Raw genomic sequence first — 44,630 nt, forward strand, 5'->3', positions numbered from 1 at the left:
AAGAGGGACGGTTGTTCACCCGGTTCCTGGCGATGTTGCCGACAAACGAGACGATGGTCGAAGAGCTGCTGGCCGAGGCGGATCCCGCGATCCGCGAACGCATTACCGCCGCATACCCCGACTATCCCGACCGGGAGGCCTGCATCCGGCTCGGCGGTGACTTCGCGTTCGCGTCGGCGGCCTGGCAGATCGCCGAGGCTCACGGCGCGCACGCACCGACATACCTCTACCGGTATGACTACGCCCCGCGCACGCTGCGGTGGTCCGGTTTCGGCGCCACCCACGCCACCGAGTTGCTCGCGGTTTTCGACGTCTACCGCACCAGGTTCGGCGCACTGTTGACCGCGGCGGCGGACCAGCGGGCCGCGTTGCGCGTCAGCAACCAGGTGCAGCGGCGGTGGCACGCGTTCAGCCGCGCCGGGGTCCCGGGCGAGGACTGGCCCCTCTACACCGCTGAAGACCGAGCCGTGATGGTCTTCGACCGCAAGTCCCGCGTCGAGTTCGACCCATACCCATATCGCCGAATGGCATGGGACGGCTTCTCACTGGCGCGTTGACCTGGCACGCTAACCCCCATGCATGCCGAGACCGAGCAAGTCATCGAACGACCCAGTGACCTGACCGCCTCGTGGCTGGCCGCGGTCATCGGCACCGGACCCATCAGCGATTTCTCGGTGGAGCGCATCGGTACCGGCCAGATGAGCGAGTGCTATCGCGTCCGGCTCAGTTATGCCGAAGGACCCGCGGAGGGGCCCGAGTCAGTGGTGCTGAAGGTCGCGGCCACCGATCCGGTCAGCCGGCAGACCGGCCTGGCGCTCGGTCTCTACGAGCGGGAGGTGCGTTTCTACGGCGACATCGCGCCACGTCTGGGCGGACCAATCGCGCCGTGCTACCACGCGGCGGTCGACACCTCGACCGGGGTGTTCGATCTGTTGCTGGGGGATGCCGATCCGGCCGTCGTCGGCGACGAAATCGCCGGCGCCACAATAGAACAGGCTCACCTCGGCGTCGTAGAACTGGGCCGGCTGCACGGACCCCTGCTCGGCGACACCTCGCTGGCAGAAGCGCCGTGGCTCAACCGTGCGGCCCCGCTTAACCAGGCCATGATCACCCCGCTGTATGCGGGTTTCGTCGAACGCTACGGCGACCAGATCGCGCCGGAGCACCGCCTGGTGTGCGAGCGCCTGGTGGCCGCGTTCGACGGCTACCTCGCCTTGGAAAAGGAGGGCGCGGCGGAGGCGTCCCAGCCGGGGCGTGTCCAGGGCCTGGTGCACGGCGACTATCGCTTGGACAACATGCTGTTCGGTACCGACGGCGCGGATCGCGCACTGACGGTGGTCGATTGGCAGACCGTGTCCTGGGGCCCGGCCCTGACCGACCTGGCCTACTTCCTCGGTTGCGCGCTGCCCACCGAGGACCGCCGGCAGCACTACGATGCGTTGCTGCGGGCCTACCACGAGGCGCTCGGCCCGCAGGCGCCGCTCACCCTGGCCGACGTCGCCGACGGCGTACGTCGGCAGACCTTCTTCGGGGTGATGATGGCGATCGTCTCGTCGATGCTGGTCGAGCGCACCGACCGCGGCGACCAGATGTTCATGACGATGCTGCGGCGACACTGCGACCACGTCCTCGACACGGACGCGTTGTCCACACTGCCCCAAGCGGTGGCACCCGAGCCGCTGCGACCGTCGGCCGAGGACGAACTCGCCCACGATCCCACCGCCGAGCCGCTGTGGAGTGAGAGCTGGTACGCCGACTTCGTCGATGCGGCACAGGGATTGGGCGGGTGGTTTCGCCTGGGCCGAGTGGCCAACGAGCAGATCGCGTGGGTGCACGTGGTGTTGTGCGGACCCGACATGCCGACCGTCGCCGTCGACGCGCAAGTGCCGCTGCCGTCGGATCCGTGGGCCCTGCGCACCGATGAGGTCGAGCTCGCCCATTCCGCCCAGGCGCCCCTGCAGAGCTACCGCGTCGACGTCCGGGCGCGGGGCCAGGCTTACCCCGATCCGTCGGCGTTGTTGCGCGGGGAGCCCGGAACCCCGGCCGAGCTGGCCGTCAACTTGGTGTGGACCACCGATGGCACGCCGTACAAGTACGGGGTGACGACGCGTTATGAAATCCCTTGCACCGTCACGGGCGGCGTCATCATTGATGACCACAGTTATCGTCTGGAATCCGTTGCCGGCCAGCGTGATCACTCGTGGGGGGTGCGCGATTGGTGGGGCATGGATTGGATGTGGAGCGCGCTGCACCTCGACGACGGTACCCACCTGCACGCCGTGAACATCCGGATTCCCGGGTCGCCCGCGTTCAGCATCGGCTACGCACAGGATGGCGACGGCAAAGTCACCGAATTACAGACGGTGGACTCACGAGAGTCCTTCTCCGGCAATGGGTTACCGCTGGACGCGACGCTGGTGTTACAGCCCGCGGACATCACCGCGGAGGTCGAGGTGCGCGGTCAGGCGCCCGTCCGCCTCGTCGCGACGGATGGGCGGGTCAGCCAGTTTCCCCGCGTCTGGGCGGCGGTCAGCACCGCCGACGGACGTAGCGGTGTCGGCTGGCTGGAATGGAACCGCAACCTCGGCGAACAGACTTAGGTGAGTGGACCGGCCCCCGTCGTGGTGATGGGCGTCTCGGGATCCGGCAAGTCGACGGTGGGGGCGGCACTCGCGCGGCGTTTGCGGGTCCCGTTCGTCGACGCCGACACCCTGCACCCGGCGGCAAACATCGCCACGATGGCGGCGGGCGAACCGCTCGACGACGACGACCGCCATCCATGGTTGGAGCGGGTCGGCGACTGGTTGGCCACGCACCGCGACGGCGCCGTGGTGAGTTGTTCGGCGCTGAAAAGGGCGTATCGCGACCAGCTGCGCACGCACTGCCCGGAAGTAGAGTTCGTGCACCTCGCAGGTTCGGCGGAAGTGATCGCCGACCGGCTGGCAGCCCGCACTGACCACTTCATGCCGGCCGCGCTGCTGCGCTCGCAACTGGACACCCTGGAACCCCTCGGTCCCGACGAGGCCGGCCTGACCGTCGACATCGGGCCTGACGTCGACGCTATCGTGGATGCCGTCTTGAAGGGTTGCGGGTAGCCAGAGCCGATCCCAGTCGTGTAGCATTATGCTACAGCTTGTAACGAAATGTTGCATTGGAGGAAGCCATGGCCGAGGCTCTCGATCGTGTCACGCGGGTTGCGTCCGACCTGATGGATAGTGCGGCGGCGGAGGGTGCCCGCCAGAGCCGCTCGGCCAAGCAGCAACTCGACCACTGGGCGCGGGTCGGACGAGCGGTGTCCAGCCAGCACTCGGCCTCGCGGCGACGGGTCGAAGCCGCACTCGCCGGCCAGCTGTCGACCAGTGCGCTCACGGTCGAGGAGGGCGTGGTGTTCAACGCCGAAATCTCCGCCGCCATCGAAGAAAGCCTGGCACGTGCCAACTACGGGGCGACGCTGGCCGGGCAAGGGGTCACCACCGTAGCCCTCAACGACGACGGCGAGATCGTGGAGCATCGCCCCGACGGCGCCGCGGTGGTGCTCGCGGGCGGACGCTGATCCGGCGTTCGTCGGCGATTCGGCGGTCCGATGGATCGACTTGATCTGGTGGTCGGACCGAACGGCGCCGGTAAGTCCACGTTCATCGCGTTTACCCTGGCACCTTTGTTGCCCGGAAGCCTCGTGGTCAACGCCGACGAGATCGCGAGGCAGCGCTGGCCGGAGGATCCGGCGTCGCACTCCTACGACGCCGCCCGCATCGCCGCCGACACCCGCGCAAAACTGATCGAACTGGGCCGGTCCTTCATCGCCGAGACGGTGTTTTCCCATCCCTCGAAACTCGACTTCATCCACGCCGCCCGCGATGCGGGCTTCACTGTCGCGCTGCATGTGCTGCTCGTCCCGGAAGACCTCGCCGTCGAACGCGTCCGGCACCGCGTGACAGCAGGCGGTCACGACGTGCCGGAAACAAAAATTCGCCAACGCCATCGCCGGCTATGGGCACCGGTCTCCGAAGCCATCGCTTTGTCCGACCTTGCAACGGTCTACGACAACAGCCGGCTTCGCGGTCCGCGCATCGCCGCACAACTCAGCGGCGGCCTGACCGTCGGTGCGCCAGAATGGCCCACCTGGGGGCCGCAGAACCTGCGGGCACGCTGGCCCGGCTAGTTCGACCCGCTACCACGGCAGCTTGCGGCGGCCCGTGTCGACCTGACTGCCCACTCGTTCGCGCGCGGTGTCAGCCAGGTCGCTGCCGCGCTGACGGGCGGTCTCGGCGAATTCCTCGCCGCGCGCCCGCGCTGTGCCGGCCAGCTTCTCGCTGCGCTTGCGGGCCTTCTTGGCCAGCTTCTCGCTGCGCTTGCGGGCCTTCTTGGCCAGCGGCGCGGCGCGGTCGGCGGCCTCGTCCGCGAGCTCTTCGCTGCGTTGCCGCGCCCTCTCGGCCAGATAGGCGGCGCGGTCGGCGGCCTCGTCGGCCCATTGCTCCCCGCGCTTGCGGGCCTTCTTCGCCAGCGGCCTACCACGCTCGGCCGCGGTGCTGGCCAGCTCCCGGCCACGTTCGAGTGCCGCCTCGGCGTAGGGCGCACCTCGTTCCGCCGCGGTGCTGGCGAGTTCGCGGCCGCGTTCGAGTGCGGCCTCGGCGTAGGGGGCGCCGCGCTCTGCCGCGGTGCTGGCGAGTTCGCGGCCCCGTTCCGCGCCGATCTGCAAGCCGTGCGCGATTCGATCACCCAGCTCGGAGAAATCGGCATCGAAGGCCGAGTCGTCGGAACCGGGCCACGCTGATGACACCCGCTCGGAGAGCCGTTCCGCCGCACGCCGGCCACGCCACCCGAGGGACGGCTTGCCAGCAGTGTCGGCCGAGGCGATCAACAGTCCGCCCAGCAGGCTGAGGTCGGTGAGGAATTGCTGTCGTTTCTGAGCTTTGGCCACCGGGTCGCTTTCGTTCCAGAACGAATGCGTCCCTAGGTTGGCCGGCAGCACCGTGACCGCGAGCGCCGCCGAGGCGATGCGGGGGAGTTTGCCGGTGGCGAGCAGCAGTCCGCCACCGATTTGCACGACGGCGGTGATCTGGGCGACGGTCTCGGGGTCGCTGGGAATGCTGCTGCTCACCGAATCCGGCAACGCCTGAAGGCCGTCCACTGCCGGCGCGGCGGCCTCGGCCGCCGATTTGGGATTGAGCAACGAATTGACGCCTTGCCCGATGAATGCCACTGATAACAGGGGTCGCGCGATTCTCCTGAGCACCATGGCCGGTGTATTACCCGGCTGCCTGTCGAGCAAACCGTTGCGTCGATATCCCCAGCTAGACGGCCGTAGACATCGAGGTGCGCCCCGATAGGGTGGAGCGCGTGCGAGCGTTGATCATCGTCGACGTGCAAAACGATTTCTGCGAGGGCGGCTCCGTGCCGACGGCCCGCGGCGCCGCGGTGGCGTCCGCGATCAACGAATATCTGTCCGGTGACCGGGGCTATCACTACATCGTCGCGACCCAGGACTTTCACATCGACCCGGGTGATCATTTCTCCGACCACCCCGACTATTCCTGCTCCTGGCCCGTGCACTGCGTCGCCGGAAGCGAGGGCGCGAATTTCCGCCCGGAACTCGACATCCGACGCGTCGATGCCGTCTTTCGCAAGGGTGCTCACTCCGCGGCGTACAGCGGTTTCGAGGGCGTCGACGAGAAAGGGACGACGCTGCTTGGGTGGTTGCGGCGGCGGGGGGTGAACGAGGTCGACGTTGTCGGCATCGCCACCGACTTCTGCGTGCGGCGGACCGCCGAGGACGCCGCAGCCGCCGGCCTGGCCACCCGGGTCCTGGTGGACCTGACCGCGGCCGCCGCCGTGGACTCGGCCGCCGAAGCGCTGACGGAAATGCGCTCCGCCGGCATCGAGTTGGTCGGGAGACCGTAGTGGTGGTGCCGCTGGACCGGGAACGTCTGCTCGCCGCCGTAGAGCGTTCGCCGCAGGCGGCCGCCGCGCACGATCGCGCCGGGTGGGTGGGACTGTTCACCGGTGACGGCCGGATCGAGGACCCGGTCGGCTCGCGACCGCACGTGGGGCATGAGCAGATCGGGCGCTTCTACGACACGTTCATCGGTCCACGTGACATCACGTTCCATCGCGATCTCGACCTCGTGGTCGGCACGACGGTGGTGCGTGACCTCGAGCTGGAGGTGGCGATGGGTTCGGCCGTGACCATGTACATTCCCGCCTTCCTCCGCTATGACCTCCGAGAAGCCAACGGCGAGTGGAAGATTGGCGAATTGCGTGCCTACTGGGAGCTTCCCGCCATGATGTTGCAGTTCCTCCGCACCGGCTCGGGTGCGGTGGGCCCCGCGCTGAACCTGTCCAGGGGTCTGTTGCGCAACCAAGGCTGGCGCGGGACCGCGGGTTTCATGACCGGATTCCGGCGAGGGGGAGTGCGTCACCAGCAGCTGCTGACGGCGTTCCTCGACGCCGTCGCACGGAAAGACAGCTTTGCTGCGGCGCGGGTGCTGTCCTCAAATGCCGCAATAACTTTGGGTGATCGCGACCCTCTCGAACTGGCCGAGTTGGTGGAGCAACTGGAGGGAGCCGGCGCAATCAAGATGAACAGCGCGGGCCCCACCGTGGCGGTGTCACTGAACTCGAGTCACGGGCGCGCCATCGTGTTCGCCGATGTGGCGTGGCGCGGCGATGCCATCAACCGGATCAGGTACTTTCCCGCCTGATCCAACGTGTTGTCTCACCGAGCCACCATCAGCGCCAGCGACGCCGCGGACAGGCACAAGAACGCTCCGGGAAACGCGATGTTGTACAGGACGTGCGCCCTCAGGTGCGTAACCACCGCACCGACGAAAAACGCAACCAGGCCGGCGGCGGCCGCGATGCCCAATTGCCGCGGCCCCAGCAAACCGACAACGATCCCGACGGCTCCGGCCAACTTCACGGCGCCAAGGGCCGGTAACCAGGACCGCGGGACCCCGACCTCGGCAGAGTTCGCCAGGACGAATCGCGCAGGAACCAGGTCGGCGATGGCGATCGCGGCGGTGATTGCGGCGGTAATCAGTGTGATGACGACAAGTGCGGTGTTCATCTGGATCAATCCCTTGTCGCGCAGCAAATTCCGCAGCGGCGAGTCGAGTGCGTGCGCTGCGCGTCGCGGCGCACAATCGGTAAGGTCATGGTGCTGTCTCCTTTGCCTCAGGAAGTCTGTTTGGACGCGGTCATCTTCTTGACGACTCTCGTGCGGAAAAGGTGACCCATGAGCGCAACAAGCGATTTAGCGGATCTGGCGGCGCGTTTCGACGCCGACCGACGACATCTGAGGTCGGTGGCGTTCCAGCTGCTGGGCTCGGTGGACGACGCCGACGACGCCGTGCAGTCGGCGTGGCTCAAGGCCAGTCGTGCCGACTTCGATGCCGTCGAGAATCTCACCGGTTGGTTCACGACCATCACCGCACGCGAGGCGTTCGACCAGCTTCGGGTGCGCAAGCGGCGCGCCGAACAACCGATAGCCGGGACCGAGGAGCTGGACCGGCTGGCCCAGACGGCACCGGCCGACGAAGACACCCTGCTGACGGAGTCGGTGAGCAGCGCGCTGCTCGTAGTGCTCGACCGGCTGTCCCCGGCGCAGCGCGTCGCGTTCGTGCTGCACGACGTCTTCGCGATGCCGTTCGAACAGATCGCCGCGGTGATGCATCGGTCACCGGACGCGACCAAAAAGCTGGCCAGCAGGGCGCGTAGCCGTCTTCATGCCGAGCCGGCCGACCCTGGGCGCCGGACGGCCACGCACCTGAAGGTGGTCGAGGCGTTCCTGACGGCCTCACGCGGCGGTGACATCGCGGGCCTGCTCGAACTGTTGGCGCCCGAGGTGGTGCGCACGGTCGACCCGGCGCTCGTCCCGGCCGACGTGCCGACAACGTTGCGCGGCGCCCGCGAGGTCGCGGTGGAAACTCGTCGGTTCGCGCTTCGAGCACGCGCCGGTGCTGTCATGCTCATCGACGGGGCGCCGGGCATCGTGCTCGCGGCCCGCGGGCGCGCTCAAGTCCTGCTGGTGATCGGCATCGGCGCCGACGGTCGCATCCACACGATCGACATCACCGGCAATGCCGAGCGAATCCGTCGGACCGCGTTGACGCTGCCGCGGTGGCCGATCCAGGAACATCACAAGCTCATCGGGTACCAAGGACGTCAGACACAGTCGGCCAAAAAGCCGGCTACGGGGCAAGGCCGGGAGAGTCATGCTCGATAAACCGTTCGGACGGCGCAACCTGCTGCGGGGCGCAGGCGCGCTGTCCGCGGCCGCGCTGGCACCGTGGCCGGCCGGGTGTGCGCCCGAAGACGACGCCCTCACCTTCTTTTTCGCGGCCAACCCCGACGAGCGCGACGCAAGGATGCGGATCGTCGACGAGTTTGCGCGCCGTCATCCCGATATCAAGGTTCGGCCGCTGCAGTCCGGTCCGAGCGTCATGCAACAGCTTTCGACGTTCTGCGTCGGCGGCAAGTGCCCCGATGTGCTGATGACGTGGGAACTGTCCTACGCCGAGCTCGCCGAGCGCGGTGTCCTGCTGGACATGAACACGCTCTTGGCACGCGACAAAGCGTTTGCCGACCAGCTCAAGGGCGACAGCATTCCGGAGCTGTATGAAACCTTCACATTCAACGAAAAGCAGTACGCGCTGCCCGAGCAGTGGTCGGGCAACTACATGTTCTACAACAAGCGGCTCTTCGCTGAAGCCGGCGTGCCGGCGCCGCCCAAAACGTGGGAACAGCCCTGGGACTTCAGCGAATTCCTGGACGCCGCGCGCGCTCTGACCAAGCGTGACGCAGCCGGACGGGCCGCGCAGTATGGCTTCGTCAACACCTGGGGTACCTACTACTCGGCCGGCCTGTTCGCGATGAACAACGGCGTTGCCTGGTCCAACCCGCGGCTGAATCCGAGCCACTTCAACTTCGACCAGGGGCGGTTCCAGGAAGCGGTACAGTTCTACGCCGATCTGGCCAACACCTACCGGGTTGCGCCCAGCGCATCGGAGACCCAGTCGATGTCGACACCCAATCTTTTCGCGGTTGGACGAGCGGCGATCGCGCTCGGCGGTCATTGGCGCTACCAGACCTACATTCGGGCCGAGGATCTGGATTTCGATGTCGCCCCGTTGCCGGTCGGCCCCGCGCTGGGAAAGGGTCACGCCGCGTGTTCCGATATCGGCGCAACCGGACTGGCCATCTCGGCGAGCAGCCCCCGCAAGGAGCAGGCGTGGGAATTCGTGAAGTTCGCGACCGGTCCCATCGGGCAAGCGTTGATCGGTGAGACGTGTCTGTTCGTTCCGGTGCTGCGCTCAGCGCTGCGATCGGACGGATTCGCCAAGGCTCATCGACGGCTCGACAATCTCAGTGTGCTCACCGAAGGGCCCGCCCTTTCCCAAGGCTTGCCGATCACGCCGGCGTGGGAGAAGGTAAATGCCTTGATGGACCGCAACTTCGGTCCCATCCTGCGAGGCAACCAGCCGGCCAGCTCGTTGAACGGATTGTCTCGCTCCGTGGACGAAGTGCTGCGCAGCCCATGACCTCGACCGACGCGGCCGGCGCGATCGCCCCGGCCAGGAGGGCCCGGAAGGACAATAGCCCTTGGCGACGGCACGCGTGGGCCGGTCGGTTGTTCGTGGCGCCCAACATGGCGTCGGTCGCGGTGTTCATGCTGTTCCCACTTGGCTTCTCCCTCTACATGAGCTTTCAGCGGTGGGATGTGTTCACCCCGCCAAAATTCGTGGGCGTACAGAACTTCAAAGAATTATTCACCTCCGATCCGCTCTTCCTGATCGCGATCGGCAACACGGTGATCTTCACGCTCGGAACGGTGGTGCCGACGGTCCTCGTCAGCCTGGGCGTCGCTGGGATGCTGAACCAGAAGGTCAGGGGCATCGGCGTCTTCCGAACCATTGTCTTTCTGCCGCTGGCTATTTCATCGGTGGTGATGGCGGTGGTGTGGCAATTCGTTTTCAACACCGACAACGGCTTGCTCAACATCATGCTTGGATGGCTGGGGCTTGGCCCGGTCCCGTGGTTGGTTGATCCTCACTGGGCCATGGCCTCGCTGTGCATCGTCAGCGTGTGGCGTAGCGTGCCCTTCGCCACCGTCGTCCTGCTGGCCGCGATGCAAGGCGTACCGGGAACGGTCTACGAGGCGGCCAAGATCGACGGTGCCAGCGAGATAAGGCAATTCGTCTCCATCACCGTTCCACTGATCCGAGGTTCGATATCGTTCGTAATCATCATCTCGGTCATCCACGCCTTCCAGGCGTTTGACATGATTTATGTCCTCAACGGCCCGAGCGGCGGGCCCGAATCGGCGACCTACGTCCTGGGCATCATGCTGTACCAGCACGCCTTCTCGTTCCTGGAATTCGGGTACGCCTCCGCGCTGGCTTGGGTGATGTTCGCCGTCTTGCTGGTGCTGACCGTGGTGCAGTTGCGGATCAGCCATCGACGATCTCTGGAGACGTCGCGTGGGCTTAAGTGAGGGGGCTATCAGGCACACTGTGGTGCGCGGCGGCATCGTGTACGGAGCGCTGCTCGCCGTCGCGTGGTGTGCCCTGTTCCCGATTGCGTGGGCGGTGTCGGGTTCGCTGAAAACGGAAGGCGAGGTCAGCGAACCCACACTGCTGCCTACCCACCCGCGGTGGTCCAATTACTCCGAGGTGTTCGAGTTGATGCCCTTCGGGCGAATGTTTTTCAACACCGTGCTGTACGCGGGCTGCGTCACCGCCGGGCATGTCTTTTTTTGCTCACTGGCCGGATACGCCTTTGCGCGACTGGATTTCCGTGGCCGCGACGCGTTGTTCGTCGTGTATCTCGGCACGTTGATGGTGCCGCTGACCGTCACCGTGATCCCACAGTTCCTGGTGATGCGGACGCTGGGCTGGGTCGACACACCGTGGGCGATGATTGTGCCGGGCTTGTTCGGCAGCGCATTCGGTACGTATCTGATGCGGCAGTTCTTTCGCACCCTGCCCACCGATTTGGAGGAGGCGGCGATACTCGACGGTTGTTCACCATGGCAGGTCTATTGGCGAATCCTGCTGCCCCATGCGCGACCGGCGGTGATGGTGCTCGCCGTGCTCACCTGGGTCAACGTCTGGAACGATTTCCTGTGGCCGCTGCTGATGATTCAGCGTGACAGCCTGGCCACCCTGACCCTTGGCCTGGTCCGGATGAAGGGCGAATATGTCGCCCGGTGGCCGGTTCTGATGGCAACCTCGATGCTCATCATGCTGCCACTGGTCATCATCTATGCGATCGCGCAACGCTCGTTCGTCCGCGGAATCGCCGTCACGGGGATGGGCGGCTAGCCGTGGCCTCGGTGACATTCGACCACGCGACCCGGCGCTATCCGGGAGCTGACCGTCCGGCCCTGGACAACCTCGACCTCGTCATTGGTGACGGCGAATTCGTCGTCCTGGTCGGACCGTCCGGGTGCGGCAAGACCACATCGCTGCGGATGGTTGCTGGACTGGAAGTCGTTGACTCCGGGAATATCCGGATCGGCGAGCGAGACGTCACCAACATCGATCCCAAGGATCGCGACGTCGCGATGGTTTTCCAAAACTATGCGCTCTACCCGCACATGACGGTGGCCCAGAACATGGGCTTTGCAATGAAGATCGCCAGGACACCAAAGGACCAGATTCGTGAGCGGGTCTTGGACGCGGCGAAACTTCTTGACCTGCAACCCTATCTCGATCGCAAGCCGAAGGAGCTGTCCGGGGGACAACGCCAGCGAGTGGCGATGGGCCGCGCGATCGTGCGCCGGCCGCACGTGTTCTTGATGGACGAACCGCTGTCCAACCTCGACGCCAAACTCCGCGTGCAGACGCGTAACCAGATTGCCGCACTGCAACGGCGGCTGGGCACCACCACCGTCTACGTCACCCACGACCAGGTCGAGGCCATGACCATGGGTGACCGCGTCGCCGTCCTGCGCGACGGCGTGCTGCAGCAGTTCGCGCCGCCCCGCGAGCTCTACCGGAACCCGGGCAACGTGTTCGTGGCGGGTTTCATCGGATCGCCGGCGATGAACCTGTTCACCCTTCCCATCGTGGATTCCACTGTGTCGCTGGGTGATTGGCCGATAACGCTGCCCCGGGAAATCACCAGCACCGCCGGTGAGGTTGTCGTCGGGGTTCGTCCCGAACATTTCGAGCTGGGTGGCCTCGGTGTCGAGGTCGAGGTGGACGTGGTGGAGGAGCTGGGCGCAGACGCCTACCTATATGGCCGAATCACCGGCTCCGGCAAGGTGATCGACGCGCCCATCGTCGCCCGCACCGACGGGCGCAATCCACCGCAGAAGGGCAGCCGGGTCCGGCTGCACCCGCAACCCGGGCACCTGCACTTCTTCGGCGTGGATGGCCGCCGTACCTGTTGATCATGCTGCGGCGCTGAGTCGGTCGGCGATGCCTATCCGCGGTAGCAGCGGAGCGCATGGACTCGACGCTGGACACGCGCGACGTCGTCAGGGGAGGGCAGCTGATTGGTGATGCGGGTGATCTCCACGCCGATATCGATGGAACTGATCGGCCAGATCCGACGCCAGACGAGATCCATTGCGATGGCGGTGATGTCGTCGCCGCAGAGCCGTCGGCGGGTGAACGCCGCCATGGGCACATACCCGGCGGCCGGCACGCCGGAGGGGTAGCCGGCCCGGACGAACGCCATAATGCTCGTCACCCAATGCGACAGGTCCATATGTCCACCTCGCTAACGCCGCAAGTTGCGCGTAAGCGGCAGTGCTTGCTTAGCTAGCAACGTACCATTGACGACGCCATCAGCTGGGTAACGCCACACAGTTAAAACGCAATTTTTTTAAGCGGTGTTGCCGGCGCATCGGAAGTGACTTCGGTGACGATCCGCCGAACATGGCGCGCCGTAACAAGGTTTGGCCGCAACCCTTTCTAGTATTGCCGCGTGGTGGATCGCTATGGGACCGATGTACTCGCCGCGAGACGACGCAAGCGCCGCTCGACCGAGCATCCGGCCGAACTGGGCCTGGTGGTCGAGGACGTGGAGACGGGATATGTCGGCGCGGTGGTGCGCGTCGAATACGGGCGGGTGGATCTAGAAGATCGACGCGGTCATGTGCGTGGCTTCCCTTTGGGCCCAGGGTATTTGCTCGACGGGCACCCCGTCATTCTCATCGCGCCGCGCCGGCCCGCGCCGACCGCCGGGGCCAGGACCGCGTCCGGTTCGATCGCCGTGTCAGGCGTTCGCGCCCGGGTCGCCAGGGCCAGCCGAATCTACGTGGAAGGCCGCCACGACGCAGAGCTCATCGCGCAGGTGTGGGGCGAGGACTTGCGAATCGAAGGTGTCGTCGTCGAGCAGCTCGGTGGCGTCGACGACCTGGTCGACATTGTCGCCGAGTTCGCCCCGGGTCCTGGGCGCCGGCTGGGGGTGCTTGTCGATCACCTGGTGGCGGGTTCCAAGGAGGCGCGGATCGCCGATGCGGTGCGGCGGGGCCCCGGCGGCACCGACACTCTGGTCGTCGGACATCCGTACGTCGACATCTGGCAGGCCGTCAAACCGCAGCGGTTGGGCCTGGATGCGTGGCCGAAGGTGCCGCGGCAGGTGGACTGGAAGCACGGCGTGTGCCGGGCGCTCGGTCTGGCCCACCACGATCAGGCGGACATCGCCAGGGCCTGGCGGCATATCCGGTCGCGGGTGCACGACTGGAACGATCTGGAGCCGGCGCTCATCAGCCGGGTCGAGGAACTCATCGACTTCGTGACCGCGCCGGTCTCCTGACGCGGCAACCGGTGGACCAGGGCTGATGCCCCTCGCTTCAGTTCGGCTACGCTAAGCCGACGGTCCCGACAGGCGGGACGGAAATAAGGCGTATGCAGGGCATATTCGGCGTATTCATTGGCACGTTCCTCATCGGTCTCCGCGAAGGCCTAGAGGCGTCGTTGATCGTGAGCATCGTCGGCGCCTTCCTCAAGCGAAACGGCCGGTCCGTCCGACCGATGTTTACCGGCGTCGCCCTGGCCGTGCTGCTCAGCGTCGGCGTGGGTGTAGGCCTCGACCTGGTCGCCGCGAGCCTGCCGCAGACCCAGCAGGAGATGATGGAAACCGTCATCAACGCCATCGCGGTGGTGTTCGTGACGTCGATGATCATCTGGATGAACGGCAACGCCGCGCAGCTCAAGGGGGAGCTCGAGCGTGACGCCCGTCGGGCGGTCAACCGTGGTGGCGCGTTCGCCCTGGCTGCGATGGCGTTCCTCGCCGTCCTCAAGGAGGGGTTCGAGACGTCGGTGTTCTTGCTCGCCGCCGCCGAGACGTCGCACGGCAACCGGTGGTTCGCCGTGCTGGGCGGCGTCGCGGGCATCCTGGTGGCGGTCGGGCTCGGCGTGGGCCTGTACTACGGCGGCCTGCGGCTCAACCTCGGCCGGTTCTTCCGGGTCACCGGGGTGTTCCTGGTGCTGATCGCCGCCGGGCTGGTGCTGGGCGCGCTGCGCACCGCGCACGAGGCCGGTTGGGTGAGCATTGGCCAGCAGCAGTTGCTCGATCTGTCCGGCTGGATACCGAGCAATTCGGTGCTGGGCGCGGCGACGACCGGCGTCTTCGGCATCCCCGCCGACCCTCGCCTCATCGAGGTGCTGGGGTGGCTGCTGTATGCCGTGCCGGTGCTGGTCGTTTTTCTCTGGCCCGCCCGGCTCGCGGCGACGCCCCGAGCCCGCAGCCGGCTGTTCGCGGCGACGTCGGCGGTGCTCATCATCGTCGGGGCGGGGCTGGTGATCATGACGCCCGCGGCTGGCTCGTCGCCGACGATGCCGGTGCGGACCGTCACCGACCGCTCCGGCCACACCGCCGCGGTGTCGATGGTGGCCGGGCCACACGGACGCGAGCTGAGCGTCGCCCGCCAGGGCACCTCGACCGTCCGCAACATCGTGCTTGTCCCGGCGGACGACCAAACAATCGACGGCGTGCCCGTACAGGTATGGCAGGCTTCCGAGGTCACCGGGGCCGACGGTGCGCCGCAAGTCACGCTGGACCAGTTGCTGAGTATGACGGGGGGCCGGCTGCCGGTCGGCCTCGCGGCGGGACGCACCCCAGGACCCTTTCAGGGCCAATGGTCAACGACCACCGTGTATACCGTCTTCGCGCGGGGTGATTCGGTGGTCAGTGCGCACGCGACGAGCAACCGCACGGCGCTTTTGACCGGCGGTGGGTTGGCAGGGGCCAAAACCGTCAGCCTTGGTGGGCTGGAAACTGACTGGTCCACGTCCGCGGCCGAAGACCACTCGAAACTCGCTGAAATCGCCGCGAGTGAGCGCAATCGCGGGGAGCGGCGGCTGTGGAATCTCTGGATTCCGCTGACACTAGCTGGTTTTGCGTTGGCGTGCGCGCTGTTTGCGACAGCCTCGGCGCGCGTGGACCGCCGGCGAGAGGATGAGAGGAAATCGATTGATGGTGCGGCGCATCACCTCGATAGCGTGCCGGTCTCGTGAGTTCTGTTTGACTGCAACGGTTCTTGTTGCCGCGGTGGTGTCGATGGCGACCGCATGCGGCCACTCGGGTGATAAGTCGAACCACGCTCAGCAATCGAAGCCCGCTGGCACCAACGCGATCAAGGTGACCATGTCCAACAGCGGGGGCCGGGACGGCTGCGCATTGGACACCAACAGCGTGCCCGCCGGGCCGGTGACCTTCACGGTCGCCAACACGAACGCGCCTGGCATCAGCGAGGTCGAATTGCTCAGGGATCAGCGGATTGTGGGTGAGAAAGAGAACCTTGCGCCCGGCCTGGATCCGGTGTCGTTCACGCTTTCGCTGGACGGCGGCTCCTACCAGGTCTACTGTCCGGGCGCGAGCACCGAGTATCAGACTCTGACGGTGACCGGTGCGGCGCCGGCCACCCCAACGGGCACCGTGGCGACCATCCTCGGCCAGGGTACCAAGGACTACGCCGCCTACATCGTCAACCAGATCGGTCAGCTCAACGACGGCGTCAAGGCGCTCGATGCCGCAGTGCAATCGGGCAACATCGACGCGGCGAAGGCTACCTACGCCAAGGCCCGGTTGTTCTGGGAGCGTTCGGAATCCACCGTGGAGGGCTTCGTACTTCCGGGCTTCGCGGTCGGTGACAATGCGGGCAACCTGGACTATCTGATCGACATGCGTGAGTCGACGCCGGTCGACGCCAAGGTCGGTTGGAAGGGCTTCCACGCCATCGAGCGCGATCTGTGGCAGGGTGGCGCGATCACACCGGGGACCAAGGCTTTCAGCACCGAACTCCTAGGCAACGTCGACAAATTGAACGGCATCGTCGCGACCCTGCAGTATAAGCCCGAGGATCTGGCAAACGGCGCCAGCGACCTGATCGAAGAGGTTCAGAACACCAAAATCACGGGTGAAGAGGAGGCCTTCAGTCACATTGACCTAGTGGACTTTTCGGGCAATGTCGAAGGCGCCCAGCAGGCGTACGCCTCGCTCCGTCCGGGGCTGGAGAAGATCGACGGCAATCTGGTCCACCAGATCGATCAGCAATTCCAAACAGTGCTCGCCACGCTGGACGGGTACCGCGACCCGGCCGCGCTCGGCGGCTACAAGACCTACACCCCCGCGCTGAAGGCCAGCGACGCACCGAAGCTGACTGCGGTGATCCAGCCGCTGCATCAGAGCCTGTCCACCGTCGCCCAAAAAGTCGTCACGGCCGGCTGATCATGACCGAAGACATCACCGAAGCCGCCGACGGCGACCCGAACAACGCAGGCGGCCCGGCGGATTCAACAACGGTATCGCGCCGGCGCGCGCTCGGCGGCGCCATGCTGGCCGGACTCGGCGGTGCCACCCTGGGTGCCGTCGGTGGCGGCTTCGCCGGTCACGCCATCGCCGCGGAACAACACGGTGACGATGACGACACCGTCGATCTGCGCCGCGGTTACCCCTTCTATGGGCAGCCCCACCAAGGCGGAATCGACACGCCGCCACAACGTTACGCCATGTTTATGTCGTTCTCGGCGGCGGGCGGCACGGGCCGCACCGAGTTGCAGACCCTGTTGGCGCGGTGGTCGGCCGCCGCCGCGATCCTGCAGCAGGGCAAGCCGGTCGGGACGGTACAGCCACAGATCGAGGTGCAGCCTCCCGCCGACACGGGGGAGGCCTACGGGCTGAGCCCCGCCAGTCTCACCGTCACCATCGGGTTGGGGCCGTCGCTGTTCGGCGATCGATTCGGGTTGGCCGCCCGGCGCCCGGTCGTGTTCAGCGACCTGCCACCGCTGAATGGGGACAACCTGGATCCCCGCCTGCGCGGCGGCGACCTGTCGGTGCAAGCCTGCGCCGACGACCCCCAGGTGTGCTACCACGCGGTGCGCAACCTGGCCAGGCTCGGCCGGAACATCGTTTCGCCGTACTGGGCGGTGTTGGGTTTCGGTCGAGCCTCCGCCGGACCCGGCCAGCACACGCCACGAAACCTCCTGGGATTCAAAGACGGTACCCGCAACATCGCCACCGACGCCGAGTACGCCAAATTCGTCTGGGTCGACCACAGCGACCAGCCGTGGATGAACGGTGGTACCTACCAAGTCGTCCGCAAAATCCGGATGTTGATGGAGACCTGGGATGTCGACCGGATCGGCAATCAGCAGCGGATCTTCGGGCGCACCAAAGAAGAGGGGGCGCCATTGAGCGGCAAGAACGAATTCGACACACCGAATTTCGCCGCCAAAGGCCCCGACGGCAACCCACTCATCGATCCGATGTCTCACGTCGGCCTTGCCGCCCGGGAAAACAACGACGGCATCATGATCCGCCGGCGGTCCTACAACTACACCGACGGCCTCGACGCCAACGGCCAACTCAACGCCGGTCTGCTGTTCATCTCGTACCAAAAAGATCCCGGAGATTTTATCCGCCTGCAGAACCGCCTGGGTGCCCACGATCTGCTCAACGAATACATCCGTCACATCGGCTCGGCAATCTTCGCGGTGCCTCCGGCGCCCGCTGAAGGCCACTACATAGGCCAAACCCTGTTCAGCTGAGCAAATCTCGCTACTGGCGCGTCGCGGGTGCGCCACGGCGCCGCTCGCCGCGTGTGGTGTTTCTGGTCGGGCCGGTGAATCGACCGCACCAAGATCGGCATCACCACCGTCGGCAACCTCATCGGCGGAACGGCGTTCGTGGCGTTGCCGGTCTGGATCGTCGCCCAACTGCAACCGCGCAAGGTCTAGCCAACGGGGGTGGACCTCTGTCCCAGCTACCGAGGACTAAAGCCTCACGACTTGACCCGTCCTCTTGCGATAGCGTCGTTCACGTTGGAGGGAGAACCCATGTCCGCACCCGTCAAAGAACTCGGAATCGTTGTCGCGGTCGACGGTTCGCCGGCGTCAACTGTCGCCGCGGGCTGGGCGGCCCGGGAAGCGGTGATGAGAAACATTCCGCTGACCGTCGTGCACGCCGTGTCGACCCCCGCCGCGACTTTCCCGCCCGTTCCGTACCCCGAGTCCCTCGTCACGAGCCTGGAAGACGAAGGCCAAAAAGCGATCATGCATGCGACGAAAATCGCCGAAGAGGCGATGCCGGCGGGCCGCACGGTACCCATCGGCAGGAAACTGGTGTTCTCAGCGCCCGCGCCGGCCCTGCTGAAGATGTCGCATTCGGCGGAGATGATCGTCATGGGCAGCTCCGGCCGCGGGTTACTGGCACGTGGTCTGCTGGGGTCGGTGAGCTCGACCGTAGTGCGGCATGCGAATTGCCCGGTGGCGGTCCTGCGGGACGAAGAACTGCCGGATCCACAAACCGCTCCCGTCCTCCTGGGCACCGACGGCTCGCCGGCATCCGAACTCGCGACAGAAATCGCGTTCGACGAGGCGTCTCGTCGCGGTGTCGACCTAATAGCCTTCCACGCATGGAGCGACGCCGCGGTGGTCGATGTGTTCGAAATCGATTGGCCGGCAGTCGAAGACGAAGCGAGACGCAGCCTCGCCGAAAGCCTGGCGGGCTGGCAAGAACGCTATCCCGACGTCACCGTCCACCGGCTCATCGCCCAAGACCGGGCGGCGCGCCACATCATCGATCAGTCGCAGACTGCGCAGCTTGTGGTCGTCGGCAGTCACGGTCGGGGCGGCCTGAGCAGGATGGTGTTGGGCTCGGTCAGCAACGCGGTCCTGCACTCGGTCCGGGTACCGGTCATCGTCGCACGGCCGCAATCCGCATAACGCGCTCACCGATCACGCAGCATTCGTAGTCCAGGCGCACAAAGCCGCGACATCACGGCTGGCCGGCGCCGCGCAACCACGTCGCCAAGACATCGCCCGGTTTGGGGATCAGGACGACGAAGCCGCGATACCGCGGTGATGCTTGCGCGACAGCGGTCGGTCGGACCGTGGTGATCAGCGCGAAGCCCGCGCCGAGCGCGTCGTCGAGGCGTCGGCCGAGGCACCCGCGATTCGTCGACGACCGTTGCCCGACACCGTCGAGGCTCAGCAGGCCACCGGCCGCCCGATCCCGGGCGGGTCGTCGGGAGTCGCTACTCATGCATGACCACCGGCGGGCGTTGCGACGGCGCCGACCGAGAACGCGACATTCCTTCCAACGGCGCCATCATCACCGGCCGCGCCGGGCGTGGTCCACCGCACGTGCGCGGTCCCGGTGACGTGCAAAGTGGCGCCGGTATCGAAATCGACGAAGAGCAAGGCGGCTTCGTCGTCGACGGCCAGGTTGCCATAGCTGTTGAACATGTTGTTCCCCGGAAAATCCGGCCACCACAGCCGGTCCGGCGATTCGACACGGACAAACCCGGATGGGCCTCCGCGGTGTGATGCGTCGCTACCGCGTGTGGGATGGCTGGTGCCCAAGAAGAACGTGTCGGACGTCGCAATCATCGCTTGATCGGACGGCCCGAGCAGCGTTGCGCGTCCCAAGCGTTTCGAAGCAGGGGCAGCAAGTCGAGCGACATCGATCGCGCGGGGATGAATGTACTTGGGGCAATTGCCGTACGACTGGTCGATGCGGACGGCCATGCCTGCGTTGTCCGCACCGATAAGTTCGCCGTTTATCCGTAGCCTGCGGCGGGTGGCGAAGTCGATGGCAATCAGGCCGACCTGCTGACCGATTCGGATCTCGTGCAGTGGATCCCCGAGACGGGGAGCGGCCGACACGCGCAATACATCCTCTTGCCCACGGAGAAAACCCGCCGGTGCGGCCAACGGCGAAACCCAGAGCACGCCGTTGTGATCGCGTCCGGTCAGCGCGGCGAACCGCTGGGACGCTAGGAAGCGCGCTGCGCCGTGGGACAGGCCCGACGAGCCAAGCATGTTCTCCAGACGCCCGGCTTCGGCTGCGACACCAGCCCGGCGCTGCACCGCAAGTTCCCCCTCGTGGAACCCCAAGGCGGTCATACCCGCCGTAACAATGTCACCGGCGCAATGCTTCCCACCGGTACGGACAAGCCCAGAAGCTGTCGACGCCGCGGACGTCGTTCCTAGGCGACCGAGATGATGCGTGCAACCGGCCTGCCGCCACGGATGACCTCGATCGTCTGCCCCGCCGCGACCTCATCGAAGTAGTGTCCCGCCCGCTTTCGCAACTCGTCGAGTTCGATCGCCCCACTGACGTCCACCGAAGGCGATGCAGTCTTCGCGTCGCCGGCGGCCACGATTTGCGCGAGCAACCTGCCCTCCCGGACGATACTGATCGTCTCCCCGGCAGCGACCCGATCAAAGCACCGCCCCGCACGCGTTCGCAGTTCGGCGATGCCGACCCAGCCGCCTCCTTCGTTGGATCGCGCCGGGATCGGAGCCGACCTCCGGTCACCGACTGACACGATCCGCGCCACCAGTCTGCCGCGACGTACGACGTCGAATGCCTCCCCGGCGACAACCCGCTCGAGATACGCACACGCATTACTCCGAAGTTGGCCTAGGCCAATCGTTTCCCGTATCCGCTGCGATTCCGCGCTCATCTGCTGATCGACGGTGCCAACATGTCCTGCCATCCGTCGTCTCCCGTTCTTCTCGAGTTCTCAACCGCGTATCTGACGCCGTCGGGTCCTACCAGTTCGCCGCTCTGTGGGGTGTACACGGCCGGGGGAGGACCCCCGGGGGTGTAGACGCACGGATTTGGTTGCTGCCCATTGCATTCGACGGTTCCCGTTCCGGGCCGCGTCAGTGCGTCGCTGATCGGGGGCGGCGTCCCCGCCACCCTGTCGGAGGGCGCCGGGTTCAGCCCGTTGTTCACCGACGGCGCGGGTATCACCAGGCCTGGTTTCACCGGCTGGTCGCAACGCGCCGCGGGCGCGGGACAGGTCACGATCTGGTTGGGATCGCCGTACCACGGGTTGGTGCCCAGCGGAATGTACGGTTTGGGGTCGCGGCACTCCCGCGGCGTGGCGGCCCGCTTTCCGGGCACGTCGACGCACGGGAGGTTGCGTGCGCCGCGTACGGCGTTGGCGGGAGTGTCTTGCGGTATCTTGCAATAGGTTCCGGATGGCATCGGTGCCAGGCTGGTATCCGCGGGAGACCGCCACTGCGACGCCGGAAGGAATCCGGTCAGGCAGGGCGGGGGCTGGTTGATGGTCAGCGAGGTGCCCAGCGACGCGAAGCCCGGGAAGGCCGACGTCACGGTCTGGCCTTCCGAGGCGCCCTGCGGGTAGGCGACCAGCAATTGCTCGACGCCCTTGTGGTAGCGCTTGAGCATGTCCAGCACGATCGCGAGATTCGCCAATGTCTGCGGCAGTGACTCGCGGACGTCGCCGAATACCTCGTTGACCTGATCGGCGGTGGGTGCCGCCTGAGACAGGATGCTTTGCACGTGCTGGTCGTTGTCCGCGCTCTGCGCGGCCAGGATGTTCAGGTTGTGCGACCAACGTTCGATCGAGTCACCGGAGTTGACCTGACTGTCGATGATCGGTCCGGAGTTTTGAATGATGTCGTTGACATCGGAGATATTGGTCCTGAAGTCACCGGCGATCGCCTGCGTCGCGTCGACCAGGCGTTGCAGCGCGGGACCCAAGCCGCCGACCGCTTGGGCTGTTTCATCGAGCAGCGAGGCGATCTTGTCCTTGGGCAGCACGGCCAGGCCACGGTTGGCCGCGTCCAGCGCCGGCCCGATCTCGGTGGGTATGGTGCCCTTGGTGATGGTCTGGCCCGGCGCGAAGTATTGGCCCGGGTTACCCACCGAAACCAGGTCCAGATACTGTTCACCGACCGCCGAGACCGAATGCACGTTCGCCGACGCGTCGATCGGGATCCTGTAGCGATCGCCGATGCTCATGGTCACCCGCGCGCCCGAAGCGGTCGGGTCGACCGCGGTGACCGTGCCGATGGTCTCCCCGCGATATGTCACGTTGGCGGTCTTGTACAGCCCGCCTGACGCGGGCAGGTCCGCCTTCAGCGTGTAGTGGCCGATGCCCACCGCGCTGGGAATCTGCAAGTAGTACCAGCCGAGCGCGATTGCCGTGATCGCGCTCAAGATGGCGAACATGACCAGTTGGCGCTTGATGAAGCGGGTCAGCATTGCCGGTCCGCCCTCTCGACCAGCGGGCCGCCCGGGACGTCATTGGGGTTCGGCGTATAGCGGACGTCGGGGATCATCGTTTCCGGGTCGCGGCCCCACGCTTGCTCGAGCGCGCGCAGCGCTCCGGAGAACCCCGTCCCGGTGAGGACCGCGTTGTCGACGGCGCTCATGGTCAGGTCGAGCGTCAGCGACAGGTTGAAGTAGTCGCCACGAAACGCCTTGGGAACGGCGTCGATGTCGAACGGCCGGACGAGGATCAGCTTGAGTGCGCGAATCAAATACGGTGCTGCGCGGCCGAGTTCCCGCAGCGGGCACTGCAGGGCCAGCAGATCCTGGTGGAGGTCGCCCCGCGCGGCCGACAGGTATTGGTCGGCCAGCGCGCTGAGCCGTCCGGTCGCGTCGACCGCGTTGATCAGAAGGTTCTGTTTGTCGGCGAAATGCTGGAGCAGGGGAGGGAATTCCGTGAGGACCCGGTCCAAAACGTTGGCACGGGGACCCACGTACGCCAGTAGCCGGTTGGTGGAATCGATGGCACGGGTGATGTCGGCGCGTTGCTCGTCGAGCCGGGCGGTGAAGGTGTCGAGCTTGCCGAGGAAGGCGCGGATCTGGTCGGCCCGCCCGTTCACGATGTCGTAGACCTCGTTCTGCAGCACTTCGAGGTTCGGGATGCCGCCTCCGCGCAGCACGATGGCGAGACCTGCCAGCGTCTGCTCGGTGGTGGGATAGGTGGACGCGTTCTTCAGCGGGATGGTGTCGCCGTCTCGCAGCAGCTCCGGGGACGGGTTGCGTGGCACGGCCAGCTCCACATGCTGTGAACCGAGCAGGCTGGTCTGGCCGATCTTGGCGGTTGCGTTCTTGGGCAACTTGACGCCCCTGCCCAGACGTAGCGTCAGGGTCGCCACCCAGTTCTTCAGTTCGATCGCGCGTACCGTCCCGACGAACACATCGGCCACCCGCACCCGGCTGTTGTCGTTGAGGGCCAAAGTGTTCGGTAGCTGCACGTAGACGGTGTAGGAGCCGGGCCCAGAGCCCGGGCCGCCGGGCATCGGCACGTTCGCGATTCCGTGCCACTTCGCGCATGACGTCAGCATCGCCGCGGCACTCAACACGGCCAGGCCCTGCCAGGCCCGGCGGCGGGCCCGAATTACCAGAGCGCCCATCATGATCCCGGTCCTGTCGGTGCGGCCGCCGGTGTCGGCGCAACCGGACCCGGTATCACGCCCGGCCCCGGGGCCGGCGGGGGGATGGGCACTTGTGGGGCGCGCAGTCCGATGGGCGGCGAAATCGGGTTCTCGTCGTACGCATTCGGCGGCCCTGGCGGGGTTTGCAAGCCTGGGGGAGGAGGTGGGGCGTCCACGCCGCCCATGAGTTCGGCCAGAGATTCGGGGGTCATCAAGCTCCCGGTGACCGGCCCGACCTGGGTGCCCTGCATGCCGGGGGCGGCGACCCAGCCGGGCTGGGTGTTGCGGTGCGAGAACGGTGTGTCGGGCACCCAGATCCCGGGAACGGTGGTGTCCTTGTAGCCGTTCGGTGGCCGCAGCCGCGGCTCGGAGTAGGCAACCTCCTTGGGCAGCGTCTCGGCGGTGCTGAACAGGTTCAGTCCAACCGGCAAGTAATTGAACTTGATCGCATCGAGGATCGGTGCCAGGTATTGCGCACACAGTTCGGCGGATTCCTGATAACCCAGTCGGCTACCGGCCTGAATCATGCTGCAGACGAACTGCATCGGGTTCGCAAAGTTCGGGATCGCTGGGATGGACATGACGGCGCCGTGCGACGGGTGGTAGATCTGGCTCAGGTTCGTCTCGAGCGTCGGTAGGACATGCAGGGCCGTTTCCAAACCGTTCAGCGGGTCGGGTTGGACCAGCGTGGTGGTCAGGGTGGCGAGGTTGTCGACGTCGTGCCCGAGAACCTCGCGGTTCTTGGTCAAGAACGGCCGCAGCGCGGACAGCAGGCTGTCGAATTGCCTTAGCGCACCGGTGAGGTCGCGGTCGGAGCCGGTCAACTTGTCGGTGAACTGGGCCAGGTTTTTGTTGAGCGCGACGAACTGCTGGTCGTCTTTGTGTAGGGCGTTGACGAACTGGGCCAGGCTGCGCACCACGGCAAAGAAGTCGCCACGGCCCTCGTTCAGCGCGGTCAACGACCGTGACAGGCTGTTCAACGTGGTGTTGATCTGCGTGCCCTTCCCGGCCAGCCCATCCGCGAACGACTCGATGGCGTCCCCGAAGGGGCCCTTGGGCTGCTCGGGTGTCGGACCGAGTTTGTTGATGATGTTGGCGACGCTTTCGCGCAGTTCGTCCCACTCCGTCGGCACCTGTGTGCGCTCGATGGGGATCACCGCGTTATCGCCCATCACCGGACCACCTTTGTAGGGTGGCTCCAACTGAATGCTTCGCGACGCCACCAGGGTGGGGCTGATAACCACGGCGGACGCGTTGGCCGGCACCTTGTATCTGTTGTCGTAGTGAAACGTCACCCTCATTTTGTTGCCGGCCGGTTCGATCTTGTCGACCGAACCCACGCGGACACCCATGATTTGGACTTTGTCTCCGGAATAGAGCGCGTTCGCCGCTGGGAGGTAGGCGATTACGGTGTTCGTGGTCAGCTTGCGGTAGACCTGCCAGCCGACGACCAGCCCGATCAGGGTCACCAGCGCCACGAGCGCTCCGATGACCGTCCGGGGCCGCGGTTTATGGATATGGCGGACGGCGCTCAATTCTGATTCCCTCCCGTGATGCCACTGCCTCCGGTGCCACCGGGATTGATGAACGGTACGGGCAGCTGCTGCCCGGGCCCCGGTGATGCGGGTGACCCCGGCGGCAGCCCGGGCGCGAACGCCGACGGTGGCGGGGTGGGGCCCGCGGGTTGCAGGTTCTCGGTGCGTGCCCCAGGCGGTGCTTGCGTGGGGAGCGGCACCGGTGTGCCCGGCACGGCCGGCGGCGGGTCGCCCGGCCGGCCGGCGATCGGGATTCCCGGCGTAGGTGGCAGGCCGTTGGGATTCGGCGGTGACGTCGCGACGTCGATCGGTGCCGGGAAACTTCCGCCGAATGCGCCGACGTCAACCCCCGTGCACGGCAACGGGTTCCACGGGCGCGGCAGCGCGTCAGCCGGCGGTGTGTACGAGCACGCCGTTCCCGGGGGGACTGCCGGCCCCGGATGATCCGGGGTGCCTTCCAGTACTGGAGGCGCGGGCGGCGGGGCCCCGTTGGGGAATCGGGTGCCATTGGGGTCGGGCCAACGGAACTCGGGAAGCCCCGCACTGCGCCAGAAGTCCTCCGGGTCGATACCGCGCTTCTTGAAGGCGGCGTCGACGAACGGCTGCAAGACCCAGTACGGCAGCAGGTTGGATAGGACGATCTTGAAATAAGGCCCCGAAGCGACGGATTCTCCAAGCGATGCGGCGAATTGGCTGACGTACGTGAGGGTTTGGGCCAGGTCGTCCTTGCGTGCCACTAGCACGTCGCTGATGGCGCGCAACTGCTCGAGCACCGGATTAAGATTTGGATTGTCGTCGATGAACCCCTGCACCTGTGCGGAGAAGGCGGAAACGTTCTGCAGTAGGGCGCCGATGGCTCGGCCACGTTCGTTGAACGCGGCCAGCAGCGTTTTCGTGTTGACCAGCAACCGGTTGATTTGTTCGCTGCGGTCACCAAGCACGCTGGCCACTTGATGGGCCTGTGCGAGTAGATGTTTGAGCTGTTCGTCGCGTTTACCGATGGTGTCGGAGAATTTGGCTAAACCGTCGAGTGCGGAACTCAGATGCGGATAGGTCTGATCGACGGTCTGCGACAGGACATTCAGCGATTGCTTGACCGTGTCGATGTCCCAACCGGTAGCGGCCTTGGTGACGTCGAAGGCCGCGTCGTAGAGCTGATAGGGGGTGGCGCTTTGGCCCAGCGGCAACACCTCCCTTGGCCGCAACGTCCGGGTTCCGCGTGGCTCGATCTCGAGCACCTTCTTGCCCAGGATGGTGTCCGTCTTAATCGCGAGTCGGCTCTCGCTTCCGATGGTGTTGGCGCCGAGGGAGAACTTGATGAGCACGTGGTCGCCGGCGATCTCGAATGCCTCCACCTTGCCTACATTCACCCCTGAGATGCGCACTTTGTCTCCCTTGATCAGTTGACCGGTGTCGGTGAACTGCCCGTAGTAGCTCGGACTGGCGAATATCATCGGGATGCTGGTGAAGCTTTGGCCGACGGCGACCGCGAGCACCATCACGGTGATGCCCATAAGCCCCACCCGGCCGCGGTTGAATTCGGTCAGCGTTCTCATTGCGGCGTGCACCTACCGGTGGGCTGCTGCCAAATCCGAACCGTGCGTACCGGGCCGCCGGCCTGCAACCCGTTCCACTTGATCGTGAGGTCGCAGACGTAGAAGTTCACCCAGTCGCCGTAAAGCCCGATGCTGCGTCCGATCAGGTTAAGCGCGGTCGGCGTCTTGTGGATCAGATCGCCTAGCTGATCGCGTTGGTCGACAAGCGGCTGTTGCAGAGCCTGCAAATAGTTGATCGCCTTGTGCAGCAGAGCGCGGTTGTCGGCGAGCAGGTCGGCCACCGTTCCAGCGGCGTTGGAGATGTTCGCGGTGCCGGCGGCCAGCGGGTCGGCGTGGTTGCTCAGCCCGGTGATCAGCCTTTCGAAGTTATCGACTGTCTGGTCGAACTCGTTACGATGCCGAACCGTGGTGTCCAGCACTACGTTCAGGTTCTTGATCACCTCACCGATCGCCTCGTCGCGTTCGGCGATGTGCGCGCTCAACCGGGCGGTCTGGTCGAGGATGTCGTTGATGGTGCCGCCCTGACCCTGGAACACGGTGACGATCGCCGACGCGATGGTGTTGACCTTTTCCGGATCGAGCGCGCGGAACAGTGGCTTGAAACCGCCGATCAGGGCGTCGAGATCCAGTGCAGGTGCGGTTCGAGACAGCGGGATGAAACCGCCGGGCGGTAGGACCCGGTCCGCGCCCTCGCCCTCGCCGCGCTGAAGCTCCAAGTAGCGGTCGGCGAACAAGTTCAAATAGCGGATCTGCGCTGTCGTCGACTGATACAGCGTTGTCGACCGGTCGACTTCGAAGTCCACCAACACCCGCTGGCCGCCGTCGATCAGCCGCACCGCTTTGACTTTGCCGACCTCCACGCCGGCGGCGCGGACGAACTGGCCGCTTTTCAGCCCGCCGGCATTCCGGAACTCCGCGGAATAGCCGTTGGTGCTGTTGAAGCGCATCTGAGCGAACACCACGACGATCGACGCGGTGATCAACAGCAGCACCAGCGAGACGATGCCGAGCTTGATCGCGGAGCCGGTGATCCTCATGGGTTGATCGTGTTGTCCCCGACTTGGCGGCCCCACACGTATTCGATCGCGTACGGCGAGCCGGTTTCCAGGTGGTTATACGGCGCCAGGCTGGCGCCCGTGTCCACCACCAAACTCGGCGCCGGCCACAGGTCGCGGGTGATTGTCTGCCAGCAACCCGGCGCACCCCCCGGACCGCCGCGAGCGTTCACCCGCGGCAGATTATCCGGATACACAAAGGGATTCGGCGCTCCACCGACGAGCCCGGCCAGGCCGAGGAGCCCCATTGTGGCGGCCGTGCCGGCCAACCCGGGGAGGGTGAGGATTCCTCCCAATCCCGACGTCAGCTCTGTCATCGTTCTGAGCGCGTAGCCATTGCCGCCACCCGTCGACGCATAGGCCGCCGGCTCCTCGTCGTAGTAGTTGCGGATGGTGCAGAAGATCTCGGGGCTGTAGGTATCGAGCAGTCCGGCGGTAGTCACCAGATCGGCGGCCCCCCGCTGCAGGTAGGGGCCCCCGCGGGCGAAGATGTCCTCGCCGGTGTTGCCCAGCCCGGCCGCGGCCAACAGCGCGGCATCCAAATCGGCCTCCTGGCGGTGCACCGTGCGCGCCGTGGTCACGGCGTTGTCGAGGGCGTTCAACAGATCCGGCGACGCGTCGGCGTAGATGTCGCCCAAGGCCGCGAGCTGTTGGATGTCGTGGCGAATCTGCGGCATCTGCGGATTGAGGTCGTCGAGGATGGCGTTGGCGTTGACGAGCGACTGCCCGAACTTGGCACCCAGCCCGGTCAGCGCTTGCGCGGCCGCGGACAGGGTCAGGTTGACCTTGACCGGATCCACCTTTTCCGTGATCGAGGTCAGCGTCTCGAACAGCGTGTTGAATTCCGTTGTCACCGACCTCGCGTCAATCACGTGTCGCGGCGTGATGCGTTGCGGGCTTGGGTTTTTCGGCGAGGACAACGACACATACTTGTTACCGAATACCGTAGTGGCCTTGATATTGGCGTCCACGTTGGCCGGAATGAGTTCGAGGTACTTGGAATTCACGTTCAAAGCGAACTCGGCCGCCGGTATGCCGTCACGCTGGATCTCCGAAATACCGGCTACCCGGCCGATTTCCACTCCGTTATAGGTGACCTTCGATCCCGGATCCATCACCAAGCCCGCCCGGGGGGCCAACATCGTCAGGTGTGTCGTCGGCGAGAACTGGCCCCGAAACTGCAACCACACGAACCCCAACACCGCCGCGAAAACCAGCAAGAACACCAGCGCCGCCGTCCGGTACGGCGGAATGTGTTGCGGGTTTTCCTTCGCCGGGGTACTCATGGCCGCTACACGGTGAGGTTGAAATTGGGTGTCTTGCCATAGACCGCCATCGCGGTCAGGACGACGACCACCACGATCGTGATCAACGAAAGACGCATCGACCGGCCTACCGCCTCACCGACGCCGACCGGCCCGCCGGTGGCGGTGTAGCCGTAGTAGCAGTGGGTGCTCATTACGACCATCGCGACCAGGATCACCTCGGCGAAGGACCAGCCCACGTCGTTGAGGCGAAGGAATGTGTGGAAGTAGTGGTTGTACGTGCCCACGGACTGCCCGTAGAAGAAGACCGTGGTGACCTGCTGGGAGAGGAAGGCCATCGTCATCGCCAATCCGTAGAGCGGAACGATGACGATCAGACCCGCCACCACCCGGGTGGACGCCAGGTAGGCGACCGACCGGATACTCATCACCTCGAGCGCGTCGATCTCCTCGCTGATGCGCATGGCGCCCAGTTCGGCGGTGGCGCCCGCGCCGACCGTGGCGGCCAGCGCCTGACCGGCGGCCACCGGCGCCACGAACCGGACGTTGACCAGTGCGGCCAGAAACCCGGTAAATGCTTCGACACCGATGTTGCCCAGCGTCGCGTAGCCCTGGATCGCGACCAGCGAGCCGGCGGACAAGGTGATGAAGCCGATGATCGCCGAGGTGCCGCCGACCACGGCCATCGCGCCGGCACCCATCCCCATCTGGGCAACCATTCGTAGCAGTTCTCTGCGGTAGCGGTGTACGGCGAAGGGGATTTGTCCCACCGCGGTCATGGCGAACCAGACCATCTGTCCGATCTCGACCAGTAGGTGGTCCGGGGCGGCCCCGTATCGGGCGAGGGTGGCACGTGGAAAGTTCATGTGCCGTGCGGCGGCCACCGTCATATCAGCGCCCCGTTCCGAACCGGACGCCAATGGTGGTCAACGCTGCGTTGACCGCGAACAGCGCGATGAAACACAACACCACCGTCTCGTTGACGGCGGTACCCAAACCTTTGGACCCGCCGCGGACGATGAGCCCGCGGTAACAGCCGACGAGGCCGGCGATCAGACCGAACGTCGCGGCCTTGATGAAGGCGATCACTACCTCGGGAAGACCGGTGAGCGCCGTCAACGTGGACAGGTAGGCACCGCTCGAAACGTTCTGCAAATAGACGCTGAAGAGGTAGCCGCCCCCCAGGCCGACCGCGACCACGAGGCCGTTGAGCAGCACCGCGACCAGCGTCGAGGCAACGACGCGGGGCACCACGAGTCGGTGGATCGGATCGATGCCGAGGACCTCGAGCGCATCGATTTCCTCGCGGATGGTGCGCGCGCCGAGGTCGGCGCAGATGGCGGTGCCGCCCGCACCGGCGACCACCAGCACCGTCACGATCGGACCGAGCTGGGTGACCGCGCCGATCGCGGCTCCCGCACCGGAGACGTCGGAGGCGCCGATCTCGGCCAGCAGGAGGTTGAGCGTGAAGATGAGGAGCACGGTTTCCGGAATGGACACTGCGATGGTGGGCAGCAGCGACACTCGCATGAGAAACCAGCCGTTCCAGATGAACTCGCGCCACTCGAACGGTTGGCTCAGCGCTTTGGCGGTCAGCACACACATCCGGAAGAACCCGCCGGCCACTTCCGTGCCGGGCCGCACATGCCGGCCCAGCCTGCCGGCCACCGAGAGCGACGCGGTCATCGGCACACCCCTTGACGCGACGCCGAATCGGATCGCAGTGCCGATTGCCCGAGCGGGCAGCACACCATGACGGGACGGAGATGGGAAGGGTCAACGCGCCGCCGATTTGCGGTCCGCTTCGCCGCGCAACCAGATCGCGAAAAGTCTTGTGCTGCAGCAGGTCTCGGATGCATCGAGAACGACGAAGCCAGCGGGCGTCTTTGTCGCCGCCGTACCATTGGGCGCGCCCCGCCGCGTGCCGTATCGCCTCGCTTCCGGGGGCTCTCGAGCCGGCGATCCTTCGGAACGGCACCCCGGAACCGGCCACTCAGTTCCATGCCACCCTCGTTTGCGCCACGCAGCCACTATGGCATTAGACCGTACGGTCAGTCAATAACAACGCGTAACCCATGGGCGCTGCGACTGACGCACCCGTACGGCGCGTCTCGCCGCGGTAGCCAATATCTTGATTACTATCAGGCAATTCAGCACATTAAGGCGACGCTGACGCGCATACTTCACCGTTGCAGGGGTTGCTCAGGGCGCAAGAATACCAACCGTATACCGACCGTGCGTACAGTAATTGGCCCGGCGCCATATGCGATCGGGCCATCAACGGGAAGCGTTGAGCCCAAATAGTTTACGGAGGTTACGTGGTCAACCAGCGGGATTTGCGACGGTGGCGAGGCACTCGCGCACCACTGAGACGACGTTCGCGGAAGGATCCGCCCACTTGCTCAGACCCAGGCGGTCGAGTAGGAGTCCGCCGAGGAACACGTCGACGAAAGCGGCGCCGACTTGTTCGGGCGTCCTCGAAGCGGCGGGATCGAACCACACCCACATCCACTGCAGCGATCCCCAGAGCTGCAGCGCCGCCAATTCGACGTCGACGCTTCGGAACACTCCGTACTCGATTCCATTGCGGATCTCGTCAATGGCTAGGTGTTGCAATTGATGGCGCAGTTTTCGCACCTGTTGCATCGCCGGGTCATCGGACAACTGAACCACTTCGCGCTGGCTTGCCACCGTCGCGTCGCGGGCCACCACTTGCAGCAATGCCGAGGCGTAGATGATTGCCGCGATGCGCTCGTGCGGCGCGGCCAGGCGAGCCCACGCCATCTGTAGCGCATCGAGTTGGCGGGTCAGATGGGCCTCTTCTAGCTCCCGCAACATCTGCGCTTTAGTCCCGAAGTGATGAACAATGGTGCCCTTCGACATGCCGAGCTCGTCGGCAATGTCACCCATATTCGTTCTGTCGTAGCCGCGCTCGGCGACATAGCGGACAAACGCGTCGAAAATCTCGCCACGCCTACCAGGCGATCGCGGCATCTTTCACCCTTCGGTTCCGAAACTAACCGTACGAACGGTCTATCATATGCTTCGCGCTGTCAAGATCCCGGTAAGCCGCGGCACCGTTTCGGCCCATGATTGTGCGGGACCATACCGAAGCGCCCTGCATGGCACCCTCTCGGCCATCAGGCCACCACATTGTTAGGCGCCGACCGGCGGGTCAGTGGCGGCCGTGAGCGGATTAGCCGCCGACCGGTGTCTACAACGCCCGGGGGCCGCCGAAGCGGTCCGGTGCGGTGACGACATAGGTGCCCGCCTTGGGTTCTGGCTGGATCTCGCCGGCGGTGTAGATGGTCATGAGCTCTCTGCCGTCGCAGTCCGCGACGCAAACATAGGTGTCCGTGTCTGCGTCATATTCGAAACTGTCCCAAGCCAATACGAACGCCAAGCAGTTGCCGTCTCGGTCTGTGACAACAAGCTTGTGCACCCCGGACTCCTTTAACAGCTCTGCATCCTGTGCGCGCTGCCGAGGGATCTGGTCGTCCTGGACCTCCAAGCTGTTCAGCATCTGTCCGCTACCTCCTTTGGCCCGGTGCTCAAGTACTCGAGGACCTCGAACCTGCCAGAGACGTTTCTACCGGTGTGCCAGGCCCGCCAGGGCATTACGGCCCTTTTCACAGGGCCGTAAGTCGCTAAGCCAACGGCGCACCGCAGCGAATGCGCCTCGGCTCGAAATCGCCCGGCGTCAACAAGTCGCAGCCCACCTCGCTATGCCCGTGTACCTACGAGCCCGATTCACGCGTTGCCGGTGCACGGGTAGCCTTTCGGTCCTGCTACACCCCCTGCGCACGAGGTGCGGAGCGCGCGGCGGGGCAAAACGCCGCTAGCAGCGCTCCGCCGGCGAAGATCGCCGCGGTCAGCCACGCGAAGCGTCCGTCGGGAGCGAAGCCCTCGGCGGCAATAAGCGACAGGGCATAGGCCGCCATCGCGGCACCGGTTAGCACTACCGGTTCCGTCCAGCGCTCCGTGAGCGGGATACCGAGCAGGGGCAGGGGAGCCGCGAAAAGCTTTCGCGCCCAGAACAGCAGCACCATCTCGACCGCGGCCACCGCGCTGAGGACGACCACCCATTCCAGCCGGGCCAGCCACCAGTCGGCACTACCTTCAGGCGGCTGCGGCAATAGGCCGGCCGGATAGCCGACGATCGCCACGATCACGACGGGAATCATGTGCCACAGGTAGAGAGCCATGATGTTGTTGTTGGCAATGGACAGCGCGCGCTCGACGCGCATGGTGCGCAGCGCGCGGTTGAGCACCGGAGCGGCTGCCATCGCAATTCCCGTCTGGGCGCACCCGAACGCCAAGAGCGCCACGGTCGGTGGCGTCGTGTTGTCGATGGTCTGTCCGGGAACTCCGATCATGCTGACCGGATAGATTCTCAGCCAAACCAGCAGCGCCAGCGCTGCCGCGGAAGCACCTGCCAGTAGCCAGGGTCTGCGACCGGCCAATGACCCACCGTGCCAGGCGATCCCAAGCTGATGCAGGCTGCCCCAGCCCAGCAGATAATTCACCCAGTTGAGGTAAGGCACGTGGCCCGCGAGCCGAGCCACATCCACCGCCGCAACGGCCAATGCGAGCACAGCCAACACCAGCAGCCCCCAACGGCGTTGTGCGGCAATCGCAATCGGCGTCAGTGAGACAACCACCATATATACGGCCAGGAACCACAGGTGCATCGCGACCGCCCAGCCGGCATATTCGAGGACCGAGCCGGCCACACCGCAGGCACCCAGGACCACCACAACCACCGACACGACTGCGATGTACACCGCCGTCGGCCCGAGGACTCGCGCCAACCGGCGCTGCACCCAGCTTCGACGTGAAACTCCCTCGGTGTCGTGCCGATGCGTCCAGGACACGGCGCCGGCGTAGCCGGCAACCAGGAAGAACGCGGGGACAGCCTGGAACGGCCAGGTCAGCCATTGGGTCCAGGGCAGGTCGACGAGCGGATTCTGCCGGCCGAACTGTCCGTCGTGGTAGGTCACGGATCCGGCGAGCCAGTGTCCTAAGACGATCAGGACCACGCCCGATACGCGGTAGTAGTCGACCGCCAGATTGCGCTCCGGTGTGTTTGCGCGGTCCATCAGATCGGGGGAAGCTCGACGCGGTCCACAGCGCCACGGTACCGTCCAGCACTCAGCGGTCTCGCGTAACCGTAGGACAGGAGACATCCCATGAAACTGGCTTACCTTGCCCAGCTACAAGTTGGCCGCCTCGGGCTGGGTGCGATGGGGATGTCGGCGGCGTACGCCGGCGCGGGCAGTGACGATGCGGAATCGATCCGCACCGTTCATCGCGCCATCGACCTGGGTGTCACGCTGATCGACACCGCCGAGGTCTACGGACCGTATGTCAACGAGGAACTTCTGGCCCGGGCCCTGCGGGGCCGACGCGATCAAGTAGTCCTGGCAACCAAATTCGGTCTGATCTCGCACACCGGCCGCGAGGGTCTGGACAGCAGCCCAGCCAACATCCGCATCGCCGTGGACGGTTCGCTGCAACGGCTGGCGACCGATCACATCGATCTGTACTACCAGCACCGACGAGACCGCCAGACCCCGATCGAAGACACGATCGGTGCGCTGGCCGACTTGGTTGCCGCCGGGAAGATCCGGCACATCGGTCTGTCCGAAGTGGGCGTGGAAACCATCCGTCGCGCCCACGCCGTGCACCCCATCACGGCGGTCCAATCCGAGTACTCGCTGTGGACGCGCGATCAAGAAGACCAGATTTTGCCGACGCTGCGCGCATTGGGGGTCGGGTTTGTCGCTTACTCTCCATTGGGCCGTGGCTTGCTCACCGGCGCCATCCGCTCCACACAGGAGCTGCCCGATACCGACTATCGCAAGACGAACCCGCGGTTTTTCGAGGACAACTTCACGCACAACCTGAAATGTGCTGACGAGGTCCGCGATATCAGCGCCGACGTCGGTGCCACCCCTGCTCAGGTCGCGTTGGCCTGGCTGCTGGCGAAAGGCCCTGACATCGTGCCGATTCCGGGAACCAAACGTGTAACGCGGCTGGAAGAAAACGTCGGCGCTGACGCGGTAGAACTGACGGCCGACCAATTGGCCAGACTCGATCGCCTCCCCCCGCCCGTGGGAGGGCATCACGCCGAGGCGCAGATGGCGTGGATCGACCGCTAGTGGCCGACAAGAAACTGGTGATCGGCGCCAGCGGATTTCTGGGATCACATGTCACGCGGCAACTCGTGGCGGCGGGCGCCGACGTGCGAGTGATGCTGCGCCGCAGCAGTTCCACCGCGGGGATCGACGACCTCGATGTCGAGCGCCGTTACGGCGACGTGTTCGATGACGATGCCCTGCGTGCCGCGATGGCAGGCTGCGACGTCGTCTACTACTGCGTCGTCGACGCCAGAATGTGGCTGCGCGATCCGGCGCCGCTGTTCCGCACTAATGTCGAAGGCCTGCGCCACGTTCTGGATGCCGCCCTGGAAGCGGACCTGCGCAGATTCGTATATACCAGCACAGCAGGCACGTTGGCGATCAGCGACACCAAACCCGTCACCGAAGACGACCCGCACAATTGGGACCAGGGCGGGGCATACATCCAAGCGCGCAAGGCCGGCGAAGACCTGCTGCTGTCGTACGCGCGCGACAGGGGGCTGCCCGGCGTCGCGATGTGCGTTTCCACCACCTACGGTCCCGGGGATTGGGCGCCGACCCCACACGGCTCCCTGATCGGCCTCGTCGCCAAGGGCCGATTCCCGTTCTACTTCGGCTACTCAGCCGAAGTGGTGGGAATCGAAGACGCCGCCAGGGCAATGCTTTTGGCCGCCGAGCGCGGGCGCCACGGCCAACGCTACATCGTCTCGGATCGCTACATGAGCATCCGGGAATTGCATCGCATCGCTGCCACGGCCGTGGGCAGGCGTCCACCGCGCCTGGGAATCCCGATGGCTGCGTTGCGGGCCGGTGCACGCGTCAACGACGCGGCGGCCCGACTGCTGCGTCGCGACCTGCCGTTCGCCTACGCGGGGATCCGGATGGCCGAACTGATGTCGCCGCTGGACCACAGCAAGGCGACCCGCGAACTTGGCTGGACGCCCGAACCCGTCGAAAACTCGATCCGCAAAGCCGCCGCCTTCTTCGCGTCGCGCTAGTCCGGTCAGTCGACACTGGCCAAAGCCGCTGTGCCGTACTTCTTTTCGATCAACGACCACGGATCGGCGTAGGGGCCGCGCCCCTCGAACCGGCGCTGAACGAAAAATAGGGCACGCAGCGCGGGCCGTAGCAGTGGCGCAATAAGGCGCAGCACGATGCGCATGCGGCCCTGCGACTCGGCGATCCACTCCAGCGTCTGGCTCCAATCGTGCTCTTGGAAGTCCAGCAGCGTCTGCGCTTCGGCGGTGTCGTACCAGCCGGTGAAACTCCAACCGCGGTCGTCGGCCGGGTCGCCGGGCAGACCGGCCGAGGGGCCGAGCGGACCGAGGCCGGCGGCGCTCATCAGGTCGTCCTGCAGTTGGTGTTGTAGCAGCACGTACGTTTCGTTACCACCGATGAGCAGGACTTTGCCGGAAATCGATGCCTCACGATCGACGCCGTTGGCGAACGCCAGCGCCACATCACGCGCATCCACCGCGTGTATGCGGTTGTCGCTGGGCATCGAACGCATCAGGATCAGGTAGTCACCGTTGATGCCGGCCTGTATGTCGGGCGAGATGACCCCCGCGAGGCGGAAGAGCGCATAGGGCAGGCGGCTACCGCGGATCGCCGCCTCGGCGAGGACCTTGTCCTGGCCGTATTGATCGATGGGGTTCACCGGGGTGTCCGGGGTGATTCGCTCGGGCTGACGGTACGGGTTTCGCGATCCGTACACCGCGGCGCTTGACGCCATCAGGAACATCGGCGGGCGGGCGAGTGCCGAACAGGCCGTCAGGAGATTCTCGGTGCCACCGACATTGACGCGCCGTGCCAGTTCGGGGTTGCGGTACGACGGCGGGGACACGATGGCGGCCAGGTGGACGATGGCGCCGGGCCGATGGGCGGCCAGAAGCTGGTTTACCGCCTCGGCATCCAACAGGTCGGTGTATGCGGCGATCAGCGTTCCCGGGCGTCCATCGCGGGCAAGTTCTTTTTCGGCGGCGAGCGTGTCGTCGTTGCGCAGATCCATCGCGATGACGGTCCGTCCCCGCTCCAGCAGGATCTGCGTGCAGCGCCGACCGACCAGGCCGAACGCGCCGGTGACCAATACGGTGTCGACGGTCACGGCCGCATCATCGATCCATCAACCGGCCGGCGATCTCGCCGATTGCCCTGCGGATTCGGGGAGAGACGTAGACCGAGAAGAACGGCATCACGATGTCCTCGCGGAGTCGAGTTAGCTTGGAGCTTTTGATAAGCCAATGGCCGGCGACGCTCTCATAGGTCTCGTGATAGTGGCCGTAGCCGACCAGAGTAATCCCGGGCCCGAATCGGACGAGGTCTTGCAGCGCCCAAATCCCGCGCGCGGTCGTCGCCGAGGTGAGCTCGATTTCGGGTGTGTGTACGTGGTGAGCGGTGGGCTGCGTCGGGCGGCCAAGGGCCCGACGGGTGAACGCCACGAAGTCATCGGCGCCGGCGACCAGCTTGCCGCCGGCTTCGGACGTGTCGCTGACGAAGTCGTCGGCAAAGAGCGTCCGCCAGGCGGCCCAATCCTTGGTGTCCAGGTAGCGGCAGTAGCGGGCCTTGAGCAGCTTGATCGATTCGATCGCCGGCAGCGTCCCGTCGATCAGGCCTTCCGCGCGCTGTGTCATTGCGGCTCGATTCTTTTCGTAAGGGTCGCGGCGTGACGTTTCACGGGCGAAGTGTAAACCCGTCATCCTTTGAAATAGACGATCTGATGCGTGGTGGCCAGCAGCCCGCCGTCGGCCGTCCACACTTTCGCGCTCTGGTCGAAATAGCCGCGGGAGAAGCGGTTGGCGTGGGCAGTGGCCAGCACGAAGTCGCTCGCAACGGCGTCGAGTTCAGGCTGGTCTGCGTGAAAATACGTGGTCAACGAGATGGTTCCGGACGGGATGAAGCCGTGGCGCAGGAATACTCGCGGGTAGAAGATGTCACACAGCGCGGCAAGCGCCGGGTAGTCGACCGGGCGTCCCGCGCTGTCGCGGACCCACAGCGTGGACGTCGACGACCGGCTCGGGTTTCCGCCTTTACCGGGCATCGCACCTTCGACGTACCGCATGTCATACAGGCTGGTCCATCGAACGAGGCCCGGATCGACCGCGGGCACTTGCTCGGGGGCCGGCGCTTGTGGCGGGTGGCTTTCCGTGTCGGCCCAGCTCTCGCGCCGGATCGCAAAGATCGCGGTCGCCGTCGTTTTGACCACGTCGTCCTGGCTGAGCTCGACAATCCAGTGCTGGTTGGTGCGGTTGGTGCGTGCCGCCCGCAGGGTGACGTCAAAGTCGCCGTCGGCGATGGGGGCGGCGTAGTTGACGGTCAGGGCCAGCGGTTTCCCGATGCACTCGGGATGTGCTTCGACCGCACGCAGCATGACGGCGGCGGTGATGCCTCCGAACGGTCCGACCATGTTCGCCCATTCGGGGTGGGTGCGGCCCCGGCTGACGTTCGCGCCGAGGGTGTCGAGCTGGAGGGCTTCGTCGAAGGGATGTGGGTCGGCCATGTGGGGTTCCTCGTTCGCCAGAGCGTGAAGCGTGCGGCCGGGCCGCGCATTCGTCACGCCCGGCTCGAGTCGACCGCAGATTACTTGCGGGCGGCCTCGCTACCGACACGGGGCCCTGGCGTCCGCTGATGTACGGTCCTGCGAGACAACCTCACCGAAAGCGAGCCCGATGGTGAACCCCAAGGACGACACCGACCAATCTCCCGCCCAACTGATCGACGCCAGGATCAAGGAATTGGGGGATTGGCGCGGTGAGATGCTCGCTCGCATCAGGGATCTGATCAAGAAAGCCGACCCCGAAGTGGTCGAACAGTGGAAGTGGCGGGGCGTTCCAACCTGGTATCACGGCGGGATGATCTGCACCGGCGAGACGTACAAGAACGTCGTGAAGATGACCTTCGCCAAGGGCGCGTCGCTGCAGGATCCCGCAGGTCTGTTCAACTCCACGCTGGACGGAAACACCAGACGCGCGATCGACTTCCACGAGGGCGACGAGATCGATGAGGACGCGCTGACCGCACTGATTCGTGCCGCGGTGAAGTTGAACAGTTCGTAAGGCGCCGACCTGTACACCCAGAACGGGGTGCTGTACAGTCGCCCAGCACAAGGTCGACGCTCGAATGGGAGGCCATCCGGTGACTTCCGAGTCGGTCGAGGAATTTCGGAACCGGGCCAGAATCTGGCTGGCGGCGACCATGCCGCGACTCGATCCGGCCGAGGCGGCGCTGCTGGAGCGCGATGAACTGCCGTCGTGGCACCGGGCTCGAGAACTGCAAAGGCTGCTGTGGGAAGGCGGATTCGCCGGGATCTGTTTTCCGCGCGAGTATGGCGGGCTCGGGCTGAGCTACGAATACAAGAAGGCGTTCGACATCGAGTCGCAGGCATATGAGACCCCGCTGCTGCTCAACGTCCCCTCGTTCGCCATCTGCTGCGCAACGATCCTCGATATGGGCAGCGAGGAACAGAAGCGCATCCACATACCGGCCGCGCTGCGCGGCGACGAGGTGCTGGTGCAGCTGCTTTCTGAGCCCAGCGGGGGATCGGACCTGGCCGGCGTCATCACGCGCGCCGAGCGCCGGGAGGAACGGTGGATCATCAACGGCGCCAAAACCTGGAGCACGTGGGCGTTCGCGGCCGACTACGGACTGTGCCTGGCCCGGACCAACTGGGACGTCCCCAAACACGAGGGGCTGACGATGTTCCTGGTGCCGCTGCAACACCCCGGTGTCACGATCAACCGGATCCAGCAGGTGAACGGCTCGATCGAATTCTGCGAAGAATTCTTCGACGACGTCGATGTGGGCGACGACGCCGTCGTCGGGGAACCGGGCAAGGGATGGGACGTCGCATCGCGACAGCTGTACCACGAGCGCCGCACCATGGGGGACGGATCGGAATACACCAGCGGGCCGGGAATCGCTGAGGCCCACGATGTTTCGGTGGATCTGATATCGCTGATCGAAAAAACCAACCAGGCGGGAAACCAACGACTCAAGGAAATGGTCGGCCGGGCGCTGGTGCACCGGGCCGTGCATGGCCAACTCAGTGAGCACGTCTTCCACGCCGTGGCCAGCGGATCCCTGCCGCCCGCCGCGGGATCGATCATCCGCCTGGACATGGCCGAGGCGCACGATGTCGAGACCGATACGGCGCTGGCCGTAGCGGGTTCGGCGGCCGTGGTGGACGACGAGGGTGGGTTGGTCGACATCGGTACGCGCTATCTGGGCCGTCAGACCGCCAGCATCGGCGGCGGTACCACCGAGATGGCGCGCAATGTGATCGGCGAGCGGGTCCTGAACTTTCCGCGCGAGCGCGCCGATGACCGAGGGGTGCCGTTCAACCGGGTGCGGCGCGGCAGAAGCTAAGGAGGCGAACGGAATTGAGCGGTCAACTTCGTGACATCCGCGAGTTGATGGGTGATTCTGACGCGTATCGTGCGGAACTATACCGGCGTTGGACGGGCCTGCTGAGCTACCGCTATATCGGCCGCAAGCACTCATCGATGAATCTGGGGGAGACCGACGACACCGTCGCCATCCGCCACGACATGCGCAACGAAGCGGGCGGAATCATGGTGGCGCCGTTGGCCATTTCCTCCCCGGAGGGCTGTCAGACCGACATGGTCGCCGTACCCAATCCGGTCATCGCGTCGGTGCAGATCGTCGATCCCGGCTACGACGTCAACAGGATCGAGATCGTCGGATCGGGCATCGTGCACCAGGGCCGCACCATGGGTTACGGGCGCTGCACCATTGTCGACGCCGACAACCCCGGCCGGGTCATCGCCTTCAACGAAGGTCAGGGGGCGATCATCGGCGTCCCGCCGGAAGGCCTGGATCGCATGGACGTTTCGGGCACCGAGCTGGTGATCGAGGACTCTCCCGATCTGCCCCCGCTGTGGCAAGCGTTCGGCGCCAGCCGCCGGGGTGACGGTCGCTGGATACTGCCCGAGCTGAGCACCGAACTCGCGTCGCCGGATGCCGCGCTGCACATCGGGCCCCAGCACGTCGTCCTCGAGACCGCCGCGATCGACCTCGCGGCCGAGGTCGCCGGGACCAAAAAACTGCAGGTTGTCAGCTGGCATGTGATGTTCATGTCGCGCGGCAAGGTGGGTCCCTTCCGGGTCGAGGGGTCCGCGCATGCGGGCGGACCCGGGCGAGTCGGCGTGCGCATGTTGCTGCACGACGAGGGCAACGCCGACAAGGCGGTCACGTCCGCCGCGGCGGTCTTCGACATCGTCGACTGAGCCGGATTCGGCGGCGGCAGTAGGCCCGCATAGGCCTTCGGAGGTCTAGGAGTTGATGGCGCCGGCGTGCGAGAAGCGGGCCGCGCGGCGGTGGATGCGGTGCGCGTAATCACGGGTGCGGTGCGGCTGGCCGAAGAGCCGCATCGGTTCGGAGTAGAACGCTTTCTTCGCGAGCTCGACCAGCGCCAGGTAGATGATCACGAACGTGCCGAGGGCCCCGAAGAATTGCCACGGCAGCGGGGTGAAGCCCAGGGTGTGCGCCATCGGGGACACTGTCAGTAGCGCGCCGATCGCCACCACGGACAGGCTGGCGACGGTCAGCCATCGGCTGGGCCGGCTTCGAATGAACGGTACCTTGCGGGTGCGTATGACGAAGATGATCAGGGTCTGTGTGGCAAGGGATTCCACGAACCAGCCGGTGCGGAATTCGATGGGTCCTGCCCGCAGCACACCGAGCATCAGGCCGAAGGTCATGAAGTCGAAGAGTGAACTGATCGGACCGAAAACGAGCATGAAGCGGCGGATGAAGGCGATGTTCCAGTGTGAGGGCGCGTGAAGTTGTTCGTCGTCGACCCGGTCGGTCGGGATGGCCAATTGTGAACTGTCATAGAGCAAGTTGTTGAGCAGAATCTGGCTGGGCAGCATCGGCAGAAACGGCAGCAGTGCCGAGGCGGCGGCGGCGGAGAACATGTTACCGAAGTTGCTGGAGGTCCCCATCAGCACGTACTTGATGGTGTTGGCGAAGATCCGCCGGCCCTCGGCCACCCCGGTGGCGAGCACCCCGAGATCCTTTTCAAGCAGCACCACGTCGGCGGCGTCCTTGGCGACGTCGGTGGCGGTGTCCACGGAGATACCGACGTCGGCGGCATGCAGTGCCAGCGCGTCGTTCACGCCGTCGCCCAGAAAGCCCACCGCGCGCCCGGTGCGGCGCGCGGCGGTGATCAGGTGGGCCTTCTGCTCAGGGGAGATGCGCGCGAAGATGGTGTGATTCGCTGCAGCTTCGGCGAACTCGTCGTCGCAAAGTCCGTCGAGCTGAGTGCCGGTGATGGTGCCTTTGGATTCCAAGTCGAGGTCGCGGCAGACCTTTTCGGCCACCTGGGCGTTGTCGCCAGTGGCGATCTTGAGTTCGATGCCCAGGGCCGCCAATTCGGTCAGAGACTTCCGGGCGGCGGCTTTGGGTTCGTCGGCGAACACCAGGAATCCGGCCAGCATCAGGTCGGTTTCGTCGTCGGCGCTGACCGCAATGAGGTCGGGGGCGGGTCTGACCGCGACCGCGACCACGCGGCGGCCGGCGGCGAACAGGTCGGCCAGGGTGTCGGCGGCGGCCGCGTCGGTCATCGCGCAGCGGGTCAAGATCTGCTCGGGAGCCCCTTTGACCACCAGGATGCGTTTGCCGTCGTCGTCGATCAGGGCCGAGGTCGAGCGCCGTTCATGGTCGAAGGGCAGTAACGCCACTCTCTTCGCTGCGCCCACAATTCCGCGGGCGTCAGGAGACTCCCACAGCGCGGTATCGAGGGGGTTGGCGCCGGTCCCGCCGGCGGTGAGGTCGACGTCGCAAGCCAACAGGCCCAGACGCAGCACCGAATCACTGTGTGCCCCCGAGGGATTGACAGCGTCAACCAGGCCGATGCGGCCCTCGGTCAGAGTGCCGGTCTTGTCGGTGATGAGGATGTCGATGTCGCCGAGATCTTCGATGCATACCAGCCGTTTGACCAGCACCTTGGCCTTGGCCAGTTGCCGCGATCCGGTGGCCAGGCTGGCGCTGACCACCGCCGGCAACAGTTGCGGCGTAATCCCGACGGCAATCGCCAGTGAGAACAACACCGAGTCGATCAGCGGCTTGCGCAACAGCAGGTTGCTGGCCAGAATCAGCACGGTCAGCGCCACCGCAACCTGCAGCAACAGGTACGAGAAGCGGCGCAGCCCGACCTGGAAGTCGGTTTCGGGTTGACGTTCACCCAAACCTGCTGCGATGCGACCGAATTCGGCGTCGCGGCCGGTGGCGTACACCACACCGGTGCCCTCGCCGGCGCTGACGATGGTGCCCATGAATGCCAGATCGGTGCAGTCGGCCAGATCGGTGTCGGCGGCGATCGGTTCCGGCGACTTCTCCGAACCCATCGACTCGCCGGTGAGGATGCTCTCGTTGCATTCCAGCCCGGTTGCCTCGAGCAGCCGCACGTCGGCGGGGACGGTCTCGCCCAGTGTCAGCCGGATGACGTCGCCGGCGACCAGCGTGGTGACGTCCGTGGTGACGAAGTGGCCGTCGCGACGCACCACCGCGGTGTGACGCATCCGCGAGTGCAGGGCCGCGGCGGTACGCTCTGCGCGGTACTCGTTGAAGAACCCCAATCCGACGCTGGCGAGCAGGATGATGCCGATGATCACGGCCTGCATCGAATCGCCGAGGAAGTACGACACGATGGCGGTGCCGGCCAGCAGGATCAGCACAACGTTGCGCAGCTGTCGACCCAGCACCGCGAGCGCTTTGACGTGGTGGGTGCGCACCGCGTTGGGGCCGAACCGTAACAACCGCGCGGCAGCCTCGGCGCTCGAAAGGCCGTCCGCGGAGCTGTCCAGTAGACCGAGGACCTGATCGGCCGGAGCGCCGACGGCTTCTCGGATGGTCAGTGACCGTCGATCGGTTTCCTCGATGACGTTCGGTTTCATAGCCACGGGGCAACCCGCCTCTTGCGACCAGACATTCGGTGTCCTTCCACGACGACCTTGTCAGGGTGACAAGTCGGCGCTGTAGGGCACAAGGGCTTTACCGGGACCGGCGTAGTGCGGTCCTCGCGGCGGCCCGCCGGGCGGCTACCCATCCGAAGGCCGCAAAGCTGCACACCGGTCGAGACCACGCGGTTGGGGCAGAAAGGCCCGCGACTCCGGGCATTAGGGCACTTGTTCTTCCAAGGCACGGCTGATCGACTCGGTTATGGAGCCATTGGCCGCCGTCGTCCCCACCGGCTTCGGTTCTGCAGAGAAAGCGACTTGCGACGCGGGAGGAAGTCTTCATGGTTTCCGGTGCGCCCGGCCGTTGGATCACGCGGTTGCAGCGCTGGGTCGAACCGGCACTGGTGGCAGGCACAGTGGCCGCGCTGACAGCCGGGGGGGTCGCGCGGCTGGCCAATTGGCGCGGGGTGGCCGACGACTGTTGGATCGCGGGCACGGTACTCGCGA

At 65.6% G+C, this 44,630-nt stretch carries 43 protein-coding genes and 1 pseudogene; 23 read left to right on the forward strand and 21 right to left on the reverse strand.

All coding sequences use genetic code 11. The features are described 5' to 3' along the window. The 5 genes from A5686_RS24130 to A5686_RS24150 all read left to right on the forward strand — a co-directional run. On the forward strand, positions 1–557 hold a 557-nt coding region (locus A5686_RS24130), incomplete at its 5' end, for a carboxylesterase family protein (RefSeq protein ID WP_156750222.1). 18 nt (positions 558–575) lie between these two features. Then, positions 576–2,600 (forward strand): phosphotransferase, encoded by a 2,025-nt coding sequence (locus A5686_RS24135; RefSeq protein WP_067939691.1) that lies wholly within the window; start codon positions 576–578, stop codon positions 2,598–2,600. Further along, the gene (locus A5686_RS24140; RefSeq protein WP_067939694.1) at positions 2,601–3,095 is read left to right on the forward strand and encodes a gluconokinase; all 495 of its coding nucleotides are present in this window, start codon (positions 2,601–2,603) and stop codon (positions 3,093–3,095) included. Between the two features lie 68 nt (positions 3,096–3,163). Further along, on the forward strand, positions 3,164–3,553 hold the full coding sequence (locus A5686_RS24145; protein ID WP_067939697.1) for a hypothetical protein: 390 nt from the start codon (positions 3,164–3,166) through the stop codon (positions 3,551–3,553). Between the two features lie 30 nt (positions 3,554–3,583). Continuing rightward, positions 3,584–4,162, forward strand: coding sequence for an AAA family ATPase (locus A5686_RS24150; protein WP_067939700.1), 579 nt, complete (start codon positions 3,584–3,586; stop codon positions 4,160–4,162). Between the two features lie 9 nt (positions 4,163–4,171). On the opposite strand, the gene A5686_RS24155 is transcribed toward A5686_RS24150, so the two are convergent. Then, complete coding sequence (locus tag A5686_RS24155; protein ID WP_067939703.1) at positions 4,172–5,239, reverse strand: DoxX family membrane protein; 1,068 nt, start codon at positions 5,237–5,239, stop codon at positions 4,172–4,174. Between the two features lie 101 nt (positions 5,240–5,340). Between A5686_RS24155 and pncA the strand changes: the two genes are divergently transcribed. Together pncA and A5686_RS24165 are read left to right on the forward strand one after the other, a co-directional pair. Beyond that, on the forward strand, positions 5,341–5,901 hold the full coding sequence (gene pncA, locus A5686_RS24160) for a pyrazinamidase PncA (protein ID WP_082947807.1): 561 nt from the start codon (positions 5,341–5,343) through the stop codon (positions 5,899–5,901). Further along, the gene (locus tag A5686_RS24165) at positions 5,901–6,701 is read left to right on the forward strand and encodes a ketosteroid isomerase family protein (protein ID WP_067939708.1); all 801 of its coding nucleotides are present in this window, start codon (positions 5,901–5,903) and stop codon (positions 6,699–6,701) included. The genes pncA and A5686_RS24165 overlap by 1 nt, the downstream gene beginning before the upstream one ends. Positions 6,702–6,715: 14 nt before the next feature. Here A5686_RS24165 and A5686_RS24170 read toward each other — a convergent pair whose 3' ends face one another. Further along, positions 6,716–7,066, reverse strand: coding sequence for a DoxX family protein (locus A5686_RS24170; RefSeq protein WP_067939777.1), 351 nt, complete (start codon positions 7,064–7,066; stop codon positions 6,716–6,718). Between the two features lie 168 nt (positions 7,067–7,234). Between A5686_RS24170 and A5686_RS24175 the strand changes: the two genes are divergently transcribed. The 5 genes from A5686_RS24175 (at position 7,235) to A5686_RS24195 (ending at position 12,394) form a co-directional block, all read left to right on the forward strand. Continuing rightward, complete coding sequence (locus A5686_RS24175) at positions 7,235–8,224, forward strand: sigma-70 family RNA polymerase sigma factor (protein WP_067939710.1); 990 nt, start codon at positions 7,235–7,237, stop codon at positions 8,222–8,224. After that, positions 8,214–9,539 (forward strand): sugar ABC transporter substrate-binding protein, encoded by a 1,326-nt coding sequence (locus tag A5686_RS24180; RefSeq protein WP_067939713.1) that lies wholly within the window; start codon positions 8,214–8,216, stop codon positions 9,537–9,539. The genes A5686_RS24175 and A5686_RS24180 overlap by 11 nt, the downstream gene beginning before the upstream one ends. Positions 9,540–9,646: 107 nt before the next feature. After that, positions 9,647–10,492, forward strand: a complete 846-nt coding sequence (locus A5686_RS24185) for a carbohydrate ABC transporter permease (protein WP_156750225.1) — start codon at positions 9,647–9,649, stop codon at positions 10,490–10,492. Positions 10,493–10,499: 7 nt separating this feature from the next. After that, positions 10,500–11,321 (forward strand): carbohydrate ABC transporter permease, encoded by an 822-nt coding sequence (locus A5686_RS24190; protein ID WP_369829740.1) that lies wholly within the window; start codon positions 10,500–10,502, stop codon positions 11,319–11,321. Between the two features lie 2 nt (positions 11,322–11,323). Beyond that, entirely contained in the window at positions 11,324–12,394 is a 1,071-nt protein-coding gene (locus A5686_RS24195; RefSeq protein ID WP_067939718.1) for an ABC transporter ATP-binding protein, read from the forward strand. Positions 12,395–12,426: 32 nt separating this feature from the next. On the opposite strand, the gene A5686_RS24200 is transcribed toward A5686_RS24195, so the two are convergent. Beyond that, positions 12,427–12,714, reverse strand: coding sequence for a DUF3349 domain-containing protein (locus A5686_RS24200; protein WP_067939721.1), 288 nt, complete (start codon positions 12,712–12,714; stop codon positions 12,427–12,429). 219 nt (positions 12,715–12,933) lie between these two features. Between A5686_RS24200 and A5686_RS24205 the strand changes: the two genes are divergently transcribed. From A5686_RS24205 to A5686_RS24225, 6 genes and pseudogenes are all read left to right on the forward strand, one after another. Continuing rightward, positions 12,934–13,767 (forward strand): DUF3097 domain-containing protein, encoded by an 834-nt coding sequence (locus tag A5686_RS24205; protein ID WP_067939722.1) that lies wholly within the window; start codon positions 12,934–12,936, stop codon positions 13,765–13,767. A 92-nt stretch (positions 13,768–13,859) separates the two neighbouring features. Further along, the gene (gene efeU / locus A5686_RS24210) at positions 13,860–15,470 is read left to right on the forward strand and encodes an iron uptake transporter permease EfeU (protein ID WP_067939725.1); all 1,611 of its coding nucleotides are present in this window, start codon (positions 13,860–13,862) and stop codon (positions 15,468–15,470) included. Positions 15,471–15,507: 37 nt separating this feature from the next. Beyond that, positions 15,508–16,683 (forward strand): iron uptake system protein EfeO, encoded by a 1,176-nt coding sequence (gene efeO / locus A5686_RS24215; protein ID WP_197520694.1) that lies wholly within the window; start codon positions 15,508–15,510, stop codon positions 16,681–16,683. Positions 16,684–16,685: 2 nt separating this feature from the next. Beyond that, complete coding sequence (gene efeB, locus A5686_RS24220) at positions 16,686–18,002, forward strand: iron uptake transporter deferrochelatase/peroxidase subunit (protein ID WP_067939727.1); 1,317 nt, start codon at positions 16,686–16,688, stop codon at positions 18,000–18,002. An 87-nt stretch (positions 18,003–18,089) separates the two neighbouring features. Next, a pseudogene (locus A5686_RS28520) lies at positions 18,090–18,191 on the forward strand (formate/nitrite transporter family protein); the annotation flags it as partial. 99 nt (positions 18,192–18,290) lie between these two features. Beyond that, a complete protein-coding gene (locus A5686_RS24225) occupies positions 18,291–19,178 on the forward strand; it encodes a universal stress protein (RefSeq protein WP_067939730.1) in 888 nt (295 codons plus the stop codon). A gap of 52 nt (positions 19,179–19,230) precedes the next feature. On the opposite strand, the gene A5686_RS24230 is transcribed toward A5686_RS24225, so the two are convergent. The 14 genes from A5686_RS24230 to A5686_RS24295 all read right to left on the reverse strand — a co-directional run bounded on the left by A5686_RS24230 (position 19,231) and on the right by A5686_RS24295 (position 34,167). Beyond that, entirely contained in the window at positions 19,231–19,497 is a 267-nt protein-coding gene (locus A5686_RS24230; RefSeq protein WP_067939733.1) for a hypothetical protein, read from the reverse strand. Then, positions 19,494–20,360, reverse strand: coding sequence for a pyridoxamine 5'-phosphate oxidase family protein (locus tag A5686_RS24235; RefSeq protein ID WP_067939735.1), 867 nt, complete (start codon positions 20,358–20,360; stop codon positions 19,494–19,496). The genes A5686_RS24230 and A5686_RS24235 overlap by 4 nt, the downstream gene beginning before the upstream one ends. Before the next feature lie 83 nt (positions 20,361–20,443). Next, positions 20,444–20,956, reverse strand: a complete 513-nt coding sequence (locus A5686_RS24240) for a type II toxin-antitoxin system Phd/YefM family antitoxin (protein WP_082947805.1) — start codon at positions 20,954–20,956, stop codon at positions 20,444–20,446. Beyond that, positions 20,920–22,476, reverse strand: coding sequence for an MCE family protein (locus A5686_RS24245; RefSeq protein WP_067939741.1), 1,557 nt, complete (start codon positions 22,474–22,476; stop codon positions 20,920–20,922). Before A5686_RS24245 ends, A5686_RS24240 begins: the two co-directional genes overlap by 37 nt. Further along, the gene (locus A5686_RS24250; protein ID WP_067939746.1) at positions 22,470–23,636 is read right to left on the reverse strand and encodes a virulence factor Mce family protein; all 1,167 of its coding nucleotides are present in this window, start codon (positions 23,634–23,636) and stop codon (positions 22,470–22,472) included. The genes A5686_RS24245 and A5686_RS24250 overlap by 7 nt, the downstream gene beginning before the upstream one ends. After that, positions 23,636–25,192 (reverse strand): virulence factor Mce family protein, encoded by a 1,557-nt coding sequence (locus A5686_RS24255; RefSeq protein ID WP_067939748.1) that lies wholly within the window; start codon positions 25,190–25,192, stop codon positions 23,636–23,638. The genes A5686_RS24250 and A5686_RS24255 overlap by 1 nt, the downstream gene beginning before the upstream one ends. Continuing rightward, positions 25,189–26,748, reverse strand: coding sequence for a virulence factor Mce family protein (locus A5686_RS24260; protein WP_067939750.1), 1,560 nt, complete (start codon positions 26,746–26,748; stop codon positions 25,189–25,191). The genes A5686_RS24255 and A5686_RS24260 overlap by 4 nt, the downstream gene beginning before the upstream one ends. Beyond that, positions 26,745–27,785, reverse strand: a complete 1,041-nt coding sequence (locus A5686_RS24265; protein ID WP_067939753.1) for a virulence factor Mce family protein — start codon at positions 27,783–27,785, stop codon at positions 26,745–26,747. Before A5686_RS24265 ends, A5686_RS24260 begins: the two co-directional genes overlap by 4 nt. Next, positions 27,782–29,089 (reverse strand): MCE family protein, encoded by a 1,308-nt coding sequence (locus A5686_RS24270; protein ID WP_067939755.1) that lies wholly within the window; start codon positions 29,087–29,089, stop codon positions 27,782–27,784. The genes A5686_RS24265 and A5686_RS24270 overlap by 4 nt, the downstream gene beginning before the upstream one ends. A gap of 5 nt (positions 29,090–29,094) precedes the next feature. Further along, entirely contained in the window at positions 29,095–29,958 is an 864-nt protein-coding gene (locus A5686_RS24275) for an ABC transporter permease (RefSeq protein ID WP_067939757.1), read from the reverse strand. A gap of 1 nt (position 29,959) precedes the next feature. After that, entirely contained in the window at positions 29,960–30,673 is a 714-nt protein-coding gene (locus tag A5686_RS24280; protein WP_369829741.1) for an MlaE family ABC transporter permease, read from the reverse strand. Between the two features lie 717 nt (positions 30,674–31,390). After that, the gene (locus A5686_RS24285) at positions 31,391–32,062 is read right to left on the reverse strand and encodes a TetR/AcrR family transcriptional regulator (protein WP_067939759.1); all 672 of its coding nucleotides are present in this window, start codon (positions 32,060–32,062) and stop codon (positions 31,391–31,393) included. 220 nt (positions 32,063–32,282) lie between these two features. After that, positions 32,283–32,591 carry a hypothetical protein gene (locus A5686_RS24290; protein ID WP_067939760.1) on the reverse strand — a complete coding sequence of 103 codons (309 nt, stop codon included), beginning with the start codon at positions 32,589–32,591 and terminating at the stop codon, positions 32,283–32,285. Between the two features lie 265 nt (positions 32,592–32,856). Further along, positions 32,857–34,167 (reverse strand): acyltransferase, encoded by a 1,311-nt coding sequence (locus tag A5686_RS24295; protein WP_067939762.1) that lies wholly within the window; start codon positions 34,165–34,167, stop codon positions 32,857–32,859. A 90-nt stretch (positions 34,168–34,257) separates the two neighbouring features. Here A5686_RS24295 and A5686_RS24300 point away from each other — a divergent pair, with 90 nt between their 5' ends. Together A5686_RS24300 and A5686_RS24305 are read left to right on the forward strand one after the other, a co-directional pair. Beyond that, a complete protein-coding gene (locus tag A5686_RS24300) occupies positions 34,258–35,229 on the forward strand; it encodes an aldo/keto reductase (protein WP_067939764.1) in 972 nt (323 codons plus the stop codon). Continuing rightward, positions 35,229–36,206 carry an NAD-dependent epimerase/dehydratase family protein gene (locus tag A5686_RS24305; RefSeq protein ID WP_067939765.1) on the forward strand — a complete coding sequence of 326 codons (978 nt, stop codon included), beginning with the start codon at positions 35,229–35,231 and terminating at the stop codon, positions 36,204–36,206. The genes A5686_RS24300 and A5686_RS24305 overlap by 1 nt, the downstream gene beginning before the upstream one ends. Before the next feature lie 5 nt (positions 36,207–36,211). Here the strand turns inward: A5686_RS24305 and A5686_RS24310 are convergent, their stop codons facing one another. The 3 genes from A5686_RS24310 to A5686_RS24320 all read right to left on the reverse strand — a co-directional run bounded on the left by A5686_RS24310 (position 36,212) and on the right by A5686_RS24320 (position 38,704). Continuing rightward, positions 36,212–37,312, reverse strand: coding sequence for an NAD(P)-dependent oxidoreductase (locus tag A5686_RS24310; RefSeq protein ID WP_067939767.1), 1,101 nt, complete (start codon positions 37,310–37,312; stop codon positions 36,212–36,214). Positions 37,313–37,319: 7 nt separating this feature from the next. Beyond that, a complete protein-coding gene (locus A5686_RS24315) occupies positions 37,320–37,838 on the reverse strand; it encodes a nuclear transport factor 2 family protein (protein WP_067939769.1) in 519 nt (172 codons plus the stop codon). 62 nt (positions 37,839–37,900) lie between these two features. Then, positions 37,901–38,704, reverse strand: coding sequence for an acyl-CoA thioesterase II (locus A5686_RS24320; RefSeq protein WP_067939785.1), 804 nt, complete (start codon positions 38,702–38,704; stop codon positions 37,901–37,903). Between the two features lie 169 nt (positions 38,705–38,873). Between A5686_RS24320 and A5686_RS24325 the strand changes: the two genes are divergently transcribed. From A5686_RS24325 to A5686_RS24335, 3 genes are all read left to right on the forward strand, one after another. Then, the gene (locus tag A5686_RS24325; RefSeq protein ID WP_067939771.1) at positions 38,874–39,260 is read left to right on the forward strand and encodes a DUF1801 domain-containing protein; all 387 of its coding nucleotides are present in this window, start codon (positions 38,874–38,876) and stop codon (positions 39,258–39,260) included. Between the two features lie 79 nt (positions 39,261–39,339). Next, a complete protein-coding gene (locus A5686_RS24330; RefSeq protein ID WP_067939787.1) occupies positions 39,340–40,569 on the forward strand; it encodes an acyl-CoA dehydrogenase family protein in 1,230 nt (409 codons plus the stop codon). Between the two features lie 14 nt (positions 40,570–40,583). Next, on the forward strand, positions 40,584–41,450 hold the full coding sequence (locus tag A5686_RS24335) for a hypothetical protein (RefSeq protein ID WP_067939773.1): 867 nt from the start codon (positions 40,584–40,586) through the stop codon (positions 41,448–41,450). Between the two features lie 45 nt (positions 41,451–41,495). Here A5686_RS24335 and mgtA read toward each other — a convergent pair whose 3' ends face one another. Then, positions 41,496–44,120, reverse strand: coding sequence for a magnesium-translocating P-type ATPase (gene mgtA, locus A5686_RS24340; RefSeq protein ID WP_082947806.1), 2,625 nt, complete (start codon positions 44,118–44,120; stop codon positions 41,496–41,498). Between the last annotated feature and the right edge of the window lie 510 nt (positions 44,121–44,630).

It is taken from the genome of Mycobacterium sp. E2479, from assembly GCF_001667925.1.
Taxonomy (GTDB): Bacteria; Actinomycetota; Actinomycetes; order Mycobacteriales; family Mycobacteriaceae; genus Mycobacterium.

Coding starts and splice junctions, on each gene's coding strand:
- A5686_RS24325 (WP_067939771.1), top strand. CDS start 38,874: ATGGTGAACCCCAAGGACGACACCGACCAATCTCCCGCCCAACTGATC.
- A5686_RS24315 (WP_067939769.1), bottom strand. CDS start 37,838: ATGACACAGCGCGCGGAAGGCCTGATCGACGGGACGCTGCCGGCGATC.
- A5686_RS24180 (WP_067939713.1), top strand. CDS start 8,214: ATGCTCGATAAACCGTTCGGACGGCGCAACCTGCTGCGGGGCGCAGGC.
- A5686_RS24280 (WP_369829741.1), bottom strand. CDS start 30,673: ATGTGTGTGCTGACCGCCAAAGCGCTGAGCCAACCGTTCGAGTGGCGC.
- A5686_RS24245 (WP_067939741.1), bottom strand. CDS start 22,476: ATGCTGACCCGCTTCATCAAGCGCCAACTGGTCATGTTCGCCATCTTG.
- A5686_RS24170 (WP_067939777.1), bottom strand. CDS start 7,066: ATGAACACCGCACTTGTCGTCATCACACTGATTACCGCCGCAATCACC.
- A5686_RS24240 (WP_082947805.1), bottom strand. CDS start 20,956: ATGGCAGGACATGTTGGCACCGTCGATCAGCAGATGAGCGCGGAATCG.
- A5686_RS24135 (WP_067939691.1), top strand. CDS start 576: ATGCATGCCGAGACCGAGCAAGTCATCGAACGACCCAGTGACCTGACC.
- A5686_RS24175 (WP_067939710.1), top strand. CDS start 7,235: ATGAGCGCAACAAGCGATTTAGCGGATCTGGCGGCGCGTTTCGACGCC.
- A5686_RS24300 (WP_067939764.1), top strand. CDS start 34,258: ATGAAACTGGCTTACCTTGCCCAGCTACAAGTTGGCCGCCTCGGGCTG.
- A5686_RS24295 (WP_067939762.1), bottom strand. CDS start 34,167: ATGGACCGCGCAAACACACCGGAGCGCAATCTGGCGGTCGACTACTAC.
- A5686_RS24265 (WP_067939753.1), bottom strand. CDS start 27,785: ATGAGGATCACCGGCTCCGCGATCAAGCTCGGCATCGTCTCGCTGGTG.
- A5686_RS24230 (WP_067939733.1), bottom strand. CDS start 19,497: ATGAGTAGCGACTCCCGACGACCCGCCCGGGATCGGGCGGCCGGTGGC.
- A5686_RS24320 (WP_067939785.1), bottom strand. CDS start 38,704: ATGGCCGACCCACATCCCTTCGACGAAGCCCTCCAGCTCGACACCCTC.
- A5686_RS24275 (WP_067939757.1), bottom strand. CDS start 29,958: ATGACGGTGGCCGCCGCACGGCACATGAACTTTCCACGTGCCACCCTC.
- A5686_RS24285 (WP_067939759.1), bottom strand. CDS start 32,062: ATGCCGCGATCGCCTGGTAGGCGTGGCGAGATTTTCGACGCGTTTGTC.
- efeU (WP_067939725.1), top strand. CDS start 13,860: ATGCAGGGCATATTCGGCGTATTCATTGGCACGTTCCTCATCGGTCTC.
- A5686_RS24150 (WP_067939700.1), top strand. CDS start 3,584: ATGGATCGACTTGATCTGGTGGTCGGACCGAACGGCGCCGGTAAGTCC.
- A5686_RS24225 (WP_067939730.1), top strand. CDS start 18,291: ATGTCCGCACCCGTCAAAGAACTCGGAATCGTTGTCGCGGTCGACGGT.
- efeB (WP_067939727.1), top strand. CDS start 16,686: ATGACCGAAGACATCACCGAAGCCGCCGACGGCGACCCGAACAACGCA.
- A5686_RS24235 (WP_067939735.1), bottom strand. CDS start 20,360: ATGACCGCCTTGGGGTTCCACGAGGGGGAACTTGCGGTGCAGCGCCGG.
- A5686_RS24260 (WP_067939750.1), bottom strand. CDS start 26,748: ATGAGAACGCTGACCGAATTCAACCGCGGCCGGGTGGGGCTTATGGGC.
- A5686_RS24155 (WP_067939703.1), bottom strand. CDS start 5,239: ATGGTGCTCAGGAGAATCGCGCGACCCCTGTTATCAGTGGCATTCATC.
- mgtA (WP_082947806.1), bottom strand. CDS start 44,120: ATGAAACCGAACGTCATCGAGGAAACCGATCGACGGTCACTGACCATC.
- A5686_RS24145 (WP_067939697.1), top strand. CDS start 3,164: ATGGCCGAGGCTCTCGATCGTGTCACGCGGGTTGCGTCCGACCTGATG.
- A5686_RS24290 (WP_067939760.1), bottom strand. CDS start 32,591: ATGCTGAACAGCTTGGAGGTCCAGGACGACCAGATCCCTCGGCAGCGC.
- A5686_RS24200 (WP_067939721.1), bottom strand. CDS start 12,714: ATGGACCTGTCGCATTGGGTGACGAGCATTATGGCGTTCGTCCGGGCC.
- A5686_RS24185 (WP_156750225.1), top strand. CDS start 9,647: ATGGCGTCGGTCGCGGTGTTCATGCTGTTCCCACTTGGCTTCTCCCTC.
- A5686_RS24270 (WP_067939755.1), bottom strand. CDS start 29,089: ATGAGTACCCCGGCGAAGGAAAACCCGCAACACATTCCGCCGTACCGG.
- A5686_RS24250 (WP_067939746.1), bottom strand. CDS start 23,636: ATGGGCGCTCTGGTAATTCGGGCCCGCCGCCGGGCCTGGCAGGGCCTG.